Source organism: Xanthomonas pisi DSM 18956 (assembly GCF_001010415.1).
GTDB lineage: Bacteria > Pseudomonadota > Gammaproteobacteria > Xanthomonadales > Xanthomonadaceae > Xanthomonas > Xanthomonas pisi.
Genome location: NZ_JPLE01000021.1, coordinates 1 through 57,671, shown reverse-complemented (window position 1 = coordinate 57,671; position 57,671 = coordinate 1). Strand labels below are relative to the sequence as shown.

At 66.3% G+C, this 57,671-nt stretch carries 43 protein-coding genes, 3 other RNA genes and 3 pseudogenes (1 of these 49 running past the window's edge); 17 read left to right on the top strand and 32 right to left on the bottom strand.

Going from position 1 to position 57,671, the window contains the following annotated elements:
• From aceE to Y887_RS06255, 5 genes and pseudogenes are all read right to left on the bottom strand, one after another.
• Positions 1-2,477, bottom strand: partial view of a pyruvate dehydrogenase (acetyl-transferring), homodimeric type gene (gene aceE, locus Y887_RS06275; protein WP_046963520.1) — the 5' portion only. Its footprint begins 211 nt before the window's first position; only the first 2,477 of its 2,688 coding nucleotides appear in the window; the start codon lies at positions 2,475-2,477; its stop codon lies beyond the left edge, outside the window.
• A gap of 487 nt (positions 2,478-2,964) precedes the next feature.
• The gene (locus tag Y887_RS06270; RefSeq protein ID WP_046963529.1) at positions 2,965-3,969 is read right to left on the bottom strand and encodes a glycosyl hydrolase 53 family protein; all 1,005 of its coding nucleotides are present in this window, start codon (positions 3,967-3,969) and stop codon (positions 2,965-2,967) included.
• 430 nt (positions 3,970-4,399) lie between these two features.
• Positions 4,400-4,534: pseudogene (locus tag Y887_RS21530) on the bottom strand (DUF4194 domain-containing protein); the annotation flags it as partial.
• A 217-nt stretch (positions 4,535-4,751) separates the two neighbouring features.
• Positions 4,752-6,077: an XVIPCD domain-containing protein gene (locus tag Y887_RS06260; protein WP_046963518.1), complete on the bottom strand. Its 1,326-nt coding sequence runs from the start codon at positions 6,075-6,077 to the stop codon at positions 4,752-4,754.
• On the bottom strand, positions 6,074-6,673 hold the full coding sequence (locus tag Y887_RS06255; RefSeq protein WP_046963528.1) for a hypothetical protein: 600 nt from the start codon (positions 6,671-6,673) through the stop codon (positions 6,074-6,076). Before Y887_RS06255 ends, Y887_RS06260 begins: the two co-directional genes overlap by 4 nt.
• A gap of 303 nt (positions 6,674-6,976) precedes the next feature.
• On the opposite strand from Y887_RS06255, the gene Y887_RS06250 reads away from it, so the two are divergent.
• The 4 genes from Y887_RS06250 to Y887_RS06235 all read left to right on the top strand — a co-directional run bounded on the left by Y887_RS06250 (position 6,977) and on the right by Y887_RS06235 (position 10,491).
• Entirely contained in the window at positions 6,977-8,929 is a 1,953-nt protein-coding gene (locus tag Y887_RS06250) for a SpoIIE family protein phosphatase (protein ID WP_342749417.1), read from the top strand.
• Positions 8,926-9,357: an ATP-binding protein gene (locus Y887_RS06245; RefSeq protein ID WP_046963517.1), complete on the top strand. Its 432-nt coding sequence runs from the start codon at positions 8,926-8,928 to the stop codon at positions 9,355-9,357. The genes Y887_RS06250 and Y887_RS06245 overlap by 4 nt, the downstream gene beginning before the upstream one ends.
• Entirely contained in the window at positions 9,354-9,773 is a 420-nt protein-coding gene (locus tag Y887_RS06240; RefSeq protein WP_046963516.1) for an STAS domain-containing protein, read from the top strand. The genes Y887_RS06245 and Y887_RS06240 overlap by 4 nt, the downstream gene beginning before the upstream one ends.
• 94 nt (positions 9,774-9,867) lie before the next feature.
• The gene (locus Y887_RS06235; protein ID WP_046963515.1) at positions 9,868-10,491 is read left to right on the top strand and encodes an HAD hydrolase-like protein; all 624 of its coding nucleotides are present in this window, start codon (positions 9,868-9,870) and stop codon (positions 10,489-10,491) included.
• Positions 10,492-10,656: 165 nt separating this feature from the next.
• Here the strand turns inward: Y887_RS06235 and Y887_RS21420 are convergent, their stop codons facing one another.
• The 10 genes from Y887_RS21420 to mdcA form a co-directional block, all read right to left on the bottom strand.
• Positions 10,657-10,791 carry a hypothetical protein gene (locus Y887_RS21420; protein WP_281256848.1) on the bottom strand — a complete coding sequence of 45 codons (135 nt, stop codon included), beginning with the start codon at positions 10,789-10,791 and terminating at the stop codon, positions 10,657-10,659.
• Between the two features lie 1,114 nt (positions 10,792-11,905).
• On the bottom strand, positions 11,906-12,625 hold the full coding sequence (locus Y887_RS06230) for a GntR family transcriptional regulator (RefSeq protein WP_046963514.1): 720 nt from the start codon (positions 12,623-12,625) through the stop codon (positions 11,906-11,908).
• 79 nt (positions 12,626-12,704) lie between these two features.
• Positions 12,705-14,060, bottom strand: coding sequence for an SLC13 family permease (locus Y887_RS06225; RefSeq protein ID WP_046963513.1), 1,356 nt, complete (start codon positions 14,058-14,060; stop codon positions 12,705-12,707).
• 87 nt (positions 14,061-14,147) lie between these two features.
• On the bottom strand, positions 14,148-15,068 hold the full coding sequence (gene mdcH / locus Y887_RS06220; protein ID WP_046963526.1) for a malonate decarboxylase subunit epsilon: 921 nt from the start codon (positions 15,066-15,068) through the stop codon (positions 14,148-14,150).
• A gap of 169 nt (positions 15,069-15,237) precedes the next feature.
• Positions 15,238-16,107: a triphosphoribosyl-dephospho-CoA synthase MdcB gene (gene mdcB, locus Y887_RS06215; RefSeq protein WP_046963512.1), complete on the bottom strand. Its 870-nt coding sequence runs from the start codon at positions 16,105-16,107 to the stop codon at positions 15,238-15,240.
• Positions 16,104-16,745, bottom strand: coding sequence for a malonate decarboxylase holo-[acyl-carrier-protein] synthase (gene mdcG, locus Y887_RS06210; protein ID WP_046963511.1), 642 nt, complete (start codon positions 16,743-16,745; stop codon positions 16,104-16,106). The genes mdcB and mdcG overlap by 4 nt, the downstream gene beginning before the upstream one ends.
• Positions 16,746-16,747: 2 nt before the next feature.
• Positions 16,748-17,452 carry a biotin-independent malonate decarboxylase subunit gamma gene (gene mdcE / locus Y887_RS06205; RefSeq protein WP_046963510.1) on the bottom strand — a complete coding sequence of 235 codons (705 nt, stop codon included), beginning with the start codon at positions 17,450-17,452 and terminating at the stop codon, positions 16,748-16,750.
• Positions 17,443-18,345 (bottom strand): biotin-independent malonate decarboxylase subunit beta, encoded by a 903-nt coding sequence (locus Y887_RS06200; RefSeq protein ID WP_181113032.1) that lies wholly within the window; start codon positions 18,343-18,345, stop codon positions 17,443-17,445. The genes mdcE and Y887_RS06200 overlap by 10 nt, the downstream gene beginning before the upstream one ends.
• A 392-nt stretch (positions 18,346-18,737) precedes the next feature.
• Positions 18,738-19,055 (bottom strand): malonate decarboxylase acyl carrier protein, encoded by a 318-nt coding sequence (mdcC, locus tag Y887_RS06195; protein WP_046963508.1) that lies wholly within the window; start codon positions 19,053-19,055, stop codon positions 18,738-18,740.
• A 9-nt stretch (positions 19,056-19,064) separates the two neighbouring features.
• A complete protein-coding gene (gene mdcA, locus Y887_RS06190) occupies positions 19,065-20,711 on the bottom strand; it encodes a malonate decarboxylase subunit alpha (protein ID WP_046963507.1) in 1,647 nt (548 codons plus the stop codon).
• A gap of 194 nt (positions 20,712-20,905) precedes the next feature.
• Here mdcA and Y887_RS06185 point away from each other — a divergent pair, with 194 nt between their 5' ends.
• The 3 genes from Y887_RS06185 to Y887_RS06175 all read left to right on the top strand — a co-directional run bounded on the left by Y887_RS06185 (position 20,906) and on the right by Y887_RS06175 (position 23,705).
• Positions 20,906-21,442: a PadR family transcriptional regulator gene (locus tag Y887_RS06185; RefSeq protein ID WP_104611782.1), complete on the top strand. Its 537-nt coding sequence runs from the start codon at positions 20,906-20,908 to the stop codon at positions 21,440-21,442.
• Between the two features lie 119 nt (positions 21,443-21,561).
• A complete protein-coding gene (locus Y887_RS06180) occupies positions 21,562-22,350 on the top strand; it encodes a siderophore-interacting protein (RefSeq protein WP_046963525.1) in 789 nt (262 codons plus the stop codon).
• A gap of 965 nt (positions 22,351-23,315) precedes the next feature.
• Positions 23,316-23,705, top strand: coding sequence for a hypothetical protein (locus Y887_RS06175; RefSeq protein WP_425445620.1), 390 nt, complete (start codon positions 23,316-23,318; stop codon positions 23,703-23,705).
• 95 nt (positions 23,706-23,800) lie between these two features.
• On the opposite strand, the gene Y887_RS06170 is transcribed toward Y887_RS06175, so the two are convergent.
• Complete coding sequence (locus tag Y887_RS06170) at positions 23,801-24,529, bottom strand: YceI family protein (RefSeq protein WP_084725942.1); 729 nt, start codon at positions 24,527-24,529, stop codon at positions 23,801-23,803.
• A gap of 362 nt (positions 24,530-24,891) precedes the next feature.
• On the bottom strand, positions 24,892-25,482 hold the full coding sequence (locus Y887_RS06165; RefSeq protein WP_046963505.1) for a malonic semialdehyde reductase: 591 nt from the start codon (positions 25,480-25,482) through the stop codon (positions 24,892-24,894).
• Positions 25,483-25,616: 134 nt separating this feature from the next.
• Here Y887_RS06165 and Y887_RS06160 point away from each other — a divergent pair, with 134 nt between their 5' ends.
• The 8 genes from Y887_RS06160 (at position 25,617) to Y887_RS18695 (ending at position 32,556) form a co-directional block, all read left to right on the top strand.
• On the top strand, positions 25,617-26,564 hold the full coding sequence (locus Y887_RS06160; RefSeq protein ID WP_046963504.1) for a mitochondrial fission ELM1 family protein: 948 nt from the start codon (positions 25,617-25,619) through the stop codon (positions 26,562-26,564).
• Between the two features lie 45 nt (positions 26,565-26,609).
• Complete coding sequence (locus tag Y887_RS06155) at positions 26,610-27,464, top strand: DUF2145 domain-containing protein (protein WP_169749477.1); 855 nt, start codon at positions 26,610-26,612, stop codon at positions 27,462-27,464.
• Entirely contained in the window at positions 27,461-27,970 is a 510-nt protein-coding gene (locus Y887_RS06150) for a hypothetical protein (RefSeq protein WP_046963502.1), read from the top strand. Before Y887_RS06155 ends, Y887_RS06150 begins: the two co-directional genes overlap by 4 nt.
• 229 nt (positions 27,971-28,199) lie before the next feature.
• On the top strand, positions 28,200-29,654 hold the full coding sequence (locus Y887_RS06145; protein ID WP_046963501.1) for a nitrilase-related carbon-nitrogen hydrolase: 1,455 nt from the start codon (positions 28,200-28,202) through the stop codon (positions 29,652-29,654).
• Between the two features lie 30 nt (positions 29,655-29,684).
• Positions 29,685-30,242, top strand: a complete 558-nt coding sequence (locus tag Y887_RS06140; protein WP_046963500.1) for a VUT family protein — start codon at positions 29,685-29,687, stop codon at positions 30,240-30,242.
• Between the two features lie 524 nt (positions 30,243-30,766).
• Positions 30,767-31,795 (top strand): alpha/beta hydrolase, encoded by a 1,029-nt coding sequence (locus Y887_RS06135; RefSeq protein ID WP_046963499.1) that lies wholly within the window; start codon positions 30,767-30,769, stop codon positions 31,793-31,795.
• 141 nt (positions 31,796-31,936) lie between these two features.
• Positions 31,937-32,314 (top strand): cyclophilin-like fold protein, encoded by a 378-nt coding sequence (locus Y887_RS06130; RefSeq protein ID WP_046963522.1) that lies wholly within the window; start codon positions 31,937-31,939, stop codon positions 32,312-32,314.
• A gap of 166 nt (positions 32,315-32,480) precedes the next feature.
• Positions 32,481-32,556: non-coding RNA, sX9 sRNA (locus tag Y887_RS18695), on the top strand.
• 99 nt (positions 32,557-32,655) lie between these two features.
• Here the strand turns inward: Y887_RS18695 and glnE are convergent.
• The gene (gene glnE / locus Y887_RS06125) at positions 32,656-35,481 is read right to left on the bottom strand and encodes a bifunctional [glutamate--ammonia ligase]-adenylyl-L-tyrosine phosphorylase/[glutamate--ammonia-ligase] adenylyltransferase (RefSeq protein WP_046963498.1); all 2,826 of its coding nucleotides are present in this window, start codon (positions 35,479-35,481) and stop codon (positions 32,656-32,658) included.
• A gap of 457 nt (positions 35,482-35,938) precedes the next feature.
• Between glnE and Y887_RS06120 the strand changes: the two genes are divergently transcribed.
• Positions 35,939-36,457 carry a cupin domain-containing protein gene (locus Y887_RS06120; protein ID WP_046963497.1) on the top strand — a complete coding sequence of 173 codons (519 nt, stop codon included), beginning with the start codon at positions 35,939-35,941 and terminating at the stop codon, positions 36,455-36,457.
• Positions 36,457-37,374 carry an SMP-30/gluconolactonase/LRE family protein gene (locus tag Y887_RS06115; RefSeq protein WP_046963496.1) on the top strand — a complete coding sequence of 306 codons (918 nt, stop codon included), beginning with the start codon at positions 36,457-36,459 and terminating at the stop codon, positions 37,372-37,374. The genes Y887_RS06120 and Y887_RS06115 overlap by 1 nt, the downstream gene beginning before the upstream one ends.
• Positions 37,375-37,596: 222 nt before the next feature.
• On the opposite strand, the pseudogene Y887_RS06110 reads toward Y887_RS06115, so the two are convergent.
• The 14 genes and pseudogenes from Y887_RS06110 to groL form a co-directional block, all read right to left on the bottom strand.
• Positions 37,597-39,387 (bottom strand): annotated as a pseudogene (locus tag Y887_RS06110) (hypothetical protein); the annotation flags it as partial.
• A 281-nt stretch (positions 39,388-39,668) separates the two neighbouring features.
• Positions 39,669-40,038 (bottom strand): annotated as a pseudogene (locus Y887_RS21525) (hypothetical protein); the annotation flags it as partial.
• Positions 40,039-40,185: 147 nt separating this feature from the next.
• Positions 40,186-40,261: non-coding RNA, sX9 sRNA (locus Y887_RS18690), on the bottom strand.
• A gap of 68 nt (positions 40,262-40,329) precedes the next feature.
• A non-coding RNA gene (locus Y887_RS18685) (sX9 sRNA) lies at positions 40,330-40,405 on the bottom strand.
• Positions 40,406-40,466: 61 nt separating this feature from the next.
• Positions 40,467-42,644, bottom strand: coding sequence for a translocation/assembly module TamB domain-containing protein (locus Y887_RS06105; protein ID WP_046963494.1), 2,178 nt, complete (start codon positions 42,642-42,644; stop codon positions 40,467-40,469).
• Between the two features lie 1,047 nt (positions 42,645-43,691).
• On the bottom strand, positions 43,692-44,765 hold the full coding sequence (locus tag Y887_RS06095; protein ID WP_046963492.1) for a 3-deoxy-7-phosphoheptulonate synthase: 1,074 nt from the start codon (positions 44,763-44,765) through the stop codon (positions 43,692-43,694).
• Between the two features lie 27 nt (positions 44,766-44,792).
• Positions 44,793-45,002: a hypothetical protein gene (locus Y887_RS20130; RefSeq protein ID WP_146093380.1), complete on the bottom strand. Its 210-nt coding sequence runs from the start codon at positions 45,000-45,002 to the stop codon at positions 44,793-44,795.
• Positions 45,003-45,227: 225 nt separating this feature from the next.
• Positions 45,228-48,041 (bottom strand): TonB-dependent receptor plug domain-containing protein, encoded by a 2,814-nt coding sequence (locus tag Y887_RS06090; protein ID WP_046963491.1) that lies wholly within the window; start codon positions 48,039-48,041, stop codon positions 45,228-45,230.
• A gap of 664 nt (positions 48,042-48,705) precedes the next feature.
• Positions 48,706-49,593, bottom strand: coding sequence for a YghX family hydrolase (gene yghX, locus Y887_RS06085; protein ID WP_046963490.1), 888 nt, complete (start codon positions 49,591-49,593; stop codon positions 48,706-48,708).
• Positions 49,594-49,662: 69 nt separating this feature from the next.
• A complete protein-coding gene (locus Y887_RS06080; protein ID WP_052764939.1) occupies positions 49,663-50,961 on the bottom strand; it encodes a ComEC/Rec2 family competence protein in 1,299 nt (432 codons plus the stop codon).
• An 88-nt stretch (positions 50,962-51,049) separates the two neighbouring features.
• Positions 51,050-53,860 (bottom strand): TonB-dependent receptor domain-containing protein, encoded by a 2,811-nt coding sequence (locus Y887_RS06075; RefSeq protein WP_162199151.1) that lies wholly within the window; start codon positions 53,858-53,860, stop codon positions 51,050-51,052.
• 403 nt (positions 53,861-54,263) lie between these two features.
• On the bottom strand, positions 54,264-55,265 hold the full coding sequence (locus Y887_RS06070; protein ID WP_046963488.1) for a FecR family protein: 1,002 nt from the start codon (positions 55,263-55,265) through the stop codon (positions 54,264-54,266).
• Positions 55,262-55,837, bottom strand: coding sequence for an RNA polymerase sigma factor (locus Y887_RS06065; RefSeq protein ID WP_046963487.1), 576 nt, complete (start codon positions 55,835-55,837; stop codon positions 55,262-55,264). The genes Y887_RS06070 and Y887_RS06065 overlap by 4 nt, the downstream gene beginning before the upstream one ends.
• A gap of 154 nt (positions 55,838-55,991) precedes the next feature.
• The gene (gene groL / locus Y887_RS06060; protein ID WP_039421754.1) at positions 55,992-57,632 is read right to left on the bottom strand and encodes a chaperonin GroEL; all 1,641 of its coding nucleotides are present in this window, start codon (positions 57,630-57,632) and stop codon (positions 55,992-55,994) included.
• Positions 57,633-57,671: the final 39 nt, after the last annotated feature.

Genomic DNA, 57,671 nt, shown 5'->3' with positions numbered 1-57,671 from the left:
GGCACAAAGGCGCGGATCTGGTCGGCGAAGGCGCGCACGTAGTCCGTTGCGGCGATGGCCGGGCCCTGGCGGCCTTCCAGCAGCTGGGTGACGTAGGGCTTGCGCTGTTCGGCCTCCGGGTGCAGTCGGTTCCAGCGTTCCACGGCGTAGCCGTCGCGGCGCACTTCGTTGAGGCTGGGGCAGGACCAGATGTCGGCGGTGACGCCGAAGTCCTTGTCCAGCAGCTCGGCCGCGGCAATGGCCTCGCGCAGGATGGTGCCGCTGCCCAGCAGCTGCACGCGCAGCTCGCCCTTCTTGGGCTTGCCGGCGTCCTTGAGCAGGTACATGCCCTTGATGATGCCCTCGGCTGCGCCGTCCGGCATGCCGGGGTGGGCGTAGTTCTCGTTCATCAGGGTGATGTAGTAGTACTCGTCGATCTGGTCTTCCATCATCGCCTTCATGCCGTGCTGCATGATGACGGTGACTTCGAAGCCGAAGGTCGGGTCGTAGCTACGCACGTTCGGGATGGAGCCGGCAATGACCTGGCTGAAGCCATCTTCGTGCTGCAGGCCTTCGCCGTTGAGCGTGGTGCGGCCGGCAGTACCACCGAGCAGGAAGCCACGCGTGCGCATGTCCGCTGCCTGCCAGGCGATGTCGCCCACGCGCTGGAAGCCGAACATGGAGTAGTAGATGTAGAACGGCAGCATCGGCACGTCGGACACCGAGTAGCTGGTGCCGGCGGCCATCCACGAGGCGATGGCGCCCGGCTCGCTGATGCCCTGCTGCAGCACCTGGCCGGTCTGGTCTTCGCGGTAGTACATCAGCTGGTCGGCATCGACCGGCTTGTACTTCTGGCCGAACGGGGCATAGATGCCGATCTGGCGGAACATGCCTTCCATACCGAAGGTGCGCGCCTCATCGGCCACGATCGGCACGATGCGCGGGCCCAGTTCCTTGTCGCGCAGGGCGATGTTGAGGCTCTGCACGAAGGACATGGTGGTGGAATAGCTGCGCTCGCCGCTGTCCTTGAGCAGGCGCTCGAACTTGTCGAGCGTGGGCGCCACGAACGACTTGCTGGCCTTGGGACGGCGCGAGGGCAGGAAGCCGCCCAGCACGTTGCGGCGTTCTTTCAGGTACTGCACCTCCGGGGAATCTTCGCCGGGGTGGTAGAACGGCACCTGGCCGTCTTCCAGCTGGGCGTCGGTCACCGGAATGTTGAAGCGGTCGCGGAAGTGCTTGACCGCCGCGTCGTCCAGCTTCTTGGTCTGGTGGGTGGGGTTGAGCGCCTCACCGGCCGAGCCCATGCCGTAGCCCTTGACCGTCTTGGCCAGGATCACGGTGGGCATGCCCTTGGTGTTCACGGCCTGGTGGTAGGCGGCGTACACCTTGTGCGGGTCGTGGCCGCCACGGTTCAGGCGCCAGATGTCGTCGTCGGACAGGCCGGCGACCATGGCCGCGGTCTCCGGGTACTTGCCGAAGAAATTTTCGCGGGTGTAGGCGCCGCCGAAGGCCTTGCAGTTCTGGTATTCGCCGTCGACGGTTTCCATCATCAGCTTCTTGAGGACGCCGTCGGTGTCCTTGGCCAGCAGGGCATCCCAGTAACCGCCCCACAGCAGCTTGATGACGTTCCAGCCGCCGCCACGGAACACGCCTTCCAGTTCCTGGATGATCTTGCCGTTGCCGCGCACCGGGCCGTCCAGGCGCTGCAGGTTGCAGTTGACCACGAAGATCAGGTTGTCCAGGCCTTCGCGGCCGGCCAGCGCAATCGCGCCGAGGGTTTCCGGCTCGTCGCTCTCGCCGTCGCCGATGAAGCACCACACCTTGCGGTCGGACTTCTCGATCAGGCCGCGGTTTTCCAGGTAGCGCATGAACTGCGCCTGGTAGATGGCGGCCAGCGGGCCCAGGCCCATCGACACGGTGGGGGTCTGCCAGAACTCGGGCATCAGCCACGGGTGCGGGTAGGACGAGATGCCCTGGCCGTCCACTTCCATGCGGAAGTTGTCCAGCTGCGCCTGGCTGATGCGGCCTTCCAGGAAGGCGCGGGCGTAGATGCCCGGGGCGCTGTGGCCCTGGACGAACAGCAGGTCGCCCGGATGGGTGTCCGAGGGCGCACGCCAGAAGTGGTTGAAGCCCACGTCGTACAGCGTGGCGCTGGAGGCGAACGAGGCGATGTGGCCGCCCAGGTCGCCCGGCTTGCGGTTGGCCCGCACGACGGTGGCCATGGCGTTCCAGCGGATGATCGAGCGGATCTTCCACTCCAGCGCGGAGTCGCCGGGGTTCTTGGCCTCGTTGGCCGGTGCGATGGTGTTGACGTACTCGGTGGTGGGCGAGAACGGCAGGTAAGCGCCGGCGCGGCGGGTCTGTTCGACCATGCCTTCCAGCAGCTGATGGGCGCGCTCCGGGCCTTCGACGTCGATGACGGCCTTGATCGATTCGAGCCACTCCTGCGTCTCAAGCGGGTTCGGATCGTTGTGCAGCACTTCGTTCAACCAGTTCATTAGCGCTCCCGGGGGGACACACCCCGCGGGTGTGTCGACATCGTGAATTCGTGAACCCGCAAGTGTACCGCACGCACCTGTTGCCATTCCTCGCTACGGTGGCGTATGGAATGGGACGGTGTGTGCATGGGCGGAGCGATGGCGGGTGCTACACACGCGGGCGCGACCGGTGTACGACCAAAGGATGAGGGCCGCCACGCGCCAGAGCCGCCGCATGCGCCCTTCTCCCATCGGGAGAAGGTGCCCCGCAGGGGCGGATGAGGGTACGGGCGAAGCCTCGTGCAGTTGTAATCAACACGAGGGCTTCGCCTCGTACCCTCACCACCCGCTCCGCGCCCCGGCCCGCGCTTGCGCCGCGGGCGCTCCAAGTCACGCGCGCCAGTGGCGCGCAAGCCATGCCTTCTCGCCCGAGGGAGAGGGGCTTTGATCCCGCACCGAGAGAGGGCGGGACGAACGGACGAAAGCCGAACGATTGGACGCGCGTCGGTCAGAACGCCTGCAACGCTTCGGTCAGTTGGCCGTTGTTGTTGACTGCGCCCATGGTGTAGCCCTGCCAGCCCGGGTAGGCGTTGGGTTCCCAATAGAACACGCCGAGGACGCGCGAGCCGATCGCGTTGCTGCGGCTGAGCAGGTTGGTGAGCATGGCGCGGGTGGTGGCGGCCTGCTGCCAGTCCATGCCGACCTCGGCCACGATTACGTCGCTGCCGTAGCGGGAGATCATGTCGCGCATGTTGGTGTCCAGCTGCCCGTTGGTCTGCTGCCAGCTGCTGGCCTTTGGGTAATGCGACATGCCGATGACGTCCCACTTGCCGCCAGCCGAGCGCAGGCTGTCGAAGAACCAGCGGAAGTTGGCGTTGTCGTAGCCGTTGGCCAGATGCACGATGACCTTGGCGTTGGGGTACACCGCCTTGGTGGCGTTGTAGCCGCTGTTGATGAACTGCGCCACGTTGGCGAAGTTCACCGGCTGCGTGCACTTGTCGCAGAACATGCCGGCGTTGATCTCGTTGCCCACCTGCACCCAGCTGACGGTGATGCCGTTGTCCTTGAGGTACTTGAGGATGCCCTGGGTATGGCTGTACACGTCGGTGTTGAGCTGGGCCACGGAGTGGCCGGCCCAGGCCGCCGGACGGTGCTGATCGTCAGGGTCTGCCCAGGTATCGCTGTAATGGAAGTCGATCATGATGCGCATGCCCTGGGCGGCGGCGCGCTTGGCCTTGTCCAGGGTGTCGCGGCCGTCGTTCCAGCCGCCGGACGGGTTGACCCACACGCGCAGGCGAATGGCGTTGCCGCCGACGTCCTTGAACAGCTTGATGAAGTCGGTGGTCTTGTTCGAGGCATCGTGAAACAGCTGCGGCGGATTGTTGGCTGCCTGCTGATTGAGCCAGCTGACGTCGGCGCCCTTGGCGATGCCTTGCGCGCCGGCACCGGCACTGACAAGCCCCAGCAACAGCACCAGCAGCAAACGGCTGTACCCGGTACGAAAAATGCGCATGAAACCCTCTCCCTTGATCGATGGATGTCGCGCCAGATGGCGCCCTGCCTGATCCCCTCCCGAATCCGCCGCGTGATGCGTGGCGATGCGGGCGATGCTTGCGACGGCCAGGCACGCCGCGAAACGGGGGCGATTCCAGCACGGCTGCGCAACGCGGTCGCGCTCGCTATAGGTGCTGGGCGAATGCGGCATATCTCGCGGCGGAAAAAGCCTGCGCCAGCGACCTGACGTTGGTGTGCGACAGCACAGTGTTGTGCGGGTGCAGCAGGAAACCGGCGCGGTATTGCGCAAAGCCTCTGCTCCACGCGCGCAGTCGCGGCAGCGACACGCATGACCAGATCGCTGCGACAGCACCGGGACCCGGCCCGATGCGACGCGGCAACGTGCTACGGGCATCGCGGCAGTCGGGCGCGCTGCCGGAAGTGCAAATCACCGCCGCACGCTGACCGCGCGCATCGGCTTGGGCGGACTGCCGATGCTGGAACAGCCGCACCAACTGGATAAACGTCAGCGGCGCGCCGCGCAGCACCGTGGGCGATTCCAGTTCGGCGGTACCCGCCTGGCGGGCATCGGGGCACTCCGGCTGCCCGATGCCCTGCCCGTTCGGCGCACGCGGCACGCCCTCGCCGCAGGCGCGTCGGCGACCGAACGACACAACGCCGGGCAAGCCGGCGTTGTGTGTGCACCCTGCGATGGAGGCGCTTGGCAGATGGAGGCGGCGCCGCGTAACGGATGGCAGCCGAGCCACCGGGCGCCATGACGGCACGCCTGCATGAGCGCACTCAGCCCAGCGCGCGGGCGCCCTGCTGTTGCTGCTGGGTCTGGGTCTGCTGCTGTTCCAATGCCACCGACTGCCGTGCGGCATTGTCGGCCACGCGCTGGCTGCTCTGTTCGAGTGGCGTGTTCATGGCGGTCATGGTGTCCACGCTCACACGCAGTTGCGCCGGGTCGTCCACGCGGCCCTGCACGGCGAACGTGCGAGCGGCATCCTGACTCATCATCACCGCATCGATGCGCTGGCCGCCGGCGGCGTGCATCTCCGAGGCAAGCGAGCCGGACAACTGCGCGCTCTGCTGGTCGGATGTGCGCCCGGCGCGTGCGTCCTGCGCATGCACACCGCGCTGCGCATCCTGGAACAAGGGGTTGCCCAGGTGCCCGGGCTGATCGATACGCAGCGAGGTATGGTCGTTGCCGTGCTCGCGCGCGTCGCGCCTGGCCGGCTCGCCCGGGGCGAGCGGGCCGCGGATGGCGTCGATGGCGTCCTGGCCCAGGCCCTTCGGCCCCCGGCTCAACAAGGTGATCCCCGTCCGGATCTCGTCCAGATCAGATCTGTACTCGTTGATCATTCTCTTATTTTGATCTGCAAGTTGACGCGCTTGCGGGTCATTAAGCGGAGAACGCTCATCCAGAAAGTTTTTGATGGTGTGCGAACCCAACGAATTGACAGCAGAGGCCACAGGTGAATCGGGAATCAGGAAATTCACCTTGCTGTTGCTGTAGCCCAAGGCACTCAGCGTTGCGATCTCGTTGGGCCTGGCATAAACGCGCACCTCTCCGAAATGCGGAGATGCTGCGCTTACAGGATCGGCGGCCATGACATGGTTAACCACGCTGGTGCCACCCTCTGGAATGCGATACGCCAGGCTCGCTGCGCCGTAAGCGTTGAAGGTTTCCCCTTTCAGATCGAAGTGGTGCGCGCTGACCTGCGCAAGCGCTCCGCCCAGCGAGTGACCAGTCACCGTGACCTCAGGAGCGTGCCCAGTACGCTGCTCCTGCTTGGCCGCATAGCCAAGTGCACTTTTTGTCAGGGCTATCGCATCATCGGCTTGCGGGTTGATGCGCTGAAACACCATGGAACCGTCTGCCTGCACCGCGTCACGCAGGATTTCCTCGGTGCCCCGGTGAGCGACGACGATATCTCCGCCGCCAACACGTTGATAGATCGTTCCCTGATAGCCCGTCTTTCGATTGTTGACGTGCTCCAGAATTTCGTAACTCTCGCCGCCAACATCCACTCGCTCACGGTCACCAGGGCCACGCTTACCGACCTTGTGATCGACGTAGCCCTCGTTGGAAAGAATGGCGTATTGCTGCGAGGTAGGCTTCACGGCGAAACCTCTTTGGCGACAAGAGTGACCGAGAACAATTCATCGCGCAGCTCAGGCTTGAATTCCGACGCCGAGGGCAAACCGTTGTCGGCGTAGTCCTCGATATCTTCCTTGGGATAGCCACCCTTCCAGAAATACAGAGTGACGGGTTTGCCGGCGATGACATCCTTGGTCTCGATAAACGGTAAAAATGCGGTTTCCTCTTTTTTTCCACTGGCCTTCAGAGAAACACGTGCCCCCGTCATTTCCCAATGACACTGCCCTCGCCCGTAGTAATCCTCATCCAGCATGAGATCGAGGTGGATGACTCCTTGATATTCTTGCTCGGATACTTTTTTCAGCACGACCGGCTCACTGCTCGTGATGCGCTGCCCGACGCCTGTCTGCGGATGAATCTGGCCGCATTCGCTGTCGTTGCTGACGTCGTACTGTGCATACCCATTCACTGCCGCAAAGCTGCCTGGCGCCTTGTCCAACGTGACCGTCAGCGCGTATGCCTTGCGCGGGTTGGGATTCAGCTTGGCAAGGCCGCGGCCACCGGCCTCGACGTCGGCTTCTGCAGTGGCCTCGGTTGCGGGGGAAAGGGTCTGGGTCATGCTGGTCTCCGGGGCGTTACAGGCCGTAAGCAGTAGGGCCAGCAGGCTCGGTGTGAGAATCAGGCGCAAGGCCGGCCTCCATGGCGATAGGGGGCTCAATCTAGTTGGCTCGAGCCGGACGGGTCAATTTACGGCAGCTGAGGATGAGGCCGCCGTGAGCGGGCATCGGGCAGTTGTCGCCGGCAGGAAAACTGCGATGATCAGCGCTATCCGCCAGGGGAGCGTGTTATCGCCACGGTTCTCACATCGCCCGCCGACAGCGTGGCTGTCATTGCGCGCGTGCACTGGCGGCATAGCCTGCGCATGCGCGTATTGCTCGCCGCCACCGCGGTGCTGGTGGTGTTGCTGAGCGTGCTGGGCACGGTGTTCTACCTGGGCGCGCGCGCTGAGTTGGTGGAAGCGGCGCGCGTGGAAGTGGACGGATTGACCGAGCAGACCGCGCGCAGCCTGGCGGCGATGCTGGATTCGGTGCAGGTGAGCGGGCGCACGCTGGCGGCCAGCAGTGGTGCGGTGGGGTTGCAGCCGTTCAACTTGCGCGCGTTGTTGCTGGCCACGCTCAGTGGCGACCCGGACATCGGTGCAGCGCGGCTGATCATCGAACCACGGACGCAAAAAGCCGGCGACACGGGGTTTGTCTGGTACGTGCATCGCGACGGCACGCGCGTGCTGGAGAAATCGGTGCAGGACCTGGGCTACGACTACCGCGCGATGCCGTGGTACCTGCGCACCCAGCGCGAAGGCCGCGCGTGGTGGTCCGAGCCGTACCTCAACACCAATGGCGGCAACGAGCTGTACACCAGTTACAACCTGCCGCTGCGGCGGCCGGGCGATGCGCCGGATGCGTCGCCGGTGGGCATGGTGAGTGCGGATCTGCCGTTGCGGCATCTGCGCGAGATCATCGACCAGTTGCCGCGCGATATCGGTATCCGGCCGATGCTGCTGTCGCCGGAGGGCATGCTGGTGTTCAGCCCGGATCCGGCGCTGGATCTGCACACCACGCTCGATCGCTATGTGGCGCGTTCGCGACCGGATCTGGCGCCGTTGCAGCGTGCGATGGCGGCCGGCCAGCCGATCTCGTTCTCCCACACTGCGCCCGACGGCGAGCGTTTTCTGACCCATAGCGCGGCAGTCGGGCACAGCGGCTGGACGTTCGTGCTGTCGGCCTCGGAAGGCTACGTGTTGTCTGGCCTGAACTGGCTGGCCGCATGGGTGTCTGCGGCCGCATTGGTGGGTGCGGCCGTCTGGTGGTGGCTGATGGTGCGGATCACGCGCAAGTTGACGCGGCCGATCGAGGAACTGACCGACACCGCCGAGCACTTTCGTCGTGGCGAATTCGAGTACCCGTTACGGCACATCGAGCGCAACGACGAAGTGGGAGTGATGGCGCGCGCGTTCGACAGCGCACGCGATGCGATCCGTCACCATATCGCCGAGATCGGCGAGATGACCGCCGCGCGCGAACGCATGCACAGCGAGCTGCAGATTGCGCGCGAGATCCAGCAGGCGATGCTGCCGTCCGGGCGCACCTTCGACCGTGCGAGTTCGCATCTGGAAACCTGCGCCTGGCTAGAGCCGGCCAAGGCGGTGGGCGGCGACTTCTACCACTTCGTCGAAACCGAGCCGGGGCTGCTGTGGTTCGTGGTCGGCGATGTGTCCGACAAGGGCGTGCCGGCGGCGCTGTTCATGGCGCGCGCGGTCAGCGTGCTGGAAATCGCCGCGCGCCGGCACACGCGCCCTGACGGCATCCTGATCGCCGCCTCCACGCGACTGGCCGAGAACAACGACACCTGCATGTTCGCCACCGTGCTGTGCGGACTGATCAATGTGGTGAGCGGCGACTACTGGCTGGCCAGCGCCGGGCACGAGCCGCCGTTGCTGATCGATATCGACGGCAAGGCACATACCCTGCCGCTGGAAACCGGCCCACCGCTGGGGATCGAACCGCAGACCTCCTTCCCGGTGCTGCAGGGCCGGATGACCGCCGGGCAGACCTTGTTGGGGTATACCGACGGGGTGACCGAGGCGATGGACGAGCACGGCGCCAGCTACGGGCTGGAGCGGCTGCTGGCCACGCTGCACCCGCGCCGCAGTGCGGCGGCGCAATGCAAGGCAGTGATTGCCAACATCGCGCGCTTTACCGGCAACGCCGAGCCGTACGACGACATCACCCTGCTGGCGATCCGGCTGCGTCAGGAGCATGCTGGACGGGTCGCAGAGACCGGCCGGGACGTTCCCGGAAAGGCAACCCGCCCATGAAGTTCGATCTGGCCATTGCACCGTCGCTGGCCCAGCTGGCCGGCGCCAACGACGCGCTGGAAGACTCGCTCACCCGCGAGGGCCTGCATGCCGAACGTATCGGCCAGATCCGGCTGATCGTGGAAGAGCTGGGCTGCAATGCCCTCACTCACGGGCAATGCGCCGAACAGCCGCTGCGCTTGCAGCTGCAACTGGACCCGCAGGCGCTGGTACTGGAGATGCACGACCCCGGCACTGCGTTCGACCCGTGCGCTGCGCCAATGCCCGATGTGACAAGCGAGCTCGACGATCGCCAGATCGGCGGTTTAGGCTTGTTTCTGGTGCATCAGTTCGCCGATCACATCGACTACCGCCGCGATGGTGCATACAACATCGTGCGCGTCACCCTGCTGCACCCGTACGCCCCTGTCCCCGAGGCTTTGTCATGACCACGCTCGCCATCCAGATCGACCCGCCGCAAGACACCCGCCAACGCGTCATCCTGACCGGACGCCTGGACACCCATACCTATCAGGACCTGGACGCGGCGCTGTCGCCGTTGCTGGGCACCTTGATCACCACGCTGGTGCTGGACCTGACCGCGCTGGAATACATCTCCAGCGCCGGCATCCGCTGCATCTTCAAGGCGCGCAAGGCGCTGGCCACGCGTCACGGCAAGGTGCTGGTGGCCAACCCGCAGCCGCAGATCCGCAAGGTCTTCGACATGGTCAAGGCGGTGCCGCTGAGCGATGTGTTCGCCTCCACCGAAGAGCTGGACGCCTATCTGGCGGCGATGCAGCGCAAGGTCATCGAACAGAGCGCGCACAGCGATGCGCCCATCGTGTCGCATTTCGCCGAAGCCTGAAGCCGCATCGCCTGCGCGCACACGTGGGGACGTGTGTGCGTGCGGCGTGTGTGCGGGCCCGGTTAGGCTATGACGCCGTGCTCGCTGCGTCGCAATGCCTGCCCTGATCATTTTCGATTTCGACGGCACCCTGGCCGATTCGTTCGGTTTCTTTCTGAGCACGCAGCGCGCACTGGCCGCGCGGCATGGGTTCCGCGCAGCACAAGCCCATGAAGTGGACGCCGCGCGCCGGCTGACCACGCGCGAGCTGCTCAAACAATCGGGATTGCCCACCTGGCGGGTGCCGCTGGTGGCGGCCGACTTCATCCGCCTGATGCGCTCTGCGCCACCGGCGGCGCTGTTTCCCGGCATTGCGCAAACCGTGAGCGCGCTGCACGCCGGTGGCACGCGCCTGGCGGTGGTGTCGTCCAATTCGGTGGACAACGTACAACGCGCCCTGGGCGAGGACCTGAGCACGAAGTTCGCCGTCATCGAGGGCGGCGCGCACCTGCTGGGCAAACAGCGGGCGCTACGACGCGTCTTGCGTGCGACCTCACACACCCCGGCGCAGGCGGTCTACGTCGGCGACCAGGTCGCCGACTGGGAAGCGGCCCAACGGCTCGGCCTGCCGTTTGCCGCCGTCGCCTGGGGCTATGCACATCCGGAGGTCTTTGCCGGCCTGGCCGCAACCTCGCTGATCGAACGCGTGGACGAGCTGCTGGCACTGGGCATGCGCTAGCAACGGCTACGCGCAGTCGCGCTTGGGCACCTGCTTTTGACGACGGAGACATAGGCAAGGGTTTGCACTCGGCAGCGGCCGGTGATCGGCACACTGGCATCCCCTTCTTGGCCCCGCCCTGGCGCTCGCTGATGTTGGTGTTCGCGTAGTGAGCAGATGCTGTCTTCAGTCCTGCCATTGTTCTTGCCATTGTTCTTGCCATTGTTCTTGCCATTGTTCTTGCCGTTGCCGTTGCCGTTGCCGTTGCCGTTGCCGTTGCTGTTGCTGTTGCTGTTGTTCTTGCCGTTGTTCTTGCTTCACCCAAGTCGCCTTAAAGCAAGCCGAGCACCGCAGTCACGCGTGGCCGAAGAGGCGCCCTTGTTTGAGCGAAGCGCGTTTGGGCGCCGTGCCGCGCGTGGCGAGGAGCGCAGGGCACCGGCGCAGCTGTATCGCGCCGGATTGCGTCAGGCGACAGCGGTTTTGGTGACTTTTGCCAAGACAAAAGTCACCCGTGCCCGAAGGGCGCGGAAGCCTTTGACTTTGCTGTGGCTTAAGCGCTGTGGCTTAAGCGCTGACGCCTGAAAGCCATGCTTCAAATTCGTGCATGGTCTACAGGTGCACCTGCTGGAAATCCCTGGTAACCGTACCCTCATCCGCCCTTCGGGCACCTTCTCCCGGAGGGAGAAGGAAAAGCATGCAGCGCGTTTGGGCGCCGTGCCGCGCGTGGCGAGGAGCGCAGGGCACCGGCGCAGCTGTATCGCGCCGGATTGCGTCAGGCGACAGCGGTTTTGGTGACTTTTGCCAAGACAAAAGTCACGCGTGCCCGAAGGGCGCGGAAGCCTTTGACTTTGCTGTGGCTTAAGCGCTGTGGCTTAAGCGCTGTGGCTTAAGCGCTGACGCCTGAAAGCCATGCTTCAAATTCGTGCATGGTCTACAGGTGCACCTGCCGAAAATCCCTGGTCACCGTACCCTCATCCGCCCTTCGGGCACCTTCTCCCGGAGGGAGAAGGAAAAGCATGCAGCGCGTTTGGGCGCCGTGCCGCGCGTGACGAGGAGCGCAGGGCACCGGCGCGGCTGTATGCGCCGGATTGCGTCAGGCGACAGCGGTTTTGGTGACTTTTGCCAAGACAAAAGTCACCCGTGTCCGAAGGGCGCGGAAGCCTTTGACTTTGCTGTGGCTTGAGCGCTGTGGCTTGAGCGCTGTGGCTTGAGCGCTAACGCCTGAAAGCCATGCTTCAAATTCGTGCATGGTCTACAGGTGCACCTGCTGGAAATCCCTGGTGACCGTACCCTCATCCGCCGTTCGGGCACCTTCTCCCGGAGGGAGAAGGAAATGCACTCGACGAGCTTGAGCGCCGTGCCGCGCGTGGCACGGAGGCAAACGATCGAACACTGCGACGTGCGCTGCACGCCCCCGGACACTACGCGCGAATCTCTATACCCCGCCCGACCGCGGCAATGGCGCCGGCACGTTCAACATCCCGCCCGCTGCCACGTAGGCCGCCAGCGCCTGGCCCTGGCTCAACAGATGCCCATGCATCGTCCGCTCCGCCCCTTCTGCATCGCCGCGTCGCACGCAGTCCATCAACTGCCGGTGCTCGGCCAACGACTGCGCCATCCGCCCCGGCGTCAGCAACTGCCGGCCACGGTGCATCTTCAAGATGCGATGCAGATCGTGGGTCACCCGGATCAACCACGGATTGCCGGCGTACTGCTGCACGGTCTCGTGGATCAGATAGTTGTTGCGGTAATACTCGGCCAGATCGCCGGAAGCGGCAGCCGCCTCCATCGCCGCATGCAGCTCTTCCAGACGCTGCACGCCGGCCGCATCCAGACGCTTGACCGCGTCATGCGCGCAGCGGCCTTCCAGCATCGCCATCACCGGGAACAACTGGTTGAGGTCTTCCAGTGTCAGCCGCGTGACCCGGCTGCCGCGGCCGGCATCCAGTTGCACCAGGCCTTCGGCCGCGAGCAGCTTGAGACTTTCGCGCAGGGGCGTGCGGCTGATGCCGAGTTCTTCGGCCAGCGCCGGCTCGTCGATCCATTCGCCCGGCGGCAGCGCGTAGTCGTAGATCTTCTGGCGCAGGCGCTCGGCCACTTCCTCGTACAGCGGTACGCGCTTCTTGGCGTTGCGCGAATCAGGGGCGAGGGTCATGGCGGGCAGGTCGTCGGCAGCGGATCGGGGGCGCCCATTCTACGGGCGCGCCCGCCGACCCTGCCCACCGGCGGCAATCTCACAGCCAACCCGGCACCACGAACAGCAGCCACGCCGCCAGCGGCCCCAACAGCACCACCAGCCCGCTGTAGACCAGAAACCGACGGAACAGCCCATCGCGCTCTTCCTTGGCCGCCGAGGCCACCACCAGCGCGCCATTGGTGGAAAACGGGCTGACATCGACGATGGTGGACGACACCGCAAGCGCGCAGATCACCCCGGCCGCACCCAGCTGGCCCTGCATCAGGAACGGCACGGCCAGCGGAATGGTGGCGCCCAGCACTGCCGCAGACGAGGCGAACGCGGACACGATGCCGCCCACGTAGCACACCAGCAACGCGCCCAACAGCGGCATTCCGATATGCGACACGCCGGTGCCGATGTAGTCCACCGCGCCGGCCTTTTCCAGCACCGCCACATAGGTGACCACGCCGCTGATCAGCAGCACCGTGGACCAGCTGATCCCATCTACCGCGCCCTTCTGCGCATTGGGCGAGATCAAGGCCAGCGCCACGGCCACGGTGATCGACACCAGGCCGACGTTGAGGTTGTAGACCAGCGCCGCCACGCCCAGCCCCAGCAGGCCGATCAGCGTGATCACCCGATCGCGGGTGATGGACACCGCCTCCAGCGCCAGCGGGTCGGTGGACAAGGTGCCGCCGCCGGCCGCCACCAGCGCGCCGTGGCCTTCGATGGCAAAGCGACGCTGCGATGCCTGATCGCCACTGACCGGCACGTACTGCGCATCGGCCAGCGACACTTCCTGCCGCCGTATCAGCTTGAGCCCACCGAAGGCGCAGAAGCAGATGATCGCCATCATCAGATTGAAGCCCAGGCTGGTGAGAAACACCGCCATCTCGGTAACGTCCAGCCCGGCTTTTTCGACCACCTTGTTGGTGATGCCGCCGTACACGCTGATCGGCGAAAAGCCGCCGCCCTGCGCGCCATGGATCACCAGCAAGCCCATCATCAGCGGATTGATGCGGTACTGCTTGGCAAAGCGCAACGCCAACGGGCCGATGATGGCCACGGCCGCCGGCCCCAGCGCACCGAAGGCGGTGAGCAGGCCGGTGATGACGAACATCACCCACGGGATCGCCACGATGTGCCCGCGCACCGCGCGCACCGCCCAATGCACCAACAGATCGATCGTGCCGTTCTTCTGCGCGATGGCGAACAGATAGGTAATGCCGACCAGGGTCAGGAACAGGTCGCCGGGAAAGCCGGCCAGCACTTCCTTGCCATCCAGCCCCACCCACACGCCACCGACGATGAACGCCAGCGCGAAGGCCACCGCGCCCATGTTGATGGGCAATGCGGTGGCCACGATGAACATGATCACCAAGCCAAGAATCGTTGCAATTTGCGGGGTCATGCGCCCTCCCAGACACCTGATACGCGTACAGCACGGATGGCCACCCGCCACCCAAGGGTCACGCCGTGTACGACACCTGCCTGGTGGTCATGCCGCGCGTTCGCATGCGGCATTCACCCACTCCACCACGCCTTGGCTGCTATGGAAATCGTCGACCGACCGCGCCTGGCAGTCCGGCAGGATCTCGCGTGCCATGCGCGCCAGCGCGCTGCCGGGGCCGAGTTCGAGAAACACGCGCGCACCGCGTTCGGCGGCCTGCACCAGCACGTCGTGCCAGCGCACGGTCTGTGCGATCTGTGCAGCCAGGCTGTCGATCACCTGCGCCGGCGTGACGACGGCGCGTGCGTCGATGCCGGCCAGGACGCGTAGCGTGGGCGCGCGGATCACCGCCGTGTTCAACGCCGTGGCGAAGGCATCGGCCGCCGCGCGTAGCCATGGCGTATGCGCAGGCACGCTGACCGGCAGCACGGTGACGCGTGCGCCGCGCGCATGCGCGTCATCGCCCAGCGCCTGCAATACAGTACGCGGCCCGCCGAGCACGGCGTGGTCGTCGCCGTTGATGATGGCCACGGCTGCACCATGCGTCTTGCACAGGGACTCCAGCGGGGGCAGCGACAGACCGCTCACGGCGATCAACCCGGCATCCTCGGGGCTGGCCGCATCCATCGCACGCGCGCGGGTGGCCGCGAGCTGCAGGCAGGTCGGGATATCGATGCTGCCGGCCACGGCGTGCGCAGCCAGCTCGCCGACGCTGTAACCCAGCACCAGCAGCGGTGTCGGCAGATGCGCGCGCAGCACCTGCCACTGCGCCAGGGTGCCCGCGCACACCAGCGGCTGGGCGACGGCATTGGCGTAGCGGCCAGGATCTGCGGCAAGTGCTTGCGGAGCGACGCCAAGTACCTGCGTTGCTGTCGCGAGCACCGCAGCGGCGGCAGGCGCATCGCCGACGCGCGCGAACATGTCGGCATGTTGGCCGCCCTGACCTGGGCAGAGGATGGCCAGGCTCATGGTGTGCGCCACGCGTACGCCGTCACACGACCGCGGCGGCCAGACGCAGGTGTGCTGCAGGGACTATTGCCCGGGGCGTGGTGCAGGCGAGCGATGGCGTCCGTACGACATAACGCGAAGCGCTGCGTGCACCAGCGTGCTTTTGCGGCGGCGACGGGCAGGCGCCTGCTCATACGGTCTCCTGACGATGCAGGAACCACGCACACGCCAGCAGGTCCGCACTGCCGCCGGGGCTGAGCCGGCGTGCCACGAAGTGTCTGCCGATCGACGACAGCCGGTCGCGCCAGCCCGGTTGCGCAATGCCGCCGTCAGCGAGAAAGCTGTGCGCCTGCGCCTTGGCGAACGCCAGACCAGCTGCGCCGCCACGATGCAGCAGATTGAGGTCGTCGACGTGCGCGACCAGTTGCATCAAGGTCTGCGTAAGCGCAGCGTCCTGGGTGGCGCCACTGTGCAACGCAGCGCGCAGACTCGGCAGCGCGATCTCGCGCAGTAGCGGGTAGCCGGCCGCGGCCTGCTCGCGAACGCCGCCAACCTGGTACTGCGCACGCGCGCGCTGGCCATTGCTGCGCGAATCCAGCGGCGCCGCGCACACCGCCGCGCTCCACACCTGCACACCGTTGCACACCGCCTCGGCAGATGGCCGGTGGCCGTGCGCCACGCGCAGGCGTGCGGCCTGTGCGGTGAGCAGGCCAAGGCTGAAGATCGCACCACGGTGGGTATTGATGCCGCCGGTGGCGCGCAGCATCGCCGCCTCGGCCGCGATGCCCAGCTCGCGCAGCCGCGCGAAGGGGGCGTTGTCGCTGCCGGCCTGCGCGATGGCGACAAAATAGCCACGCAAGGCGAACAGGCTGCGCAGGAAGGTGGAGGCATCCATGTCGGTATGGCTGCCGCTATCGAATGGCGTCACCAGCCCGGGCTTGGGCGCGCAGGCCAGCTCCGCGTGCAGCGCGCCGACGGCAAGCCGGCCGAGCCGGTGCGCAACGCCGCGCGGCGCTACAGGCACGTCGACATGACGCACGTGGTGTGCGTGTGCGCTCATGCCGCGTTCCTCACTGCAAACAACGCAGTCCGCGCCAACAAGCGGCAGCCGTTGTCGGATTTCACCAGCACCTGCTGCGCGTCGCCGGCGTACTCGCGCCAGTTCACTGCGATGTCGCCGGGGAGCAGCAACTCGCCATCGGCGCGCACGCCATGGCGGTGTTCCCAGCGTTGCAACAATGCGACCACTGTTTGTGCCTGCCCGGGCGTCGCGATGGACCACAACAGATCCAGATCCGATTGCGCATGCACGTAGGTCAGCCCCGTCAACGCTTGCCACGCAAAACTGCCGAACACGCGCGGATGCAGTGCATCGGCCTGCGCGTGCGCGTGCAAGGCCTGCAACGCGGGCTGCAGCGCGCCGGGTGCGTGGGCGATCACCGCATCCAGCGACAACGGCGGGCTGCAGCGTGCGATCTCCTCACCGCTGGCATGCAACGCCAGGCGCTGCTTGCCTTCGCCGGGCGGCAACGGCACGCCCAGGCGCAGGTTGCCCGGCGCCTGGCTGCCGTCGCCACGGGCCACCACCGCCGGCAGGCCGGCGGCAAACCAGCGCTGCAAACGCGGCTGCGCGCCAGGCGTGTGCGCCTGCCACTGCGCCTGGTCGCGCAACCACACCAGGGCGTGGCGCGGCGCCATGCTCAGGCCTCGCCCGCTGCCACGGCGGCGGCGACATCGCGCGCCAGGGTGCGGCCGCCGCGCTGCGCGCCCAGTGCGCGCCGCTGGTCGCCATCGACGGGAGCGGCCAATGCGTCCAGCAGCGCCTGTGCCAGATCGCCGTCCCAGAGCGACTCCACCGCACCCATGCGCACGTAGTTCTCCACACCGGGCGCAAACACCGGCGAGCTCTTGCTCAGCGCCTGCAAGGTGTCGACCGATTGCTTGGTGACACGGGACATCGCACGCAGATCCATCACGCGCACCTGCGCATCCGGCAGTGCGTGGATGTGGTCGGCCATCAGCCCGAACGAGAGAAATCCGCCGCTGACCGATTCGCCGTACACCAGCGTGACCAGGCACGCGCCGCGTCCACGTGCCAGCTCCAGCGCACGTGCCAGATGCGCAAAATAGCCGTTGATGCCCAGCAATTCATCGCGACGTGCCAGGCGTTGCCCGGCGGTATCGGCCAGCATCACGATCGGCCGCTGCGGATGCGCACGGGTACTGGCCAACACGGTGGCGGCCAGGGCCAGCGCGTGGTCCACGCCCACTTCCAGCTTGTTGGCGGTGCCGATCACCGTGACCTCGCCCGCGGCGGTGGTGGCGCTGCCGGTGAGCACATCGTCGTTGCGCGCGATGGCGTGACCGAGCGGAAACAGCTGGTCGAGCAGTTGGCTCAGTTCCATGGTGTGCTCCGGTCTGCAGTGGCCGCCAGGAAGGCGTCCGTGTCCAGCAGCGGCAACCGCTGCGGATCGGCGATGCCCTGGCGCGCCCAGATGTCCAGGCCGTCGCGGCAATCGCCATACGCCTCGATGCGCGCAGACAGTTGCTGATGGGCGTGCTCCAGGGCTTGCAGCGCTGCATCGCCATCGGGTTCTGCAAGTGTGTCCAGCGTGCTGGCCGCTGCATCGGCAAACGCCGCGATGCGGTCGGCCACGAACACCTGCGCCTCGCCCAGCAGATAACGGTGTTTGCCACCGGTCACGCGCCAGACCAGGGCGCGATCGCGGGCGTCGAACTCTTCCACGCCGCGCACGGTTTCGATCACGTCCGGGCCGGACAGCGACAGGCGGCCTTCTTCGGACATGATCACCGCGCTGCAGCAGCGCGCCACGATGCCCATGCCGCCGAACGCGCCATTGCCGCTACCGATCAGTGCCAGCACCGGCACGCCGGCCGCGCGTGCGCCCAATGTGGCGCGCATGACTTCGGAAATCGCGATCAGGCCGGCATTGGCTTCATGCAGACGCACGCCGCCGGTGTCGAGCAGCAACAGCACCGCTGCCGGCTGCGTGGCTGCCGCGCGTTCGAGCAGGCCGGTGAGCTTGGCGCCATGCACTTCACCGACGCCGCCGCCCATGAAGGCGCCCTGCTGCGCAGCGATCAGCACCGTGCGGCCACGCAAGCTGCCCTCGCCCACCACGATGCCGTCGTCGAAGGCGCCCGGCACGTCGAGCTGTGCCAGATGCGGGCTGACCAGGCGCCGACGCGGGCCGACGAATTCGCGAAAGCTGCCGGCGTCCAGCAGCCCGTCGATACGCTCGCGGGCATCGGCTTCGTAATAGCTGCGCTCGGCCATGGGAATGGTGGTGCTCATGCGAATCTCCCGATGACATGCGCAGGAGCGCAACTGGGCGCGATTGCAGCGTTACCGAGAAAACCCGTCGCGCCCGGGTGTGCTCCTACGGGCTCGTCGTAGCTGCGCTCGGCCATGGGAATGGTGGTGCTCATGCAAACCTCCCGATGACATGCGCAGGAGCGCACCTGGGCGCGATTGCAGCGTTACCGCGAACGCCCGTCGCGCCCGGGTGCGCTCCTACGGGCTCGTCGTAGCTGCGCTCGGCCACTGGAATGGTGGTGCTCATGCAAATCTCCCGATGACATGCGTAGAAGCGCAACTGGGCGCGATTGCAGCGTTACCGAGAAAACCCGTCGCGCCCGGGTGCGCTCCTACGCGGTGATGGGGTCGGCTCATGCGACATCTCCCTGCAGCACGTCGATGGCCTGCTCCAGACGCAGGCTCACCACTGCCGGCGTCGCGCCGACATCGTTGATGCTGATGCGCACATCGCGCAGCGGATGGCGCGCGGCGAAGTCGCCCAGCACCGCTTGCCAGATCGTGCCGAAGCCGCGTGCGGCGGTCAGGATTTCGATCTCCATCGCACCGTCGAGCGGCACCCGCTCGACCAGCACTTCCAGGTTGCCGGAGGCGACCACGCCGACCAGCGCATGCTCCAGACCGGTGCGCGCACCGTGCTGGCCGTCAAAGCGATATCGCAGGGTTTCCATGCTGAGCCCTTACCAATTGCGGAAACGTTTCGGCGGGTCGTACAACCCACCGGACCAGCGCACCAGATCCTTGACCGTGCGCGCGGCCAGCAGATCGCGGGTGGCATCGCGCGGACGAATGCCCAGATCTTCCGGCCGCTTGATGACGCCGCGATCGCGCAGGTTTTCGACCATGCGTTTGTCGCGCCCCAGGCCCACGGCGGTATAGCCGGATACACCGCGAATCGCCTGCTCGCGTTCTTCCGGTGTGCGGCACAACAACAGGTTGGCGATGCCTTCTTCGGTCAACACGTGGCTGACGTCATCGCCGTAGATCATCACCGGCGGCAGCGGCATGTTGGCGCGCTCGGCCAGCTCCCAGGCATCGAGCCTGTCGACGAAGGCCGGCGCCATGTGTTCGCGGAAGGTTTCCACCATCTGTACCACCAGCTTGCGCCCGCGCGGCATCTCGCCCGGCCGTGCGGCTTCGCGTCCGGCCTTGAGCCAGGCATCGCTGGCGTGCCGGCGGCCGCGCGCATCCGAGCCCATGTTGGGCGCGCCGCCGAAGCCGGCGATGCGGTCGCGCGTGGCAGTGGAGCTGTTGCCCTGTAGATCGATCTGCAGCGTAGAGCCGATGAACATGTCGCAGGCATACAGACCGGCCGTCTGCGATAGCGCGCGGTTGGACCGCATGCTGCCGTCGGCGCCGGTAAAGAACACGTCCGGGCGCGCAGCGATGTAGTTTTCCATGCCCAGCTCGGAGCCGAACGAATGCACCGATTCGACGAAGCCCGATTCGATCGCCGGGATCAGCGCCGGATGCGGATTCAGCGCCCAATGGCGGCAGATCTTGCCCTTCAACCCCAGCGATTGCGCATAGGTGGGTAACAGCAACTCGATCGCTGCGGTGTCGAAGCCGATGCCGTGATTGAGCCGGTCCACGCCGTACTCGGCGTAGATGCCCTTGATCGCCATCATCGCCATCAGCACCTGGATCTCCGAGATCAGCGCCGGGTCGCGGGTAAACAGGGGTTCGATGTAATTGGGCTTGGGCGCTTGTGTCACGAAGTCCACCCAATCGGCCGGAATATCCACGCGCGGCAAGGTGTCGAGGATTTCGTTGACCTGCGCGATCACGATGCCGCCCTTGAACGCGGTGGCCTCCACGATCACCGGCGTGTCTTCGGTATTGGGGCCGGTATAGAGATTGCCGTGGCGGTCGGCCGCCTGTGCGGTGATCAGCGCGACGCGCGGGGTCAGGTCGATGAAGTAGCGGCCGAACAATTCCAGATAGGTGTGGATGGCACCGATCTCGATGCGGCCTTCGCTGACCAGGCCGGCCAGACGTGCGGCCTGCGGACCTGAGAACGAAAAATCCAGGCGTTTGGCGATGCCGCGCTCGAACACATCCAGATGCGCGGCCAGCGACAGCACCGACTGCACCATGTGCAGGTCATGCACGCGCGCAGGGTCCACCTCGGTCAGGCAGCGCGCCAGGAAGTCGGCCTGCTTCTGGTTGTTGCCCTCCAGGCACACCCGGTCGCCGGGTTCGATCACCGCCTCCAGCAGCGCCACCACATCGTTGGCGGCCACCACGCGGCCCTGCGGCGCCAGCGAGGCGGCACGCTGCAGGCGCTTGCGCCGGCTTTCGGCCTGGGTGTCCCACTGTCGACTCATCGCGATGCCTCACCGGGCCGAGCCCGTAATGTCAGAGTAATTACATGGTAATTATGAGATCGCGCCGTGTCTAGACGCGTTGCAGCATCGGTGCAGGACGTGACGCCGGCCGGTCAGTAATGCGACAGCTTGGCGCTTGCGGTCGCCGGTGCTTCGATATATCGTTTCTGTATGCTTCGATATATCGAATGAAAATGACACCCCGTCATCACAAGGCCTTGGCCGATCTGGATGCGTCGCAGGGCACTGCCTCAGGGCGCGGCGGCGCGCGTCTCCGTCCGCTGGGGCATGGCGATCTGCGCCTGCTGCTGCTGGCCTTGATCGAGCAGCACCCATGCCACGGCTACGAGCTGATGCGGCAGATCGCGGCGCTGTTCAAAGGGCTGTACACCCCCAGCGCCGGCGCGATCTATCCGGCGCTGGCGCAGCTGGAAGCCGATGGCTGGGTGCAGACCGATCTGGAGCAGGGCCGCAAGCGGTATCGGATCACCGACACCGGCCGCAGCCATGCTGCCGATCAGCGCGACGCCCTGGATGCGGCACTGGCGCGCACCCATCGCCGCGCGCGCGAGCTGATCAAGGCGCAGACGCCCGCACCCATCCGCGAGGCGATTCACCGCATCAAGCACGGTCTGTTCGCACGCCACGGCCAATGGAGCGAAGCAGAAACCGAACGGATTGCCGCACTGCTCAACGCCGCCGCCGACGGCATGGAGCAGGACGCACGCTGAGTGTTGAAGCATCGACGCCAGTCGATCGCCACTGGGTGCCGTGTCGCAAACATCACCGCATCCGCCTCCCCCACCACCGCCGCGCCTGGGTGCGCGACACCATCAGGAATCGCACCATCATGGCTGCACACACCAATACCCAAGTTCGTCGCGACGCGCGCTTACGCGCCGTGCAGGTGGTCCGCTGCGAGTCAATCACTCCGCAGATGCGCCGCATCGTCTTCGGCGGCAGCGAGCTGGCCGGCTTCCAAAGCGAAGCGCCGGACGATCACGTCAAACTATTCTTCCCCAATGCCGATGGCGCTTTCGTGCTGCCGACCATGACCGCGGAAGGGCCGCGCTATGCCGACGGCGCACTGCCCTCGCCCGGGCGCGACTACACGCCGCGCGCATTCGATCCGCAGAGCGGCGAGCTGAGCATCGATTTCGTGCTGCATGGAGAGGGCGTGGCATCCAGTTGGGCCGCACACGCCCAACCCGGCGACGCGCTGAAGATCGGCGGCCCGCGCGGCTCGTTCCTGGTCGCCGACGACTACGATCATTACGTGCTGATCGGCGACGAGACCGCGCTGCCGGCAATCGGCCGCTGGCTGGAGTCGATGCCGGCCGACCTGCACGCAGAAGTCTTTATCGAAGTGGCCGATGCCGACGAGCGGCAGGAGCTGATCAGCGCCGCCGATGTGGACGTGTACTGGCTGGAGCGCAATGGCTTCGATGCCGCCAGCAGCACCTTGCTGGAAGACAGCCTGCGCGATTACGAGCCCCACGACGGCGACACGTTTTACTGGATCGGCGCCGAGTCGATGCGTGCGCGGGCAATGCGCAAGTTCGTGGAAGAGCACCTGGGCGTGGACAAGGAATCGATCCGCGCCAAGGGGTATTGGAAGGCGGATCCGGCTGGGGAGTGAGGCCAAGCGCTCCTGTCTCTACCGATCGGTGGAGAGTGGCGACCAAACTACGTCGCATCTGACGAACGCCCGACCTTCGGAATCGGAAAACCTCGACCCATAAAACCACTGGACTGGCTTGCGAGACGGTCTGTGTTGTTACTTGTGCCGTACCAGCGCGTTCAAAGCGCGGTACGGCGCGTGCACATCTGTGATGACTGGAAACGGTCCTGCACCTGGGTTTGCAGCATCACCTCGAGCCGAATGCGACGAGTATCCACACGCATCGTCAATGAGAAGCGCGTGCCTACGGCACAGCCCGCGCCGCAATACTTTTAAGATCAATTGGCTATCTCGTTTGAAATCGATGCAACCAAGCATCGGGAGGCATCCATTGTGAAGATAAATGCGATCAAAAAGAGCCCGGATGCTCATTAACATGAGCCGAGCACCCAACAACAAGCTGTAGGCTAGAAGCGACGCCTGACAAGCCAGACGTCTGTGCTCCACAAAGAAGACACCGACGGTATCGATCGTCCGATCTAAAGTGAACTACTGAGGTCAGCCCATACTTTCTATGCGGCGCGCATGCAACATGGACGACACTCCGCACGCTGCGTACTGCCCCTCGGCGACACGTTGCAAGATTGATAACGCATCGATACGCAGTCGTAATCGGCTCAGGTCGTTAAAAAGGATCCGGCCAAAAAGTGAGGACTTGATACGCACGAACGCGCATAGAAAGCGACATGAGATACAACGAACGCCGGATGGCCCGATGATCATCAGTGCAGAGTTATGTTCGGATGACAACGTTGAGCAAGCGAACACAGCAACTATTGACACCCATAAATTCGCTTGCTAAAACGCAAACGCGACGACTCCCTAAATCTTTAACTGATCGGTGCACTATCACCCGATGGACCTGCTCAATCGAGAGGATTCCCATGAAAGATATGAAAGCAGATGAACGTCGCCGCTTTTTGATGGGAGCCGTTGCCACCGCGCTTTTGGCAGCCTCGCCTATCGCTGCTTACTCGGCTCAGCAAGCAGACACCACCACCCTTCAACAGGCAATGCCCAAGAAACAGGTATTAGAAGTGAAGGTTCGAGGCGATCTGAGCGAAAGGGAAATCGACCTTCAGCTAAGCCCAGGCGAAATCTCTCCAGTCCTGGTTCTACCCGACAATAGAAAATACCGCGTCAAAGCCTCCATTATCCGTGCGGACCACCGATTTGGTGACATCTACGCACTGGTGCTTGCAGATGCAAATGGAAAGACGCTTGCAGAAATGAATATTGCGGGAAACACGACCGCAACGTTCAGCGATCACCGCGTTCAGATATATCTACTTCCAATCGAGCAAGCCGCCTGATCAGGGATGATGCTCTCAAGGGCCTAGACGTTTGAAATTTTCTCGAAAAAGTTAGGGCCCGCCAATGGCGGGCCCTAATGCGAGCTATTGCTTAATTACTTCGCAGCAGCCTCGCCGGCCTTGGCCTGAAGGGCCTCGGTGGTGATGCGGATCTTGACCTCGTCGCTGACGTTCGGGGCGTACTGGCCCACGCCGAAGTCGCTGCGCTTGATCGTGGTGGTGGCGTCGAAACCGGCCGCCGGCACCTTCTTCATCGGGTGCTCGCCGGCACCGTTGAGGGTGACGTCCAGCACGACCGGCTTGGTCTGATCCTTGATGGTCAGGTCACCGGTGACGGTCAGCTTGTTGGTGCCAGCCGCTTCGACCTTGGTGCTCTTGAAGGTGGCGGTCGGGAACTTGGCCGCGTCGAAGAAGTCGCCGCTCTTCAGGTGCTCGTCGAACTTGGCGGTGAAGCTGTTCAAGCCGGACAGCGGCAGGGTGACCTGCACCGTGGACTTGGTCACGTCGGCCGCGTCGTAGACCAGGGTGCCGTCGACATTGCCGAAATGCGCGCTCGGGTTGGAGAAGCCGAAGTGGCTCCACTGCGCGAGCACGTCGGTGTGGCTCGGATCCAGGGTGTAGGTGCCGGAGGCCACTTCCACGGCCGGAGCGGTCGAGGCGGCCGGCGCAGCAGCCGGGGTCGCAGTGGTGGCAGCGGCATCGGCCGGTGCGGTGGCGGCCGGGGTTTCGGCAGCCGGCGTGGCGGCGTTATCGGCCGGCTTGGAGCAGGCGGCGATGGCCAGGGTCAGGGCGAGCGGCAGCAACAGCTTGTGGGTGGTCTTCATTGGAACTCCATGTGATGAGAGACGCGTTGGATCAACGCGGATGGGGCGAAACGCAGACGGACGAGGACTGCAGGAAACTGTAAGACGGCACACCTATCTTGCACCGCGGTGGCCAGACGGCGAAGGAGCGCAGGCGCGCAATGCGCAGTGGACATGTGGCATCCAGCGCTTCCGGGCGTCGGCCGCGCCCCCTTGCGGGTGGGCGCAATCGCTTGATCGACGATCCACAGCAATGCAGCAAAACATGCAGCGATCGGCATTGTGCGGCAGCGATGACCCTGCGCGATGACCGCAGGGCAGATACGCCGCGGCGTCGATGTCACACGCAACGCCTTACACGCCGCGCCGCTCACTGCCGCGCATTACTCAAAGCGCGCCGCTTCATCGAAGCTCAGGCGGGGCGAGCGCGGGAACAATCCGGCCGGGTCGCCGTAGCCAAGATTGATCAGGAAATTGGACTTGATCGGCGTGCCGGCGAAGAACGCCTCATCCACCTTGGCATTGTCGAAACCCGACATCGGACCGGCATCCAGGCCCAGCGCGCGCGCGGCCAGGATCAGATAGGCGCCCTGCAGCGAGCCGTTACGGAATGCGCCACTGACGCGCATCTCGCGCGAGTCGTCGAACCAGCTCTTGGCATCGGCATGCGGAAACAGGTACGGCAGCTTTTCGTGGAAGTCCTCGTCGTGCGCCACGATCACCGTGACCGGCACAGCCAGCGTCTTGGCTGCATTGCCCTCGGACAGCGCCGGCTTGAGCTTCTGCTTGCCCTGCGCCGTGGTCACGAACACGAACCGCCCCGGCGAACCGTTGGCCGCCGTCGGGCCCCACTTCAACAGGTCGTAAAGCTCGCGCAACTGCGCTTGGCTGACCGGCTTGTCGAGAAAGGCGTTCTGCGTGCGGGCGGTACGGAACAGCTGATCCAGTGCGGCAGCATTGAGCGAATCGGACATGAGCACTCCAGAAGAAGGGATGGCGCGACGGTAAGCTGTAGCGCCGGCACCAGTGTGAAGACCCGCAGTGTAGAGTGGCGCGATTGCCGCCACACGCGTTCAATCTGAAACAAATCTATGTCGGATCTGAAACGATGGCGGTGACCTGGGCGCTGAGCGACGGCCGCGCCGGCAATGCACGCCAGGCCGAGGCACTGGCGCGGGCACTGCACCCCGGGGCCTTCCGGCCGATCCATCTGCATCCGCAGCCACCCTGGCGGTGGGCGGCGCCGCGCGTGCTGCCCGGCGCGCAGGCTGCGTTCGGTGCCGCATTCGCCCGGCAACTGCAGCATCCGCCTGCCCTGGCCATCGGTTGCGGCCGCCAGGCGGCGCTGGCCACCCGGCTGCTGCGCGTCCGTGGCAGCCGTAGCGTGCAGATCCTGGACCCACGCCTGGATGCCCGCCACTGGGACCTGCTGGTCGTGCCCGAGCACGATGCGGTGCGGGGCGAGAACGTGCTCACCCTGCTCGGCAGCCTGCACCCGGTGGACGATGCCTGGCTGGCGGACGGGCGTGCCGCGTTCCCGGCCCTGGGCCGCCTGCCCGGCCCGCGGCTGGCGCTGCTGGTCGGCGGCCCCACCACGCAGGTGCCATGGACAGCACAGGACCTGGCCGCGCTGTGCACGCCGCTGCGCGAGCAACTGCGCGCGCTCGGCGGCAGCCTGCTGGTCACTGTCTCGCGCCGCACGCCAGCGGACGCCATCGCCCCATTACGGGCGGCCTGCAACGGCATGCCACATCTGCTGTGGTGCGACGAACGCGACGGCCCCAATCCCTACGCCGGCCTGCTCGGGTGGGCCGATGCCATCGTGGCGACCGCCGACTCGGTCAACCTGTTGTCGGAGGCCTGCGCCACGCGCGTGCCGGTGGCGGCCGCATTCGGCGACCGCGCCGGCGGACGCGTCGGCCGCCATGTGCAGGCGCTGCGGCACCGTCAGCGGCTGCGTGCAAGCGATGAAGTTTTACGCGCCGCGGCCGATATCCTGCCGGTGCGCGAAACCGAGCGCATCGCCCTGCAGGTGCGTGCACGCCTGTCGCGGTGAACCACGCGCCCAACGATGGCGCCCGACACAAGGATGCTGCGATCGATGAAGCCACCAGGGATCAAACGCGCAATCGGACCGGCGATCACGCTGGCACTGCTGGCCGCATTGCCGTTGGCCGCAGCCGCAACGCCTGCGTGCGTGCCGCGCTACCCCACGCCGCAGACCACCGCTGCGATGTTCGACATGGCCAGCGACACCGCGCGGGCGCTGGATGCATTGCCCGATGCACAGGTCGTGCTGTTGGCGCGTGGCGGCCAGGACCTGAGCCGTTATGGCCTGAAACATAGCCACCTGGCATTCGCGCTGCGCGACGAGGATGGTCTCTGGCGCGTGCGGCACCTGCTCAATCGCTGCAAGAGCGACGCGTCCCAGCTGTATGTGGAAGGTCTGAGCAATTTTGTCGGCGAAAGCGCAGTGAGCAGCGACCTGCGCGTAGGCATCCCGACCCGCGCAGTGCAGCAACGGCTGCACGCACTGCTGAGCGGCAACGGCAACATCGCCCACCGGCTGCACGAAACGCGCTACAGCATCGTGGCGTATCCGTTCTCCACCGAATACCAGAATTCCAACCAATGGGTACTGGAAGTGCTGGCGGTGGCCTTGGCCGCGGATGCGCAACCGTCGGCTGCCATCGCAGACCGCCGCACCGCACAGGCATGGCTGCGCACGGCGCGCTATCACCCAAGCAAACTGCATCTGGATCTCAGCCAGCGGATCGGGGCGCGCTTTGTCGCTGCCAACGCTGCGGTCACCGATCATCCGGTCGGCGAGCGTGTGTCCGGCAATTATTCTGTGGTCACCGTCGAATCGGTCTTCGATTTTCTGCATCAGCGCGACGCGGTAGCGAAGGAGCTGTCGGTCGCACGCGTCGCCGCTGCACCTGGAGAAGCGCCATGAAATACCCCCCATCCTTGTCTATTGCCGCGGTCGGTCTGCTCGCTGCAGTGACGTTGCCGTGCGCGCACGCCGGCGAAGCCACCACACCCGGCGAGAAATCCGAGTTTTACACCGCACTGTCCGTTGCCGCTCCTGCACTCGTCGTGTCGGGCGTGGTCGGCTCTACACTGCTCGCACCACTGACTGCGTCGGAGATCGTGGGCGAACACCGCCGCGAACCGCGTGCCGGCAAGTTGCCTGCAATGCGCGTGGAGACAGTCGAAACCTTGCCTGCAGGTGCTCGCCAAGTGCGCCTGCAGGACCCTCAACAAGCCGACAACACCGCATTGCTGCGCTGGCCGGCGCGCCAGGACGACCCCACTGCGGGCTTCCACGTTGGCGAGACGGTGAGCTTCCAGCCGAGCCCGGCAGGCGCAGGCTGGACCGTGCAATCCCCGCAAGGCGAGGCATTGGCTTTCGTGCCGACTGCAGAATCCGCCGCGCACAACAGCAGCAAGACCTGGTGATGCTGGAAAGCGCCGTACAGACGCGCTGGGCTGCGATGAGGCGTTGCTGACGGCGCCTCACGCACCCGCACAACGTGTTACGGGCGGTGCGCGCAGATGCATCGGACATTGTCTGGCGAACCGACACGCCGAAGTTTGTTGATGACCGCTGCGATCGGGTGACGATGGTCACTGTCTGATCGCAGGCATGCCAGTGCATGCTCCTTGCGTGTCTTCCACTGGATCTGCAATGCAGCACACGCCACTGTCGCCCATGCGCATGCTGCTGGCCGAACTGCTCGCCGGTGCGGCGTTGTGGTTCGGGATCGGCGTGCAGCCGCCATGGTGGTGGGCGTGGCTGGCGCCGGCGCCGCTGCTGTGGTTGGCCTACACGATCGAGCGCACCGCGCACGCACGCATCGCGGTGCTGATCGCCACCAGCATGGCCGCCACGCATTACGTGCCGTACTTCCGCCTGGCGATGCCGGTGCCTGCGATGGTACTGGCCACCTGTGGCATCGCGATGCTGTGGTATGCGGTGGTGATGGGCGCACGCCGGATCGTACAGCGCCTGCGCAGCGGCTGGAGCGTGTTGGCATACCCGTTGCTGTGGGTCAGCGCCGATCTGTTGATGGCGCGGTTGCTGCCGGACGGCAACTGGGGCAGCCCTGCCTACTCGCAGGCCGATGTGCTGCCCTTGCTGCAGCTCACTGCTTTGACCGGGGTGTCCGGGCTGTTGTTTGTGCTGTGTCTGCTGCCCTCGGCGCTGGCGTTGCTGCTATGGCGTGGCAACGCTGTGCGGCGTCCGCCGTTGGTCTTCGCTGCCGTGGCGCTGACCCTGGCTGCCAGCACCGGCTATGGCTTGTGGCGGCTGCAGACGCCGGTCGCCGGCACGCCACTGCGCATCGGCCTGGCGGCCATCGACGATCCCATTGGCCCGGCGGCTGTACCGGCGCACTGGCAACCGATCCGAAGTCGCTACGACGTCTTGATCGGCACGCTCGCCGCACAAGGTGCGCAGCTGGTGGTGTTGCCGGAAAAGATCGCAGTGCTGCCACCGCAGCAACTGGCGCAGTGGCAACGGCACTACAGCGCGCTCGCCCGGCAGCACCGGCTGTGGCTGCTGGTAGGCATTGCCGAACATGGCGCGCAGCCGCGCAACCTTGCCTGGTTGTTCGATCCGCAGGGCGTGCGCGTGGAGAACTACGAAAAACAGTTTCTCGCCCCGCCCGAGCGCGCGCAGCACTACGCACACGGGCAGGAGTATGCCGTCCATCACGTCGATGACCTGCGCTGGGGCTTGGCGATCTGCAAGGACATGCTGTTTGCGCGGCTGGCACGCGCCAATGGGCAACGCAATGCCGCGCTGATGCTGGTGCCGGCCTGGGACTTCGCCTATCGCGATGCCTGGATGTCGGCGCATATGACCGCGCTGCGTGGCGTGGAAAACGGCTACACCGTGGTGCGTAATGCGCGCGAAGGGCTGTTGAGCGTCACCGATGCGTACGGCCGCGTGCAGCTGCAGACCCGAAGCGCGCCGATGCCTGGGACGAGCGCAATTGTCAGCGTGCCAGTCGCCGCGCAAGTGGCAACGTTGTATACGCAGGTCGGCGATGTCTTCGGTGGCGTGTGCGTGCTTGCGACGTTGGTGCTGGCCCTGGTGGCGCATCGGCGCACTGGTCTGCCTGCGTCAACGCGCGGATAATTCGCGCTGATCGCCCACTGCCGCACCACCATGTCCACCCCATCCCCCACCCTGTTTGCCCCGCTCACCGCACGCGCCTTGACGTGGGCGGTCCTGGTGATGGGCGCGGTGGTGCTGCTGTCCAACATCCTGGTGCAGTACCCGATCAACGACTGGCTGACCTGGGGCGCGTTCTCGTACCCATTGGCGTTTTTGGTCAGCAATCTGATCAATCGCCGCTTTGGCCCGCGTGCGGCGCGTACGGTGGCCTGGTGCGGGTTCGCACTGGCGGTGGTGTTGTCGATCTGGCTGGCGACGCCGCGCATTGCCGCGGCCTCGTGCACAGCCTTCATTGCGGCGCAGCTGCTGGATATCACCGTGTTCGACCGGCTGCGCAACGGCAGCTGGTGGCGCGCGCCAATCGTGGCCACCACCTGCAGCGCCACGCTGGATACCGCGCTTTTCTGGAGTATCGCCTTTGCCGGTGCATCGCTGCCGTGGGTGAGCTGGGCTGCGGGCGATCTGGCGGTGAAGCTGGGCATGGGCGTGTTCCTGCTCGGGCCCTTCCGCGCGTTGCTATGGCGCAGCGCGCCCCGGGCGAACAGCTGAATCACCGTTGCGTCATCGCAGCGTCGCACACACAGGTCCCTGCGCTCCACACGCTCGGTCGGCGCCATCGACACGCCGTCAGCGCACGCCGCCTGCACGGCAGCCAGGACGCGTCACGAGGCGGTGTGCGCGGCACCTCAAACGACTCATGAAACACCCGCATGAAGGCATGCACGTAGCAGTAATGCTCAGGCGCAGCGCCTGACCTAAATTAGAGCGTGTTATGTACTTTGAGGTGAGTGCGAAGCGTCCTGTGGCGCGTCGAGGCAAGCCTTGCGCTGCGCGGCTTGCCTTGGCGCCAGCCAAGCCGGCGCCACGCAGCACCCGCTCCGCACCGCTGACGGCCAACGCATCTCATCTCAAAGTGCATAACACGCTCTAGGTCACCGCAAGGCGCACCACGGCGGCAGCAACGCCCACCGACTGCAGCAGGTGGGCCGCACAGCTCACCCCTTCATCCACCGGCAAACGCAACCGCAGCGGCACACCAGTCCGGCGGCGTGCACCTTCATGAGAGCCACACCATGCAACTGCGCATCCTCCTTCTGGTGCTCTTGCTCGTTTCATTCCCAACGCTAGGAGCAGACATGTCAAACGGTGCCGATAATTTCTACACCAGCGATACGGTGACCATGCAAAAGGTCACTTTCAAGAATCAGTACCGGATGACTGTGGCCGGCAACCTGTTCGTCCCCAAGGGCCTGGACACCAGCAAGCGGCATCCGGCCATTGTGGTCGGTCATCCGATGGGGGCGGTCAAGGAACAAAGCGCCAATCTCTACGCCACCAAACTTGCCGAGCAGGGCTTTGTGACGCTGTCGCTGGACCTGTCGTTCTGGGGCGAAAGCGAGGGGCAGCCGCGCAATGCGGTATCGCCGGACATCTATGCCGAAGACTTCAGCGCGGCGGTGGATTTCCTGGAAACGCAGAGGTCTGTCGATCGCGAGCAGATCGGCGCGCTGGGTATCTGCGGCAGCGGCAGCTTCGTGATCAGCGCCGCCAAGATCGACCCGCGCATGCGTGCGATCGCAACGGTCAGCATGTACGACATGGGCGCGGCCAACCGCAACGGCCTGCGTCACGGGCTCGGCCTGGCGCAGCGCAAGCAGATCATCGCTGCGGCCGCCAAGCAACGCACTACCGAATTCAGCGGCGGGCCGGTGGAATACACCGGCGGCACGGTCCTGGCACTGACGCCGCAGTCCACGCCGATCGAGCGCGAGTTCTACGATTTCTATCGCACACCGCGCGGACAGCACACACCCGAGGGTCAGTCGCCCGAGCACACCACCCGTCCGACGCTGACCAGCAACGTCAAGTTCATGAACTTCTACCCGTTCAACGACATCGAGACCATTTCGCCGCGCGCGATGCTGTTCATTGCCGGCGAGAACGCGCATTCGCGCGAGTTCAGCGAAGAAGCCTACCGTCTGGCCGACCAGCCCAAGCAACTGCTGATCGTGCCGGGCGCAGGACATGTGGACCTGTACGACCGCGTGGATCTGATTCCATTCGACACGCTCACCGCGTTCTTCCGCAAACACCTGCAGTAATCCACGAGGGCAGCGCCGATGCCAATCCTTCGCTCCAGCGCCTGCTTGCGCACCCTGGTCCTGGGATGCGCCTTCCTGGTCACCGCCTGTTCGGCTGCAACGCCACCGGCGGCGACCGCCCCACCGACACCGGAGCGCACGATGCGTATCACCCTCACCATCGGCAATGACGTCGTCGAAGCCGAACTGGTCGATCACTCGGCCACGCGCGACCTGCTGGCGCGGCTGCCGATGACCGTGTCTTTCGAAGACTTCCATGCGAGCGAGAAGATCAGCTACCTGCCGAGCAAACTCGACCTGAGCGCCGTCGGCCCTGCCGGCCCGGCGCAGGTGGGCGACCTGATGTATTACGTGCCCTGGGGCAATCTGGCGGTGTTCTACCGCGGCTATACGCCATCGCGCGATCTGGTGCGTCTGGGGCGGATCGTGTCCAACCCGCAGGCGCTGACACGTTCGGCCAGCTTCACCGCGACCATCGCACGTGCGCAGCCTGCGGCTGCGGCATCGCCACCGCATTGACGCGGCCGATCACCACCGACACGCCGCTGCGCTGCGCATGGCGTGCTGCCGTTGCTGCAGACCGTACCTGACTGCCTGCAGACACAGCCGGCGGCGACAGCCTCAGGGCAGCCAACACAACGACTGTGCTCACCACCTGGCGTGCGCGGTCGGTGCCCGGTGCAGCATCGAGCACGCGTATACGCCGGCTCCGAGCGCGCCGTCCGCACCCAGCTGACGACTGCCCGCTACGTTTGCTGGCCATTCTTACTCTGCTGCCGGGCCGCCTGTGTGCCTGGCCCACGGTGCCAGCGGCAGCACGCAGGCTGCGCTGCGATCATCTGCACACCCCATGCAATGCCTCACGCACGCGGTTCGTCCCTGCCGCGCGGGAACGCCAGGCCTTGCGCCTGCGCGATCGCAAAGATGCTGCCGGTGGCCTGCTGGATGGCGGCGGTCGGCGTGATCAGGCGTGGGCGCCGGTCCAGCGTGCAGGCCAGCCCGGCCTCCACCAGCGTGGCATGTGCGTCGTGCAGCGCTTGCGCGGCAGTGCCGGGCAGCCACTGCGCCTGCACCAGCGCATCGATCAAGGCCGGCGTGTCGCAGACCTGCAGCAACGGCGGATGCTGCGCCGCCTGGCCCAGCACACCGGCCTGCAGCAGGAATTCCAGATCGACCAGGCCGCCGGCACCCTGCTTGAGATCCAGCCGGCCGGCATCGCTGCGGTCGAGTTCGGCGCGCATGCGTGCGCGCATCTTGCGCACCTCCTCGTGCAACAGCGCAGTGTCGCGCACGCGCGCCAGCGTCTGCTCGCGTACCTGCGCAAAGGCCTCGCATAGCGTAGCGTCGCCTGCGACCGCACGTGCGCGCACCAGCGCCTGATGCTCCCAGGTCCACGCGCGTTCGCGCTGATACTCGCGGTAGCTGGCCAGCGACGACACCAGCGCCCCCTTGCCGCCATCCGGGCGCAGCCGCACATCGATGTCGTACAGGCGGCCGGCGCCGGTTTCGGCCGCGAGCAACGCCATCACCTTCTGCGCAAGGCGTGCGAACCAGCGCCCGGCTTCCAGCGGCCGTTTGCCGTCGGAGCTTTCCACCGCGCGCGGATGATCGTAGAGAAACACCAGATCCAGATCCGAGCCGAAGCCCAGTTCCAACCCACCCAGGCTGCCGTAGCCGATGATGGCAAACGTGCCGCCGGGTACCTGCCCGTGCGCGGCGACCAGCTCGACCCGCGCCAGCTGCAGGACGGTCTGCACCACCGCCTCGGCAAGCCAGGCCAGTTGCCGGGTGCTGTCCACCGCACGTTGGCGGCCGTCGAGCGTGGCCAGCGCGATACGGAAGCTCAACGCCAGCCGGCGCTCGTTGAGTTCGCGCAGGGCCGCTTCGGTATCGTCGATCTGCAGCGTGTCGGCGCACGCCGCCTGCAGGGCCGCGCGATCGGGCAATGGCCCGCTGATGCGGGTGTCGAGCAACTCGTCCAGCAGCAGCGGGTACGCGGCCAGGCGCTCGGCCAGCAACGCGCTGCGCGAAAGGACATCGACCAGGCGTGCGAGCGCGCTGGGTTGTTCGTCCAGCAGCGCCAGATAGCTGGTGCGGCGCAAGGTGGCCTGCAACAGGCCCAGCATGCGCCGCACGGCCGCATCGGGCTGGCTGGCGCGCGTGGCCGCGTGCAGCAGCGCCGGCATGACGCGATCCAGCCGCGCACGCGCGGTGTCGGACAGTGCGCGCACGCCGGATGACTGCGCAAAATCGCTCAGCACCTGATGTGCATTGCCCGGGTCGTGCAAGCCGATGCCCAGCAACGGCGCCGCATCGCCCTCGGGCAATGCGCGCCAGTAATCGGCCAGCGCATCCGGCGCAGTGGCACGCACGCGCGGCGCCAGCAACTCGGCAAATTCCGCCGCCACCCGGCTGCGATGCGGCGCCAGCGCGTCCAGCAGCGCCGGCCAGTCCGCATGGCCCAGGCCCAGTGCAATCCGCTCGCGGTCCAGCGGCGCCTGCGGCAAGGCATGGGTCTGCGCATCGCGCAGCATCTGCAGGCGGTTCTCCAGACGCCGCAAAAAGCGATACGCCGCAGTCAAGGCCGCACCGTTGTCCGCTTCGATCTGGCCTGCGGCCACCAGCGCCTGCAACGCGGGCAACAGGCGTCGCTCGCGCAGCGCGGGCTCGCGTCCGGCGCGGATCAGTTGCAGCGATTGCGCAAGAAATTCGATCTCGCGAATGCCGCCGGGTCCGCGCTTGATGTCGTCCAGCCGGTCGTGCCGCGCCACTTCGGCAGTGATGGCGGCCTTCATCTCGCGCAGGCCGTCCAGCGCGGTGAAATCCAGATAGCGCCGGTAGACGAACGGCCGCAGCGTTTCCAGCCACGCCTCGCCGGCGGCGATGTCGCCTGCCACCGCGCGCGCCTTGAGCCAGGCATAGCGCTCCCAATCGCGACCCTCGCGCTGGAAATACTGGTCCATGCCGGTGAACGACAACGCCACGCGGCCGGCGGTGCCGAACGGCCGCAGACGCAGATCCACGCGGTGACTGAACCCGTCGGCGGTGGTCTCGTCGAGCAGCCTGGCCAGTTGCTGGCCCAACCGCGCGAAGTACTCTTCGGCCGCCAACGGGCGGGCGCCGTCGGACTGCCCGCCCTGCGGGTAGGCGTAGACCAGATCCACATCCGAGGAGAAATTCAGCTCGCCGCCGCCGAGTTTGCCCAGCCCGAACACCACCAGCCGCTGCACGCTGCCGTCGTCGGCCATCACCTGCCCGTGGCGGCTGTCGAACTGCTGCTCCAGCGCCTGCAGCGCGCATTGCAGGCAGGTTTCCGCCAACCGGGTTGCACCGGCAAGCGTGTCGTCCACGCTGTCCAGACCCAGCACGTCGCGCCACACCAGCCGGGTGGACTCCGCAGCGCGGTAGCGCCGCAGCTGCGCCGCCCAGGCCTGCGGCTGCGCCGGGTCCAGCGTCGGCACCGGCAGCGGTGGCGGATCGGCCTGGGCCAGGTGCTGCAGCAAGGCGGGTTGACGCGCCAGGGTTTCCAGCGCGAAGTCGCTGGCCAGCGCAACCTGTTCGAGCACTGGCGCAAGATCGCCGCCGGGCCACGGCAGCTCGGCAGGGACGGCCTGACGGACACGCGCCACGGCCCGCTCGATCAGAGCGGTGAGCGCAGGAGAAGCGGAGGAGATCGGCAGCGGCATCTGCCGATTCTGGCATCCCGCCACGACAGTGGCATGTAGGCGCGCTCCATCGCCCCGCAACCGTAGGCTGTTGCTGCTCCCGCCTGCACGATGGGCAGGCAAAGCGCCGCGAGTGGCTGTACGCCACAGCGTCGGTCGCAGCCGCGACCGGAGCGACGCCGTGCCTGGGCACCGGGCCACGGGCCGCAGCGCAGATTCGGCGTTGAAGCGCAGCGCACCGATGTTGGCGATGCACCCGACGCGCTCGGGCAAGCGACACACCAAGCGCCAACATGGTCAGCGCGGGGACTGCAGGCTGGCGATCGTCAACGGACGTTCAATCCATCCCAAGCAGGCAAACAGGCGTCGCGCGCGGTGCCCGTTGCGATGGGCACGCGATTTCCAAGCGTTGAACATCCCGCTGACGGAGCCCTGACGACAGCCGTGCTGCACTGCGGTTTTTGCACAAGGCTCCGTCATGTCCACCAACCTGTTGCCCGCCGCGTTGCTGCCATCCCAGCTTGCGTTGAACAACGACGGCACCGATCCGGCGTTGCCACCCAGCCTGCCGTTCCTGCACCTGTGGACCGGGCCGGATGGCGCCAGCCAGCTCAATCCTTCGCAATTGCCGGGTTTCGGCAGCAAGAGCGTGGGGGGCGGTGCCGCGCCGCAGTGGCTGCGGCCGTTCCCGGGCGAGGTGCTCGGCATCCAGTTTGCGGTGCTGCCGGTGGGCTGGGTCGGCGACTGGCACGAGAGTCCGCATCCGCAGTGGGTGATTCCGCTGCGTGGCCGCTGGTTCATCGAAACCGGCGACGGCACGATGGTGGAAATGGGCCCTGGCGATATCCATTTCGGCCAGGATCAGGGCACCACCGATGCGCGTGGTCACCGTTCCGGCCAGCTCGGCGATGCGCCGTGCTTTCAGATGCTGGTGCAGTTTGCGCAATCGCCCGGCGCGGCGGTGGCGCATCCGTTCGGTCACGAGGCGCCGCGTTGATGGACAGCCATTGCCGCGTGCGGCCGGCCGGCCCGCCACCGCCAACCCGGTGCGCACCGCCGACGACGCAGCACCCCGCCCTGGCCGCGCGGCTGGGTAACGCGCGCCTGCACACGCTGTACGACCAGGCGACCTGGAGCGAAGGCCCGGTGTGGTGGGAGGCGCAGCGCACGCTGGTGTGGAGCGACGTGGTGGGCCGCCGCGTGCTCGGTTGGCGCGAGGACGGCGCGGTGGACGTGTTGCTGGACGCCACGGCCTTTACCAACGGCAATGCGGTGGATGCGCAACAGCGGCTGGTGCATTGCGAGCATGGCCGCCGCGCGATCACCCGCAGCGATGCGGCTGGACGGGCGCATCTGCTGGTCGGCCGTTTCGAGGGCAAGCGGCTGAATTCGCCGAACGATCTGATCGTCGCGCGCGATGGCGCGATCTGGTTCACCGACCCACCGTTCGGCCTGCTCAAGCCCAGCCAGGGCTGCCCCGGCCCGCAGGAGCTGGGCCATCACGGCCTCTACCGGCTGCCGCCCGATGGTGGCGCGCTGCACTGCATGGCCAGGCTGGATCACCCCAATGGACTGGCGTTTTCGCCCGACGAACGCGTGCTGTACGTGTCGCAAACCCCGGAAACCGGCGCTGGCGAGCAGGAGATCATCGCGCTGGACTGGCGCGATGGTGCACTGCACGATCCACACCGCTTTGCGGTGGTGCCCGAGGGTGTGCCCGATGGCATGTGCGTGGACCGCCAGGGCTGGCTATGGAGCAGTTCCGGCGCAGGCGTGTGCGTCTTCCATCCGCAGGGACACCTGCTGGGGCTGGTGCCGACCCCGCACACCGCCTCCAACTGCAGTTTCGACCAGGATCACAAGCGCTTGTTCATCACCGGCGGCAGCGCGCTGTGGCTGCTGGAATTGACTTGAATCCAGGGGTTTGCACTGCTGCACACGCTTGACTGGCCAGCCCTCAGGCAATAAAAAAGCCCGCTTGCAGCGAACTGCCAGCGGGCTTTGCTCCCTCCCCCACGTCGGGATGCAGGATCATAGTGCGCGCCCCGAATCCGACTTGCACGCTGCACTGCAAAACAACACCAGACGGTACAGAACTGGTCCAGTTGCCTTCACGCAGCGCTGCGTGGCCGGCGCTCAGCGGATCAGGTCCGGCTGCGCCCGATACCACTCCTGTGCGCGTCGCAGGTGCCACTCGGGGCTGTCGTTGCGCAGGCCGATCGCCGCACTCAAGACACCCCAGCGTGCGAGCAGGCTGCCGCTGCGCTGCGTGCCCTGCAGGCGCAATCGCGCATCGACCTGGAAACGCGCGTTGCGTGCCTGCAGTCGATCGACGATGACGCTGTTGCCCTGCCACTGCACACGGCCGGTCACCTGCGCCTGCCCCGCATCCACCAGGCGCAGCATCCAGTCGGGAATGGAGCGGTCGCGCGCGTACAGCGCCATCAGGAACGCCAGATCGCGCACCTGGATGCGCACGCGCCCATCCACACCGATCGGCTGCCGCCACTGCATGCGGGTGTCGTCCAGCACGATGCGTGCCCACCAGCCATCGCGGCGTTGTCCGTCCGGACCGGTGAAACCCACATTGCGCAGCTGCACCGTGCTCGCATCGAGGCGAAAGTTTTCTGCGCGCAGATCGCCACGTTGCAGGCGCAGATCGGCATCCACATCGCCACGCAACGCGAGCCCCGCGAACTGCAGGCGCGCGGCGCGCGCACCGATACGCAAGCCGCCCTTGCCGATACGCCCGCCGGGTTCGATCTGCAGATCGCCACTGAGCACACCGTTGCCACCATCGAAGCGCAGCTGCTGTTGCGGCAGATAGCGGTTGTACGCACGCAGGTCCGGCACGCGCGCATTGGCGAAGGTCAGATGCGCACGCGTGGCATCGCGCAAGGTGGTGAGGTTGCGTGCGTCGGCGCGCGTTTGCAGGTCCAGGCGCAGATCGCGGCCTTGCACGAACGGACGCGTGGGCGCGTCGGTGTGCGCGATCGAAAACTGCTGCATCTGCAGTGCAAGTGCGGGCAGCAGCTGGCCGTTTGCATCGGCGTCCACGCGCAGATCGGCACTGGCCTGCCCGTCGATGGCATGCCCCATCACGCCGACCTGCGCGCGCACATGCGGCACCTGCAGACGACTGCCTGCACCGAGCTGGCCGCGCGTAATGCGCAGGTCTGCATCGACCAGGCCATCGCCATCCAGGGTGAGCCAGTCGACATCCGGAAACAGGGCGGGAATCCAGCTGAGCGAGGCCAGTTGCCAATGCAGCCGCGCATGCCCGGAGGTGCGCGGTAGCAGGTTGCGCAGCGATGTCAGCGGCAACTGCCGGCCCTGCACGCGCAGGTCGGCATCCAGCGTCAGTCCCGCATCGGCAGGCTCGGGCATGCTCACGGTCAGGCGCAGGTCGTCGTCCACCTGCAACTGCGCCGCCAGCTCGCCCAGCAATGCGGCAGGCGTGCGCGTGCTGTCGTGCAGGGGCGCACGCCAGTGCAGCTGGCTGCCGGGTTGCAATGCACCGCGCGTCCAGCGCAACTCGCCATCCGCGCGCCCCTTGCCCGGGCGCGTGACCACCGTGTGCCGGCCCTGCGCAGTGCGGGTGACGTCCAGCGCTGCGGTGTCGCCGTGCAGGGCCACCAGCGCATCGGTCAGCTGCAGCAGGGCCAGCCCCCGCGCCTGGTCGGGGACATGCCGGGCAATGCTCGCTTCCAGGCGCAGCTGCCCGTTGCGCAGCACCTCGCTGTTGCCCCAGTGCACGCGCGCATTGTCGAACACGGCATGCGACGGAAACAGCTCCATCGGCCCGCCACGCAACTGCTTGAACAGACCGAGCTGCAGCTGGCCGTCACCTTCGATCCGCAGTTGACGCAGCGACAGCGCGTGGACCTGCGCGGCCTCGATACGGTCGAACTGCAGTGTCCAGGCGGGCGTGGCAGGTGTTGGGTTTGCAGGGGTATCGGAGGCTGGCGGATTGCGTGCCTGGTCCGACGACGATGTTGGTATTGGTATTGGTGTTGGCTTGGCACGTTCTGCGGCTGCCGCTGTCGTTGCTGTGGAAGGCGCAGCTGTCGCGCGCGTTGCATGCGCTGCGGCGTGTTCGCCTGGATCGTTCGCGGGCGCCGGCGATGTTGCGTCCAGCGTGGTGGTTGCCGGCTGCGCACCGACTGCGGCAGCGGCCGGAGGCATGCCCACGGCATCCGCCATGGAGGTTGCCGACTGCAGGCCGGCACGCACACCGTACACCTGCAGCTCCGGCACCAGGAGTTGCCGGCGCAGCAAGGGCAGCATCCGTATCTGCCCGCTCATGCGTTGCGCGCTGACGTTCCAGCGATTGCGCGTGGAGCGGCCGTGCAGATCGACATTCCACAACATCACCCGTCCCGGCCACCAGGTCAGCCCGGGGCCCCACTGCATGGCGAAGGTGTCCGGCTTGCGGTTGAGCGCTGCCGGCCCGAGCGGGGTGTTGAGCAGCAGATTGCCGAGCAGCAGGTAGCCGACAGACAGCGCAACCACTGCCGATACCGGCCAACGCAGCGCGCGGGGCAATGCGCGCCAACGGGCGCGAACGGGCATCGTCATGACGGCAGGCTCCTTCAGGGACCGCGCAGGCGGCGCCGCGCAGTGTGTCAAGCGGGCCGTGAGCGCGGTGCGTATCGGGGATCGCACCGATTCGCGTCTCATCCATCACCGCGCCCCGCCACTACGAGCCACCAAGCGCTTAAGAGCGGCCAACAAGACGTAGTGAGCAATCGTCAGGTGGGCGTGGGCGGCGCGGAGGAACCGCAGTGTACGCGTGGGACATGCCGCACCGAGCACCGGCCGCGCCCGCCTGGCGGGGGGTGCAGTCGTTTTGTGCGTTGCTCTTAGAGTGGCTAACAAAACGTAGCGAGCAGTCGTCAGGCAGGTGTGGACGGCGCGCAGGAACCGGAGTGTACGAGTGGTACATGCCGATTCCGAGCACCGGCCGCGCCCGCCTGGCGGCTGCGCAGTAGTTTTGTTAGCCGCTCTTAGTTGCGCTTGGACACCGGCGGCAGCAGACCCGGCTGCTCCTCGTACCACTCGCGTGCGCCGGCAAGATGCCACTGCCGCTGCTTGCCATCGATTTCGATGCCGGCGCCGAGCACGCCCCAACGCAGATACAGATTGCCGCGGCGCTTGTCGTCGTCCAGCGCCAGGCGCGCGCGCAACGACAGACGCGCATTTTCCGCCTGCAGGTCGTCGACCGTCAGTTGTTGCTTGCGCCAGCGCACCCGCCCGGTGGCATCGAGCTCGCCCGAATCCAGCAAGCCCACGACCCAGCGCGGATAGTCGGCCCGCTGTGCGAACACCGACAGCAACGGCGCGGCATCGCGCATGCGGAGCGCTGCGTCGGCATCCAGCTGGAACGGCGCACTGGCCTGGATGGTGCCGGCCCCAACCTGCAGCTCGCCCCACCAGTTGCTATCGGCGGTGTCCTCGCCCACACGCATGTTGCGTAAACGCACGCGTGTGCCGCTGAGGTCGAAGAACTTGGTCTTGAAGTCGGCGCGTTGCAGCTGCGCCTGCAGTTCCGCATTGCCGCGCATCTGCACGCCGGCCAGCGCCAGATGCGCGCCCTGCCCGCGCAGATGCGCATGCCCGCTGCCGACATCGCCGGACGCATTGAGCGCGACATCGCCGGTCAGGCTGCCGCTGCCGCCGAGCAGGCGCACGGTCTTGCCGGACAGGTAGCGGTTGTAGACCGTCAGGTCGGGCACCTTCGCATCGCTGAAACGCAGTTGCGCCTTGAGCGTGTCGCGCAGGCGCGCCAGTTCGGCATCGCCATGCATGGCCAGCTGCAGGTCGCGCCCATCCAGCAGGATCTGCCTGGGCGCTTCGCGCGGCGCGGCGCGGAACGTGGGAATGCTCACATCCAGATGCGCCTGCGGGGCGGCGGCATCGTCGATGCGGCCGCGCGCGGTGGCGATCCCGGTCAGGCGCGTGTCGAACACCTGCGCCACCGCCTCCACGCGCGGGATCTCCAGGCTGCTGCCGCTGGTCAACCAGCCTTGCGCCAAGCGTAGATCGGCCTCCACCAGACCACCGCCTTCCAGCTGAAACCACGGCTTGCGCACGAACAGCTCGGCGATCCAGTTCAAGGATTCGAACTTCCAGCGCCCCTGCACCTGGCCCGACAACCGCGGCAGGAGCTGCGCCGGCTCCTGGAAGGGAATGCTGCGGCCGGCAACGCGCAGATCGGCGTGCAGTTCGCTGCCGGTCTGTGCATCGCGCGGCAACCGCGCCTGCACGCGGATGTCCTGCGCTACATCCAGCTGCAGCGCCAGCATGCCGCGGTCGGTGGCACCGACACCGGCCATCAACGGCAGCCGCCACACCGCATGGCTGCCCGGCTGCAGCGCGCCGCGATCCAGCGTGATGTCGGCCTCCACACGTGCCGCCGATGGGCCACTGCGGATGTCCACGTGCGGCGCACCGGTGTCGATCTTCAACGCCACCGTCCCGGCCTTCAACTGCAGGCGCGCATGCGTGATGCCGAGCTTGCGCAGGCCGGGCGCTTCGTCGCGGTAGTGGCGCGGAAACTGGAACTGCGCATCCAGCTGCGCGCCATTGAAGACCTGCACGCCATCGAAGCTGATCACCGCATCGCGGAAGCCCGCCTCGGACGGAAACAGCTCCGATGGCCCGCCCTTGAGCTGTTTCAGAAAGCCCACCGTGCCGTGACCGTCGCCGGCGATCAGCAATTTGCCCAGCCGCGCACTGCGGATGCTGTTGCTGCTGATCGCATCGAAGCGCAGCGTCCAGCCCTGGTCGCCACGCGGCGGCGGCGGGATCGGCGTGTCGGAGGTTTCCACTTCCGCACTCAGTCCGGTGGCATGCAGCCACGGCAGACGGACCTCGCGTCGAAACAAGGCCAGCAACGCGATGCGCGCATGCGCACGATCGGCGTGGAAGACATACACGGTGCGGTTGGCCTGCCCACGCATTCGCACGTTCCAGGCCATCACCTCGCCCGGGAACAGCGTCAGCGCCGGGCCGGTCTGCATGGTGAACTTGTGCGGCTGCCGGTTGGTGGTGGCATCGAACAACGGCGTGTTGAGGAACACATTGCCGGCGACCAGATACAGCGCGTACAGCGCCAACAGCATAAGCACCGCAAGCCGCCACGGCCGGGGCCAGCGCTGAAAGCGTTCGCGAAGAGAGGGCATGGGCGCAGGCGAGGAAGAGTCTGCCGTCACTATCGCGGGTGCGCCGACGGTGAGGCGTGAACGCTGAGGGCGCACGACACCATGGAGGTAGTGTCAGGTGCACGGGAGAGCGCACGCAGCAGCTTCTGCGCGTGCTCCCAGGCAGGGGGCGTCGCGGCCGTGTCCGGCTGGCGATGTGCGCCGTGCTTCCGGGCAATGCCGTCAATGGACGCGGACACCGTCGACCTTTGCAGCAGGGTCGCATGCAGCCAGATGCCTGGTGCGGCGACGATGGGCGTGCCGGTTTCCGCGATGCCTACCCTGTCCAATCACCTCATCCTGCACGCGCCGCTGCGCGACCGACGGGTGTCTGCGCCGGCGGGCCGCCGCGCTGAGCCAACCGGGGGCCAGGCCGTGGCGATGATTCACCGGCTCAGGCTATCCCGAGGCGGTGCCGATGGCGCTGCGCAGCCTGTCGAAGCGGCGCACCTGCTGGGCTGAAGCGGCGCACCTGCGCAAGCTGCTGGCTGAGTTGTCACGCATGCGGCGATGTCCGCAGTGAAGCACCGCCGCAGCGTCGATTCACTCTTTCGAAACTTCATGTCTGCCGACGCCACGCAGCGACATGCACAGGCCATGCGCGCGAGGGATAACGTCCCCACTCGCTCGCTGGCGGTGCAGAACGACTCTCCCTCCTAGCCGCCGCAGCGACGAGTCACCAGTGGGTGGTGTTGTTCAATCCGCCGGACCGGCTCCCTGCGCCGGTCCGGCGTTTTTTTTGGCCGCTCGTGTGGCGGTTCAAGTGATGGAGGGTGCTGTTCCTCAGCACCGTCGCCCCGCCCTTTGCTTGCAGGCACAGTGGGTTTCGTTTTCGCGAGAGAAAGACGCTTCACCATGGCGATGCGCGCTGCCTTTATCCCTTCAGGATCCGCAACGCTCCTGGCTTTCTGCCACGCGGAGAAGGTGGCGCATCGCGCCGGATGCGGGTGCGGATGACGCCTGGTGCCGAATCCGCAAGCGGACCGACGCGTAATTCTGCCATCGGCCCGCGAATGCCACCTCCCGGGCTCATGCAGCCTCGGCAACCCGCCGCGCACGACGTGCACGCACCGCTGTCGCCAGGCGCTCCAACACCTGCACCGAAGCGTCCCAACCCAGGCAGCCGTCGGTGATGCTCTGGCCGTAGGTCAGCGCGCAACCGGGCACCAGCTCCTGGCGTCCGCCAACCAGATGGCTCTCGACCATCACGCCGACGATGCGCGTTTCGCCGCCTTCCAGCTGCAGCGCGATGTCATCGATCACCTTGGGCTGGTTGTCGGGATTCTTGCCGCTGTTGGCGTGGCTGGCGTCGATCATCAGCCGTGCCGGCAGACCGGAGGTGTTGAGCACCTGGCTGGCCGATTCCACACTGGCCGCATCGAAGTTGGGCACCTTGCCACCGCGCAGGATCACATGGCAATCCGGATTGCCCGCAGTGGCCGCCACTGCGGTCTGGCCGTCCTTGGTCACGGCCAGGAAATGGTGCGGATGCGAGGCCGCGCCCACGGCATCCACCGCAATCTTGACGTCGCCGCCGGTGCCGTTCTTGAACCCCACCGGACACGACAGGCCCGAGGCCATCTCGCGGTGCACCTGGCTTTCGGTGGTGCGTGCGCCGATCGCGCCCCAGGCCACCAGGTCGGCGATGTATTGCGGCGAAATGATGTCGAGAAATTCAACGCCCGCCGGCAAGCCGAGGTTGTTGATGTCGCGCAGCAGGCCGCGCGCCACGCGCAGCCCCTTGTTGATCTGGAAGCTGCCATCCAGGTCCGGGTCGTTGATCAGGCCCTTCCAGCCGATGGTGGTGCGCGGCTTTTCGAAATACACCCGCATCACGATCTCCAGCGCGTCGCCGAACTGCTCGCGCAATGGGCGCAGCCGGTGCGCGTAGTCCATCGCCGCGACCGGGTCGTGGATCGAGCAGGGCCCGATCACCACCGCCAGGCGGTCGTCGCGCCCATGCAGGATCTCGTGCAGCGCGGCGCGCGAGTTGGTCACGGTTTCGGAGGCGCGCTCGTCGCAGGGCAGCAGCGACAGCAGCTGCGAAGGCGATGCGAGGGCTTCGATCTTGCGGATACGCAGGTCATCGGTCACAGGCGGCATAACAGTGTCTCGGTGGGCGGTGTTGCATCAGGGAGCCAGGCGCGGCGGCAACAAAAAAGCCGCCAGTGTGCGCTGGCGGCTTTTCGGGAATGCTGCTGAAGGTTTCTTCAGGGTGAGCGCAATCCGTCCTCCGCCAGCGGCATCGGAAAACCGTAGTACCAAAAATAAAACTGGCTGCGGGGTGCGTTCATTGGGTGCATTGATACCACGCACGTTTGGCCGGTGCCACTGTTTCATCGGCAACGGAACGTTGCAGCGGTGCCAATGCAGGGGTGCCTGCAAGCCGCAGGTGCCGCGCCAGCCGCCACATCGCACGGCAAGCTGGGCGCACCGATGCGTGGCATCGCCACCCGCGCGTTGACGAGCCGGGATCGAGTACGGCCTGGCTGAGCAGATGCCATTGACGACGCATCGCACGTCACGGCGCTGTGCCGTGGCGTGCGATGCGGCCGCCACGTTCAATCAGAACGTGAACACATATTCCGCTGCCACTTCGCGACCGATCGGGTTGAACAAGGTGGTGTTGTAGAACCCGTAGCCGTAGAAGCGCTCCTTGTTCTCGTAGCCCACTTCGTTGAACACGTTGTTGACGTAGAAATTGACCTTTGCGTGGTCGGTGATCTTGTAGCCGGTGCTCAGGTTCCAGTAGATCGCCGGGCCCACGCGGCCGAAGTAGCGTTGACTGGTTTCGCCCAGATGCACGTTGGCGGTGTCGGTCACCAGGCATTGGTCCGACGCGCTGGGCTGGTAGCCATCGTCGAAGCGTGCGCAAGTGCCCCAGTTGACCGCTCGCATCGAGCCGAGCCGGCGGAAGTACACCGTCCAGTCCCAGGCGCCGCCGTTGTCCCAATGCACGCTGCCGCGCACGCGGCTGCGCACGCGTTCGTCGCGGCGGTTTTCGTCGCTGTCGGTGCGGTAGATCTGTTCGCGATAGGCGAGCAGGTTGTTGTAATCCAGCGACAGCTGGAAGTTGCCCCAGCCGGCGGTGGCAAGGCGATACTTCAGCGAGGCATCGATGCCGGACGTTTCCATCTGCGCCAGGTTGATCGGGCCGCGCTCGATGCTGGCGATGGTGCCGTCGGCATTGCGCACCACGCGCGAGGTGATGGTGTCGCAATACCCCGCACCGCCCGGATTGTTCCAGGCACCGCCGCTGATGGTGGTGCCGGTGCGGCAGCCCGCTTCGGCCGACAGGATCTCGTCGCGGTCCAGATCCTTGATCATCTCCTCCAGCTGGATGCGGTAGTAATCCACGCTCAGCGACAGCCCTTGCGCGATGTCCCACACCACCCCGCCCGTGAACGAGCGGCCGGTTTCCGAGCGCAGGTCCGGGGTGCCGCGCCGATTCACATCCACGGTGTAGTAGATGTTGTTGTTCTCGTCGTTGCAGCCGCCGGTAAGGTAGGCGCCCGAGGAAATGCAGCGGTATTGATCGATCACGGTCTGGTTGGTGGAGCTGGGTTCGCCAAGCACGTAATGCATGTCCGGCGCACGGAAGCTGGTGGCGAGCGTGCTGCGCAGCAACAGGCTCTCGACCGGGCGCCATTCCAGCCCCGCGCTCCAGGTGGTATCGCTTTGCGTACCGACATCGGTGGCGATGGCAGCCGAAGAGCGGTAATTGCCGTAGCGATCGTAGCGACCGGCGACATTGGCGCTCAACGTCGAAAGCAACGGGATCTGGAATTCCACACCGGCCGAGCTGCGGACGCGTTCGCCGCCGCCGCTATCGACCACGTCCACCGGATAGCATTCGTTGGCGCATGGGTCCGGCGACAGTTGATAACCCTGCTTTGCCACTTCGGCCACGGTGGCGAAGCGGATCGGCCCGGCCCAGCCCTGCACCAGATCGCCGCTGAGGCTGAAACTGGCCTGATTCACCCACGAATACGCCGAGTTATGCGATTTGGCGACCAGCTGGTCGTACTGGTTCGACGACAGCGGTGCATACAGGCGCGCTTCGTTGATTGCATAGATGGGCGAGCCATCGGCAGCGGTGCCGGTGGGGCTGCCGAGGAAGTACTCGGTGGCACGCGCGGTATCCACGGTGCGGATGTATTCGTCCACGGTGTAGCGCGAGCGGCCCACGCTCAGCTCCCAGTCGAAGCGATCGGCCCAAACGCCGCGCAAGCCGGCGCTCAGGTCCCAGGACTGTTCCTTGTTGTAGTTGGCCAGCCGGTCCCAGCCGCCGGCTTCGCGCCGGGTGAGCTGACGGATCAGGTTCAACGAGCGCCCGGTGGCCGCGTCCTGGAACGGGCCCAGATATGCGTACGGGGGGTCGTAGGTCCAGCGCCCGATGCTGCGGTTGGCCGACAGCGTGGCCCAGGCCTCGGTGGCCTCGCCGAACTTCCAGGTGCCGTAGAGATACGCCGAATAATCTTCGCTGCCGGTGACCAGGCCCCAATCGCCGTAATCGCGCGCCATGCCGCAGTAGCTGCCGGCATTGGTGAGCGCACCGGTGTTCTGGTTGTAGCTCAGGCGCTGGCCGTCGATGAACTCGCCGCCGAAGCGTGCGCAGGTGCCCGCAGGCGGCGCCAGGCGCTCATTGGTGTTGGCATCGACCAGGCTCAGGCCGGTGAACGGGTTGAAGCCGTATAGGCGGTTCTGGCCGGTCCAGTTGGAATAGGACATGTCGTCCGAGTCGTCCATCTCAGGGCGATCGCGGCCGCTCAAGGGGTCGCGCCGGGTGGCCTGCAGGGCGTAGGTCACGCTCCAGTTTTCGCCGGTGCGCCCGCCCGCCCACGACACATCGAAACTGTCGCGCCCACCTTCGGTGGCGGTGCCGCCACGCAGGCGCACTTGGTCGCCCTGGTAGTCGCGTTTGAGGATCACGTTGACCACGCCGGCCACCGCGTCCGAGCCATAGATCGCCGAGGCGCCGCCGGTGAGGATCTCGATGCGCTCCACCGCCGCAGACGGAATATTGCTGTAGTTGGAAAAGTTGCTCTCGCCGCCGTAGGGCAGCGGGTAATCGGCAACGCGGTGGCCGTTGACCAGCAGCAGGGTGCGCCCGGGCCCCAGGTCGCGCAGATTGATCGGCGATGCATTGGGCGTGTGCGAGCCCCATTGCGTATCGGCTTCCACCGAGCCCTGCTGGTTCATGCTGTTGAGCACGTCGTAGACAGTGGCAAAGCCCTCCTGCTGGATCTGCTGCGCGGAGATGGTGACCACCGGCTGCGCGCCTTCGACCTGCGCACGCTTGATGCGCGAGCCGGTCACGCTGACCGCATCCAGGGTGGAGGTGGCGCGCGGTGTGTCCGGCTCGGTTTGCTGGGCCATAAGCGGCGGCGCAGCGGCGGCCGTCAGTGCAAGGGACACGGAAATCGACAAGGCAAGACGATGACTGCGGCAGTTCATAAGATCCCCGGGAGAAGCCGGACGTGGCCGGCGTGGCAGTGCACTGCAACGACGTCTGCCAGCGATGCCTGCACCGCCGCCCCTTGTCCGATGGCCCCCCGACCACGCGGCGCAAACGCCTGCCCAGCGACGCTAGAACTGCGATGACATCGGTGTCAACACACTGTCACACAAGTGTGATCGCCATCGCGATCCAGGGTTTGCGAATCGGCTGGACACGCTTGCGCTCGCATGACGATTGCGCGAAGCGGGGCGCACTCCCCACGGGATGTGTCGCACGCTTCGGCGTGTCGCCCGATGCGTTGGCCGGCCTGATGCAGTGGCCTTGCGTTCGCTCGTTCCCTGCATGACAGCTTCGACTGCGTGCTGATCGCCTGGCGTGCGGCATTGCGCACGCCGCATGCACACAGGCCGGCGCACCCTCAGCGCAACAGTCGGTAGTCGCGATGCGTGGCAGCTGGCGGCAGCCTGATGCCGCTGCACCCCATGCCTCCCAGCCTCGACCTGCCGCATCGAGCACCGTCGCCATGGTGCCGGCGCCGCATGCCCGTGCAACGAACGCCGCGTGGCGACGCCCACCGTCGTCTCAAACCAGATAGCGGCGGAACCACGCAACCGTGCGGTCCCACGCCAGCGTGGCGGCGGCCTTGTCGTAGCGCGGCGTGGAATCGTTATGAAAGCCGTGCGTGGTACCGGGGTAGAGATGGGCCTCGTACACCTTGTGCTGCGCCTTGAGCGCGGCCTCGTAGGCTGGCCAGCCGGCGTTGACGCGTTCGTCCTGTGCGGCGTAATGCAGCAGCAACGGCGCACGGATGCGTGCGACGTCCTCGGCGCTCGGTTGACGACCATAGAACGGCACGGCGGCGGCCAGCTCGGGGTACGCAACGGCAGCCGCATTGGCCACGCCGCCGCCATAACAGAAGCCGGTGATGCCGACCTTGCCGGTGGTGCGCTCGCGGCTCATCAGATATTCCACCGCGGCGAAGAAGTCGTTCATCAGCTTGGTCGGATCGACCTGCGCCTGCAGCGCGCGCCCCTTGTCGTCGTTACCGGGATACCCACCGACCGAACTCAGGCCATCCGGCGCCAGCGCGACGAAGCCCGCTTTGGCCACACGCCGCGCGACATCTTCGATATATGGATTCAACCCACGATTTTCGTGCGCCACCACCACGCCCGGCACTGGCGCGCTGATCTTGGCCGGACGCACCAGATAGCCGCGTACTTCGCCATGCCCGTTGGGTGAGGGATACCGGATGTACTCGGCCACGATATCCGGGTCGGTGAATTCCACCTGGGTCGCCAGCGCGTAGTTGGGGCTTAGCGATTCCAGGATCGCGGTCGCACTCAACCCGGCCACCGCGAATGCAGCGGCGCGGTCGAGAAAGTCGCGCCGACTGAGCTTGCCGTGCACATAGCCGTCGTACAGCGCGAGCAGGTCGGGGTGGAAATCCTGAGCGGTCAAACGGCGCATGGGCTTGCTCCTGGGGATGGCTGGCGACCCGCACGATAACCGCAGTGGATGATCTGCGCTGCCAGGGGCCTATCCCGCCTGCGCGCCCTCCGTGACAGATCCGCGCGCACCGCTGCGATACGGGCCGTGCACAGCCAGCACGCGGTCTGATTCGTCGCTGTTGTCCAGCACCACGATGCGGTACTCCGCGCCGCCCGGCGCCACCCGCACCACGACGTGTCCGTTGCTGCTGGTCATCTCGCGCACGCGCTTGTTGGCGACGATGTTCTCCGGCTTCATCGCGGTGGCGTAGATGTCGCGCGGCCCAGGATACAGCCGCTGGCTGAGCATGTTTTCCAGTGGCGTGACCGAGGGATGCGCCGAATCGTTGGTCAGGATCACGAAGGCACGCGGGCGCAGCGCACGCACGCAGGCCGGACCCATGGCATCGGCATACGCGTGGTGATTGACCACCGCCACATCCACCGGACCGGCGATCTGCGCCACCGGCGTTTCCACGTCGCGCCAGGGATCGTCGCCATAGTTTGTGTTGTTGGAAAGATCGCCGCCGCTGTAGTACTTGAACGCGCCATAGTCCATGCGCAGCGCCAACGAGCACTCGTTTTCGGTCGGCACCGCGCCGGGTGGGAACACGCTGCGGGTCTGCTCGCCCTGGCCGGTCCACAGCTCCCCATTGACCACCAGGTTGCGCACGGAAAATTGCGGATACGCCGCCGGTGTGCGGCGCAGACGCAGCTGGTCGGCCACGCCTGCACGGAAACGCTCCACCCGCGCACCACGCGCCAGTTCGGCCTGGATGAAGGCGCGGTAATTCAGTTGATTGGGGTCGTGCAACGGTGCGGGAAAATCGTAATCGGGATAGCCGCGATCCAGATACCGGCGAATCGGTACCAGCTGCGCCACATCGATCAGGCCGGTCAGCGCGTACTTGCCGTTGCTCGCCATTGGCGTGTCCGGCTGGCGTTCGCCCATATGGTCGCGATGGAAATGGGTCAGCACGAAGTCGTCGATCTCGTGCCGGTTGGCCTGCGCCAGATGCCGCCTGACGTAGCGCCCGACCCACTCGCCAGGTCGCCGCGACGCATTGGGAAGCGGATCGATCAGATATTTGTCCAGCCCGTCGATGGCGCCGGCATCGATCATCATTGAGGTGCCGTCCGGGCACACCAGCAACGTCGCATTACCGCGCCCGGTGCCGATATGGTGGATATCCAGCATGCCCGGTTGCCAGGCGCTCAGCGGCTCGCGCACGCTGTCCAACTGTGCAGCGCCGTCCTGAGCGCGCCCGCCTTGCGGCAGCATACCGACCGTCAGGGCCGCGCCAACACCGCCGAGAAATCGGCGGCGGTTCAAGTGCAGAGAATGCATTGCGGTGTTTCCTTGTAAGGCGAAGAACCGACACCGACGCACGGCCGTGCGCCGCGTCGGCAGTACCCCCGTATGCGCTCGCAGCCGGTTACCACTCCCACTGCAGCGAGGCCACGACATTGCGACCGAACAGCGGCCGCCCCACCGTGGCGTCGGCACGGACCAGATCGCCGGACACGCCAGGCGCACGCGCATTGCCTTCGGTTAAACCGTGCGAATCGGTCAGATTGCTGCCGAGCACCTGCAGGCTGACGTTGGAATCCAGTTGCATGTGCACGCCGACATCGAGCGTGCGATAGCTGGGCAGCACGCTGGCATTGGTGAAATCCTGAAAGCGTCGGCCGATTCCGAACCACGTCGCGTACAGGCGCGTGTCGACCTGGCCCAGCTGGAAACGATAGCTGGGTTGCAGCGACCAGGTGAGCTTGGGCACGCGCGGAATCTCGTTGTCGACCAGGCTGTTACCGGACAGGCCGGTGAAGGTGTCGGCGCCGCTGATGCGCGGGTCCTGCGCAGTGAGCGAACCGGTGATCTGCAGCGACGCGGTCGGCCGCCAGGTGCCTTCCAGTTCCAGGCCCCTGGTGCGCGTATCGATCAGCAACGGCACGTTGCGCAGGATGCCGGCGCCATCGGCGACAAAGGTGCTGGAATTGAGATCCTTGAAATCGCTGTAGAAGCCGATCAACACCAGATCCAGCGGCCGCGAGGCGTACTTGATGCCGATCTCGGCCTGGCGGATCGGCGTCACCGGCGTGGCACGTCCGTCGGGCAGCCGCCCGCCCGCGCCGCCGACCACATTGCCCCACTGCTCGCTCAGACGCGGGAAACTGAAGGTTTCCGTATAGCGCACGAAGGCGTTGACCGGCTCGGAAAACGCATACGAGCTGCCCACGGTCCAGGAGGTGCCGGCCTGGTTTTTTGCATACGGCACACTGCCGACCAGGCCGCTGATGCTGCGTGCGGCCAGCGGCCCGCTGCTGGCCAGGGTCTGCGTGCCGATCACGCCGCGATTGCCTTGCTCGCGGCGCCACACCCGGCGCAGGCCGGCGTCCACCTGCCAGGCCTCGTTGAGCTTCCAGGTATCGGCTGCGTACAGCGCGGTGGCAGTGCCGTGGCTATCGCCGATCAGATCGCCGCTGCCGTAGGCGGTAAAGCCGTTCTCGGTGAGCGTGCCGAGCACCTGGCCAGCCGCGTCCAGCGCCTGGATGTCCAGGGCATCGGGGTTGTCCTTGACGTTGGTCAACAGGGCATTGCCGAGCTGCTGCTGGCGCATGCCGAAACTGCTGACACTCACGCCCATCGACACCTCGTGGCTGCCGCCGTCGCCGGTATCGAACAGCCGCCCCAGGCGCAGGTCGTTGAAGAAGTCGCGGTACTGCGTGCGTGTGCTCGACCAGGTGTTGATCATGGCAAGACCTGCGGTGGCGGCAGGATCGAACGCGGTGTTGGTGCCGGCCAGGGCGTAGCGCAGCGCTGTCGTTCCCGCAAACGCGGCGCGCGCGGCATCAAGGCGGCTGCTCAGAAGGCCAGCCGCATCGGTGGGCGCACCATTGAACAGCGCATTGAATCGCACATCGCCACTGACGTAGCGCGCCTTGTCGCTGAGCCGCCAGCCGTTGGCGAATTCGGTGTCGCCGCCCACGGTGAGGGTGCGCGTGATCGGGTGCACGCCATCGGCCAGGTCGCGCGTTTCCACGCCGCTGCCGCCATCGCCGTCGAGAGTGCGGATCCGCACGTTGCGGAAGCTGGCGCTATTGAGGGTGCCGGTGCCGGGATCGATCAGATCGCCGAGCGACGCACCGTTGCGCGGGTCGGTCAGCGGGATGGCGCTGTAGAACACGCCGCGGTCGTTGAGGTATTTGAAATCCGCGAACAGCTTGCCGTAGTCGAATTTATAGGTGCCACCGAGCTTGATCTGACCGCCCTGGTTGCCGTTGCCGAAGCCCGGATCACGCAATCCGTCGCTTTGCCGGTAGAACCCGCTGACCGCGTACAGCAGGTCCTCGTTGCCCTTGACCGGCCCGGACACGCTGCCGTCCATGCGACCTAGCGCATTGGATCCGGCGGTCAGCTTGAGCGCGCCCTGCGCGGTGTCGGTGCCGTGGTTGGTGATGAAGTTGAGCACGCCGCCGGAGGCGTTGTTGCTGTAGATCGGCGCGGTGCCGCCACGCACGATCTCCGCGCCGGTGGTGCCCAGATCCAGGCGATACACCTCGTCGATCTGCAGCTGGCGTTCGTAGTTGGATTCGAACAGCGGCAGGCCGTCTTCGAGCACGTCGAGCAGGCGAAAGCCCGACCAGGGCAGGCCGCGGATCACCACGTTCTCGCCACCGGCCTCGCCACCGGAGTTTTCCGCGGTGACGCCGGGGACCGAACGCAGCATGTCGACCATGCTGCGCGGCGCCTGCCGTGCGATCGCCTCGGCGCTGATGGTGGAGATCGCATATGGCGCGAGAAATTTCGGCTGCTGGGTGGCGGTGCCGGTGACCACGATCTGGTCCAGATCGATCGCTGCTGCGCCGGCGGTTGCAGGCGCCGAGGGCGCGGTGGCGCCGGCTTGCGTATCGGCACCCTGCACGATGACCGTGTCGCCGTCGAGGCGGAAGGACAGCTCGGTATCGCGCAACAGCTGCGTCAGCGCCTGACGCGCGTCGCCGGCGACACTGCCGCCCAAACTGCGTTTGCCGCGCAGCAAGGCCGGGTCGGCGATCACCTGCAGGCCGGTGGCGCGCGAGAACGCAGCCAGGGTCTGGGCCAGATCCCCGGGCGGCAGTGCAGCAGACGATGCCGCAGGCTGCGCAGCGAACGGCGCGGCCATGGCGGCGGCGGCCAGCGCGATCGCCAGCAGGCTGGCCTGAGGCAGGCGCGAAGAGCAACGGAACACGGTTCGAGGTGGCATAAGGCGGCGTTTGTCGGGTTGCCAACGTGGCGTGGCACCCATAAAGACGGTGCACGGCGACGGTTCCGACAGCGGTTTTCATGAATTTTTTGTGACGCATGCCGCGCTGACCAGCATGCAGGTCCGGTGAGGCGCGCGGCGCAGGCGTGCAGAGCCCAATGCGATGCCATGGGTGGCGTTGGTGCGATGACGCATCGCCCGTCCCCTCCGCGGGGCAGAGGAGCGTTGCGCGCCTTCAGGTGGTTGGCACCCTTCGACAGCGAAGACGCGCCAGCGCCATGCCCGTCAGGGTCACCACCGTCCTATGGCCGATGCCGCGCCTGCGTCGGTACCGCTGCGGGAGCACGACGCCACGCGATGCGCGGCAACGGGCGCGTGGGGGTCCTTGAACGTGGAATCCGCCCTAGCCGCGCGTGCCGCCGCTGCGGCTGAGTGTGATGCGATTGCCGCTGTGACGGATCTGCAAGGCATGCACCTGCGCCAGATGCGCCAGGGTGCGCTCCGGCTGGTCCAGCCGAAACCGACCCGAAACCTGCAGCGCGCCGAGCGCTGGATCGGCAAGCACGATCGGCTGCAGCGAGCGCCGGTTGAGCCGTTCCACCAGCTGCGCCAGCGCAATGCCGGAGGTCTGCAGCCAGCCATTGCGCCAGTCGCCGGAGGCCGGGTCGAAGCGCTGCAGCGCGACCAGACCGCCGTTGACGGCCTCGGTGCGCATGCCGGCCGCCAGCACCTGGTGTGCGCGATCGCTGGCGATCTCCACCCGGCCCGAATACACCGACAACTCGCTGCGCGCGCCATCGCGTGCCAGGTTGAACACCGTACCCAGCACCCTCACCCGCGCCTGCCCCATGCTGATCTCGAACGGGCGGCGTGGGTCGTGGGCGACGTCGAAGAACACCTCGCCCGCCTCCAGCGCGACCTCACGCCGGTGCGCCTGCAACTGCACACGCACGCGGCTGGCGCCGTTGAGGGTCAGCACGCTGCCGTCGTCCAGGGTCAGCACGCGGATCTGTCCCGGGGCGGTGGCCACCACCAGCGGCGCCGGGACCGGCTGCAACCAGGGCCATGCCAGCACGACCAGCAGCGCCAGGCTGGCGACCAGCGCCACGGCCCGCCAGCGCGGCCGATGCCGTCGCGAGTGCGCGGCAGTCGGCGCGGCCAGCGCGATGGGCGTACCGGCTGTCGGCACCGTGCCTGGCATGCCGGTCTGCATCTCCACGCCAGCCAATGCCTCCAGCAGCGCCGCGTCGTGGGCCAGCGCCCACAGCGCGTCGAATTCGGCACGATGCGCCGCATCGGCCGCCAGCCAGCGCTGCAGCCCCGGCGGATCGGCGCCATCGCCTGCGAGCTTGCGCGCAACCCACCCGGCGGCATCGTCCGGCAGACACGTTGGCTCCCCGCTCATGCGCCGTCGTCCTCAGAGCGCTGGTCCGGGTCGCGTACCGCTGCACAGCGCGCGCCGGCTGGCGGTGGTGCGGCATCGCTGCGCGCCACCGTCTCCTGCAGCCAGCGCAGCCCGCGGCTGACGTGTTTTTCCACCGCACCTTCGCTCATTCCCAGCGCAGCGGCGATGTCGGCATAGCTCTGGCCGCGCAACCGGCTGCGCACGAACACCTCGCGGCGCAGCGGCGGCATGCCCTGCAGCGCGCGCGCGAACGCTTCCACCCGCTGCCGCTGCATCGCGGCTTCCTCCACGCCCACGGCCGGGCTGGGAACCTCATCGCTGATCGGCTCGGTGCGCTGGCGTTGACGCCGCCGCAGATGATCGTTCAACAGGTTGAGCGCGATGGAGCGCGCCAGCGACGCCATGTCGGTGACCACGTGATCGCGCGCGTAGACCACCAGGCGCAGGAAGGTCTCCTGCACCAGGTCCTCGGCCAACGACCAGTCGCCGGTCCGTCGCAACAGATAGCGATGCAACAGCGGCCGGTGCTGGTCGAGCTGATGCTGATCAATGTGACAGTCCCGGCTGGCCATGGCTCCCGCGCCCGACGATGCGTGCGCAGCTTATAGCGCATCGTCATGCAACTGGCATGACCGGCGCGCGGGACGGCAGGCAAAAAAAAAGCCCCGCATCGCTGCGGGGCTCCTTCTGACTGCGGTAGTACGTGTCGGCTTGCGCCGGCCTGGATCAGAAATCCATGCCGCCCATGCCGCCCATGCCGCCACCGGCCGGCATCGCCGGCTCGTCCTTCTTCGGTGCATCGGCCACCATGGCTTCGGTGGTGATCATCAGGCCGGCGATCGAGGCTGCGTTCTGCAGCGCCGAACGGGTGACCTTGGTCGGATCCAGGATGCCGAATTCGACCATGTCGCCGAACTCGCCGTTGGCGGCGTTGTAGCCGTAGTTACCGGTGCCTTCCTTGACCTTGTTCAGGATCACGGACGGCTCTTCACCGGCATTGGCCACGATTTCGCGCAGCGGGGCTTCCATCGCGCGCAGGGCGATCTGGATGCCGTGGGTCTGGTCTTCGTTGGCACCGGTCAGGTTGCCGACGGCCACCAGCGCACGCACCAGGGCCACGCCGCCGCCCGGGACCACGCCTTCTTCGACGGCTGCACGGGTGGCGTGCAGGGCGTCTTCGACGCGTGCCTTCTTTTCCTTCATTTCGATTTCGGTCGATGCGCCGACCTTGATCACGGCAACGCCGCCGGCCAGCTTGGCCACGCGTTCCTGCAGCTTTTCACGGTCGTAATCGGACGAGGTGTCTTCGATCTGGGTCTTGATCTGGCCGACGCGCGACTCGATCGCGGCCGAATCGCCAGCACCGTCGATGATGGTGGTGTTCTCCTTGGAGACCTGCACCTTCTTCGCACGGCCCAGGTCCTTGATCGTGGCCTTCTCCAGCGCCAGACCCACTTCCTCGGAGATCACGGTGCCGCCGGTCAGCACGGCCATGTCTTCCAGCATCGCCTTGCGACGGTCGCCGAAGCCCGGTGCCTTGACGGCCACGACCTTGACGATGCCACGGATGGTGTTGACCACCAGGGTCGCCAGCGCTTCGCCTTCGACTTCTTCAGCGACGATCAGCAACGGCTTGCCGGCCTTGGCCACGCCTTCCAGCACGGGCAGCAGGTCACGCACGTTGGAGATCTTCTTGTCGTGCAGCAGGATGAACGGGTCGTCCAGGTCGGCCGACTGGCTCTGCTGGTTGTTGATGAAGTACGGGGACAGGTAGCCGCGATCGAACTGCATGCCCTCGACCACGTCCAGCTCGTTTTCCAGGCCCGAGCCTTCTTCAACGGTGATCACGCCTTCCTTGCCGACCTTCTGCATCGCTTCGGCAATGATGTTGCCGATCGATTCGTCCGAGTTGGCCGAGATCGTGCCGACCTGGGCGATCGCCTTGTCGTCGGTGGTGGGCTTGGAGATGTTCTTCAGCTCGATGACGGCGGCCTTGACGGCCTGGTCGATACCGCGCTTGAGGTCCATCGGGTTCATGCCGGCGGCCACGGCCTTGGCGCCTTCGCGGATCAGGGCCTGGGCCAGCACGGTGGCGGTGGTGGTGCCGTCGCCAGCGTTGTCGTTGGTCTTGGAAGCGACTTCCTTGACCATCTGCGCGCCCATGTTCTCGAACTTGTCAGCCAGTTCGATTTCCTTGGCGACGGAGACGCCGTCCTTGGTGATGGTCGGCGCGCCGAAGCTCTTCTCGAGCACGACGTTGCGGCCCTTCGGGCCCAGGGTGGCCTTGACGGCATTGGCAAGCACGTTGACGCCACGAACCATGCGGGTACGTGCGTCTTCACCGAAACGAATGTCTTTAGCAGCCATTTGTTGTAACTCCGGAATTTGGGATTGGGGATTGGGGAT

What these genes read in the sequence shown, in the direction of transcription:
- Y887_RS06270 (WP_046963529.1), bottom strand. Translation starts at nt 3,969, where the DNA reads ATGCGCATTTTTCGTACCGGGTACAGCCGTTTGCTGCTGGTGCTGTTG.
- Y887_RS06255 (WP_046963528.1), bottom strand. Translation starts at nt 6,673, where the DNA reads ATGACCCAGACCCTTTCCCCCGCAACCGAGGCCACTGCAGAAGCCGAC.
- Y887_RS06250 (WP_342749417.1), top strand. Translation starts at nt 6,977, where the DNA reads ATGCGCGTATTGCTCGCCGCCACCGCGGTGCTGGTGGTGTTGCTGAGC.
- Y887_RS06245 (WP_046963517.1), top strand. Translation starts at nt 8,926, where the DNA reads ATGAAGTTCGATCTGGCCATTGCACCGTCGCTGGCCCAGCTGGCCGGC.
- Y887_RS06240 (WP_046963516.1), top strand. Translation starts at nt 9,354, where the DNA reads ATGACCACGCTCGCCATCCAGATCGACCCGCCGCAAGACACCCGCCAA.
- Y887_RS06235 (WP_046963515.1), top strand. Translation starts at nt 9,868, where the DNA reads ATGCCTGCCCTGATCATTTTCGATTTCGACGGCACCCTGGCCGATTCG.
- Y887_RS06230 (WP_046963514.1), bottom strand. Translation starts at nt 12,625, where the DNA reads ATGACCCTCGCCCCTGATTCGCGCAACGCCAAGAAGCGCGTACCGCTG.
- Y887_RS06225 (WP_046963513.1), bottom strand. Translation starts at nt 14,060, where the DNA reads ATGACCCCGCAAATTGCAACGATTCTTGGCTTGGTGATCATGTTCATC.
- mdcH (WP_046963526.1), bottom strand. Translation starts at nt 15,068, where the DNA reads ATGAGCCTGGCCATCCTCTGCCCAGGTCAGGGCGGCCAACATGCCGAC.
- mdcB (WP_046963512.1), bottom strand. Translation starts at nt 16,107, where the DNA reads ATGAGCGCACACGCACACCACGTGCGTCATGTCGACGTGCCTGTAGCG.
- mdcG (WP_046963511.1), bottom strand. Translation starts at nt 16,745, where the DNA reads ATGGCGCCGCGCCACGCCCTGGTGTGGTTGCGCGACCAGGCGCAGTGG.
- mdcE (WP_046963510.1), bottom strand. Translation starts at nt 17,452, where the DNA reads ATGGAACTGAGCCAACTGCTCGACCAGCTGTTTCCGCTCGGTCACGCC.
- Y887_RS06200 (WP_181113032.1), bottom strand. Translation starts at nt 18,345, where the DNA reads ATGGCCGAGCGCAGCTATTACGAAGCCGATGCCCGCGAGCGTATCGAC.
- mdcC (WP_046963508.1), bottom strand. Translation starts at nt 19,055, where the DNA reads ATGGAAACCCTGCGATATCGCTTTGACGGCCAGCACGGTGCGCGCACC.
- mdcA (WP_046963507.1), bottom strand. Translation starts at nt 20,711, where the DNA reads ATGAGTCGACAGTGGGACACCCAGGCCGAAAGCCGGCGCAAGCGCCTG.
- Y887_RS06185 (WP_104611782.1), top strand. Translation starts at nt 20,906, where the DNA reads ATGACACCCCGTCATCACAAGGCCTTGGCCGATCTGGATGCGTCGCAG.
- Y887_RS06180 (WP_046963525.1), top strand. Translation starts at nt 21,562, where the DNA reads ATGGCTGCACACACCAATACCCAAGTTCGTCGCGACGCGCGCTTACGC.
- Y887_RS06175 (WP_425445620.1), top strand. Translation starts at nt 23,316, where the DNA reads ATGGGAGCCGTTGCCACCGCGCTTTTGGCAGCCTCGCCTATCGCTGCT.
- Y887_RS06170 (WP_084725942.1), bottom strand. Translation starts at nt 24,529, where the DNA reads ATGAAGACCACCCACAAGCTGTTGCTGCCGCTCGCCCTGACCCTGGCC.
- Y887_RS06165 (WP_046963505.1), bottom strand. Translation starts at nt 25,482, where the DNA reads ATGTCCGATTCGCTCAATGCTGCCGCACTGGATCAGCTGTTCCGTACC.
- Y887_RS06160 (WP_046963504.1), top strand. Translation starts at nt 25,617, where the DNA reads ATGGCGGTGACCTGGGCGCTGAGCGACGGCCGCGCCGGCAATGCACGC.
- Y887_RS06155 (WP_169749477.1), top strand. Translation starts at nt 26,610, where the DNA reads ATGAAGCCACCAGGGATCAAACGCGCAATCGGACCGGCGATCACGCTG.
- Y887_RS06150 (WP_046963502.1), top strand. Translation starts at nt 27,461, where the DNA reads ATGAAATACCCCCCATCCTTGTCTATTGCCGCGGTCGGTCTGCTCGCT.
- Y887_RS06145 (WP_046963501.1), top strand. Translation starts at nt 28,200, where the DNA reads ATGCAGCACACGCCACTGTCGCCCATGCGCATGCTGCTGGCCGAACTG.
- Y887_RS06140 (WP_046963500.1), top strand. Translation starts at nt 29,685, where the DNA reads ATGTCCACCCCATCCCCCACCCTGTTTGCCCCGCTCACCGCACGCGCC.
- Y887_RS06135 (WP_046963499.1), top strand. Translation starts at nt 30,767, where the DNA reads ATGCAACTGCGCATCCTCCTTCTGGTGCTCTTGCTCGTTTCATTCCCA.
- Y887_RS06130 (WP_046963522.1), top strand. Translation starts at nt 31,937, where the DNA reads ATGCGTATCACCCTCACCATCGGCAATGACGTCGTCGAAGCCGAACTG.
- glnE (WP_046963498.1), bottom strand. Translation starts at nt 35,481, where the DNA reads ATGCCGCTGCCGATCTCCTCCGCTTCTCCTGCGCTCACCGCTCTGATC.
- Y887_RS06120 (WP_046963497.1), top strand. Translation starts at nt 35,939, where the DNA reads ATGTCCACCAACCTGTTGCCCGCCGCGTTGCTGCCATCCCAGCTTGCG.
- Y887_RS06115 (WP_046963496.1), top strand. Translation starts at nt 36,457, where the DNA reads ATGGACAGCCATTGCCGCGTGCGGCCGGCCGGCCCGCCACCGCCAACC.
- Y887_RS06105 (WP_046963494.1), bottom strand. Translation starts at nt 42,644, where the DNA reads ATGCCCTCTCTTCGCGAACGCTTTCAGCGCTGGCCCCGGCCGTGGCGG.
- Y887_RS06095 (WP_046963492.1), bottom strand. Translation starts at nt 44,765, where the DNA reads ATGCCGCCTGTGACCGATGACCTGCGTATCCGCAAGATCGAAGCCCTC.
- Y887_RS20130 (WP_146093380.1), bottom strand. Translation starts at nt 45,002, where the DNA reads ATGAAACAGTGGCACCGGCCAAACGTGCGTGGTATCAATGCACCCAAT.
- Y887_RS06090 (WP_046963491.1), bottom strand. Translation starts at nt 48,041, where the DNA reads ATGGCCCAGCAAACCGAGCCGGACACACCGCGCGCCACCTCCACCCTG.
- yghX (WP_046963490.1), bottom strand. Translation starts at nt 49,593, where the DNA reads ATGCGCCGTTTGACCGCTCAGGATTTCCACCCCGACCTGCTCGCGCTG.
- Y887_RS06080 (WP_052764939.1), bottom strand. Translation starts at nt 50,961, where the DNA reads ATGCATTCTCTGCACTTGAACCGCCGCCGATTTCTCGGCGGTGTTGGC.
- Y887_RS06075 (WP_162199151.1), bottom strand. Translation starts at nt 53,860, where the DNA reads ATGCCACCTCGAACCGTGTTCCGTTGCTCTTCGCGCCTGCCTCAGGCC.
- Y887_RS06070 (WP_046963488.1), bottom strand. Translation starts at nt 55,265, where the DNA reads ATGAGCGGGGAGCCAACGTGTCTGCCGGACGATGCCGCCGGGTGGGTT.
- Y887_RS06065 (WP_046963487.1), bottom strand. Translation starts at nt 55,837, where the DNA reads ATGGCCAGCCGGGACTGTCACATTGATCAGCATCAGCTCGACCAGCAC.
- groL (WP_039421754.1), bottom strand. Translation starts at nt 57,632, where the DNA reads ATGGCTGCTAAAGACATTCGTTTCGGTGAAGACGCACGTACCCGCATG.